This window comes from Micrococcus sp. CH7 (assembly GCF_001595485.1).
GTDB lineage: Bacteria > Actinomycetota > Actinomycetes > Actinomycetales > Micrococcaceae > Micrococcus > Micrococcus luteus.
On sequence record NZ_LOSQ01000041.1, the window covers coordinates 74866 to 132113 of the forward strand.

At 73.5% G+C, this 57248-nt stretch carries 48 protein-coding genes (1 of these 48 running past the window's edge); 31 read left to right on the forward strand and 17 right to left on the reverse strand.

Translation table 11 applies throughout. The features are described from left to right. Positions 1-329 (forward strand): YidH family protein (locus tag AUV08_RS09700; RefSeq protein WP_061873225.1); only part of this gene is annotated, 329 nt, incomplete at its 5' end. 4 nt (positions 330-333) lie between these two features. Then, positions 334-657, forward strand: coding sequence for a DUF202 domain-containing protein (locus AUV08_RS09705; protein ID WP_061866963.1), 324 nt, complete (start codon positions 334-336; stop codon positions 655-657). Positions 658-732: 75 nt separating this feature from the next. Here AUV08_RS09705 and AUV08_RS09710 read toward each other — a convergent pair whose 3' ends face one another. Together AUV08_RS09710 and AUV08_RS09715 are read right to left on the reverse strand one after the other, a co-directional pair. Next, on the reverse strand, positions 733-1926 hold the full coding sequence (locus AUV08_RS09710; protein ID WP_061866962.1) for an alcohol dehydrogenase catalytic domain-containing protein: 1194 nt from the start codon (positions 1924-1926) through the stop codon (positions 733-735). A 95-nt stretch (positions 1927-2021) separates the two neighbouring features. Beyond that, entirely contained in the window at positions 2022-3629 is a 1608-nt protein-coding gene (locus AUV08_RS09715; RefSeq protein ID WP_231862055.1) for a sodium:solute symporter, read from the reverse strand. Positions 3630-3813: 184 nt separating this feature from the next. On the opposite strand from AUV08_RS09715, the gene AUV08_RS09720 reads away from it, so the two are divergent. From AUV08_RS09720 to AUV08_RS09735, 4 genes are all read left to right on the forward strand, one after another. Further along, a complete protein-coding gene (locus tag AUV08_RS09720) occupies positions 3814-4383 on the forward strand; it encodes an XRE family transcriptional regulator (protein WP_061866961.1) in 570 nt (189 codons plus the stop codon). Positions 4384-4459: 76 nt separating this feature from the next. Then, positions 4460-5476 carry an agmatinase gene (speB, locus tag AUV08_RS09725; protein WP_061866960.1) on the forward strand — a complete coding sequence of 339 codons (1017 nt, stop codon included), beginning with the start codon at positions 4460-4462 and terminating at the stop codon, positions 5474-5476. Further along, on the forward strand, positions 5473-7191 hold the full coding sequence (locus tag AUV08_RS09730) for a thiamine pyrophosphate-binding protein (protein WP_061866959.1): 1719 nt from the start codon (positions 5473-5475) through the stop codon (positions 7189-7191). Before speB ends, AUV08_RS09730 begins: the two co-directional genes overlap by 4 nt. Positions 7192-7449: 258 nt before the next feature. Continuing rightward, positions 7450-8508: a 3,4-dioxygenase subunit beta gene (locus AUV08_RS09735; protein ID WP_061866958.1), complete on the forward strand. Its 1059-nt coding sequence runs from the start codon at positions 7450-7452 to the stop codon at positions 8506-8508. A gap of 55 nt (positions 8509-8563) precedes the next feature. On the opposite strand, the gene AUV08_RS09740 is transcribed toward AUV08_RS09735, so the two are convergent. Together AUV08_RS09740 and AUV08_RS09745 are read right to left on the reverse strand one after the other, a co-directional pair. Continuing rightward, positions 8564-9088 carry a pyridoxamine 5'-phosphate oxidase family protein gene (locus tag AUV08_RS09740; protein ID WP_020621599.1) on the reverse strand — a complete coding sequence of 175 codons (525 nt, stop codon included), beginning with the start codon at positions 9086-9088 and terminating at the stop codon, positions 8564-8566. A 67-nt stretch (positions 9089-9155) separates the two neighbouring features. Then, positions 9156-10061 (reverse strand): inositol monophosphatase, encoded by a 906-nt coding sequence (locus AUV08_RS09745; protein ID WP_020621600.1) that lies wholly within the window; start codon positions 10059-10061, stop codon positions 9156-9158. Positions 10062-10144: 83 nt separating this feature from the next. Here AUV08_RS09745 and AUV08_RS09750 point away from each other — a divergent pair, with 83 nt between their 5' ends. Genes AUV08_RS09750 through AUV08_RS09760 form a run of 3 tightly spaced genes read left to right on the forward strand, consistent with a single transcriptional unit; the run spans position 10145 to position 12282 of the window. Continuing rightward, complete coding sequence (locus AUV08_RS09750; protein WP_020621601.1) at positions 10145-10591, forward strand: DUF6508 domain-containing protein; 447 nt, start codon at positions 10145-10147, stop codon at positions 10589-10591. Positions 10592-10618: 27 nt separating this feature from the next. Then, a complete protein-coding gene (locus tag AUV08_RS09755) occupies positions 10619-11839 on the forward strand; it encodes an App1 family protein (RefSeq protein WP_061866956.1) in 1221 nt (406 codons plus the stop codon). After that, positions 11836-12282: a thioesterase family protein gene (locus AUV08_RS09760; RefSeq protein ID WP_002853740.1), complete on the forward strand. Its 447-nt coding sequence runs from the start codon at positions 11836-11838 to the stop codon at positions 12280-12282. Before AUV08_RS09755 ends, AUV08_RS09760 begins: the two co-directional genes overlap by 4 nt. Positions 12283-12422: 140 nt before the next feature. Here AUV08_RS09760 and AUV08_RS09765 read toward each other — a convergent pair whose 3' ends face one another. From AUV08_RS09765 to AUV08_RS09780, 4 genes are all read right to left on the reverse strand, one after another. Next, on the reverse strand, positions 12423-13481 hold the full coding sequence (locus AUV08_RS09765; RefSeq protein WP_061866955.1) for a hypothetical protein: 1059 nt from the start codon (positions 13479-13481) through the stop codon (positions 12423-12425). Between the two features lie 193 nt (positions 13482-13674). Beyond that, entirely contained in the window at positions 13675-15015 is a 1341-nt protein-coding gene (gdhA, locus tag AUV08_RS09770; protein ID WP_061873226.1) for an NADP-specific glutamate dehydrogenase, read from the reverse strand. Between the two features lie 157 nt (positions 15016-15172). Beyond that, positions 15173-16231 carry an aldo/keto reductase gene (locus AUV08_RS09775; protein ID WP_020621605.1) on the reverse strand — a complete coding sequence of 353 codons (1059 nt, stop codon included), beginning with the start codon at positions 16229-16231 and terminating at the stop codon, positions 15173-15175. 74 nt (positions 16232-16305) lie between these two features. Beyond that, positions 16306-17523, reverse strand: coding sequence for a glycosyltransferase family 1 protein (locus AUV08_RS09780; protein ID WP_061866968.1), 1218 nt, complete (start codon positions 17521-17523; stop codon positions 16306-16308). Positions 17524-17683: 160 nt separating this feature from the next. Here AUV08_RS09780 and AUV08_RS09785 point away from each other — a divergent pair, with 160 nt between their 5' ends. Then, positions 17684-19048, forward strand: coding sequence for a DUF6350 family protein (locus AUV08_RS09785; RefSeq protein WP_231865124.1), 1365 nt, complete (start codon positions 17684-17686; stop codon positions 19046-19048). 10 nt (positions 19049-19058) lie between these two features. On the opposite strand, the gene AUV08_RS09790 is transcribed toward AUV08_RS09785, so the two are convergent. Then, on the reverse strand, positions 19059-19496 hold the full coding sequence (locus tag AUV08_RS09790; protein WP_036382019.1) for a hypothetical protein: 438 nt from the start codon (positions 19494-19496) through the stop codon (positions 19059-19061). Positions 19497-19518: 22 nt separating this feature from the next. On the opposite strand from AUV08_RS09790, the gene purN reads away from it, so the two are divergent. After that, positions 19519-20082, forward strand: coding sequence for a phosphoribosylglycinamide formyltransferase (purN, locus tag AUV08_RS09795; protein ID WP_041102979.1), 564 nt, complete (start codon positions 19519-19521; stop codon positions 20080-20082). On the opposite strand, the gene AUV08_RS09800 is transcribed toward purN, so the two are convergent. Next, on the reverse strand, positions 20069-21490 hold the full coding sequence (locus tag AUV08_RS09800; RefSeq protein ID WP_061873228.1) for an MFS transporter: 1422 nt from the start codon (positions 21488-21490) through the stop codon (positions 20069-20071). The genes purN and AUV08_RS09800 overlap by 14 nt on opposite strands. A gap of 119 nt (positions 21491-21609) precedes the next feature. Here AUV08_RS09800 and purH point away from each other — a divergent pair, with 119 nt between their 5' ends. From purH to AUV08_RS09815, 3 genes are all read left to right on the forward strand, one after another. Next, positions 21610-23304: a bifunctional phosphoribosylaminoimidazolecarboxamide formyltransferase/IMP cyclohydrolase gene (gene purH, locus AUV08_RS09805; RefSeq protein ID WP_061866952.1), complete on the forward strand. Its 1695-nt coding sequence runs from the start codon at positions 21610-21612 to the stop codon at positions 23302-23304. Positions 23305-23371: 67 nt separating this feature from the next. Next, a complete protein-coding gene (gene mgtE / locus AUV08_RS09810; protein WP_061866951.1) occupies positions 23372-24724 on the forward strand; it encodes a magnesium transporter in 1353 nt (450 codons plus the stop codon). 291 nt (positions 24725-25015) lie between these two features. Further along, positions 25016-27238: an NADP-dependent isocitrate dehydrogenase gene (locus tag AUV08_RS09815; protein ID WP_061866950.1), complete on the forward strand. Its 2223-nt coding sequence runs from the start codon at positions 25016-25018 to the stop codon at positions 27236-27238. 161 nt (positions 27239-27399) lie between these two features. On the opposite strand, the gene AUV08_RS09820 is transcribed toward AUV08_RS09815, so the two are convergent. After that, positions 27400-27993 (reverse strand): methylated-DNA--[protein]-cysteine S-methyltransferase, encoded by a 594-nt coding sequence (locus tag AUV08_RS09820; protein ID WP_061866949.1) that lies wholly within the window; start codon positions 27991-27993, stop codon positions 27400-27402. Positions 27994-28065: 72 nt separating this feature from the next. Between AUV08_RS09820 and AUV08_RS09825 the strand changes: the two genes are divergently transcribed. Further along, a complete protein-coding gene (locus tag AUV08_RS09825; RefSeq protein WP_061873229.1) occupies positions 28066-29664 on the forward strand; it encodes a TIGR01777 family oxidoreductase in 1599 nt (532 codons plus the stop codon). A gap of 46 nt (positions 29665-29710) precedes the next feature. On the opposite strand, the gene AUV08_RS09830 is transcribed toward AUV08_RS09825, so the two are convergent. Continuing rightward, positions 29711-31558: a glutaminase gene (locus AUV08_RS09830; protein WP_041102967.1), complete on the reverse strand. Its 1848-nt coding sequence runs from the start codon at positions 31556-31558 to the stop codon at positions 29711-29713. A gap of 66 nt (positions 31559-31624) precedes the next feature. Here AUV08_RS09830 and AUV08_RS09835 point away from each other — a divergent pair, with 66 nt between their 5' ends. From AUV08_RS09835 to AUV08_RS09855, 5 genes are all read left to right on the forward strand, one after another. Next, positions 31625-34321, forward strand: coding sequence for an ATP-dependent helicase C-terminal domain-containing protein (locus AUV08_RS09835; RefSeq protein ID WP_061866948.1), 2697 nt, complete (start codon positions 31625-31627; stop codon positions 34319-34321). A gap of 86 nt (positions 34322-34407) precedes the next feature. Beyond that, positions 34408-35712: an extracellular solute-binding protein gene (locus tag AUV08_RS09840; protein WP_061866947.1), complete on the forward strand. Its 1305-nt coding sequence runs from the start codon at positions 34408-34410 to the stop codon at positions 35710-35712. Further along, a complete protein-coding gene (locus AUV08_RS09845) occupies positions 35709-36680 on the forward strand; it encodes a carbohydrate ABC transporter permease (RefSeq protein ID WP_041102962.1) in 972 nt (323 codons plus the stop codon). The genes AUV08_RS09840 and AUV08_RS09845 overlap by 4 nt, the downstream gene beginning before the upstream one ends. After that, positions 36677-37564 carry a carbohydrate ABC transporter permease gene (locus AUV08_RS09850; protein ID WP_041102960.1) on the forward strand — a complete coding sequence of 296 codons (888 nt, stop codon included), beginning with the start codon at positions 36677-36679 and terminating at the stop codon, positions 37562-37564. The genes AUV08_RS09845 and AUV08_RS09850 overlap by 4 nt, the downstream gene beginning before the upstream one ends. A 35-nt stretch (positions 37565-37599) precedes the next feature. Next, positions 37600-38892 (forward strand): ABC transporter ATP-binding protein, encoded by a 1293-nt coding sequence (locus AUV08_RS09855; RefSeq protein ID WP_041102958.1) that lies wholly within the window; start codon positions 37600-37602, stop codon positions 38890-38892. 28 nt (positions 38893-38920) lie between these two features. Here AUV08_RS09855 and AUV08_RS09860 read toward each other — a convergent pair whose 3' ends face one another. The 3 genes from AUV08_RS09860 to AUV08_RS09870 are packed head-to-tail and all read right to left on the reverse strand — an operon-like array spanning position 38921 to position 41432. Continuing rightward, positions 38921-39916 (reverse strand): D-isomer specific 2-hydroxyacid dehydrogenase family protein, encoded by a 996-nt coding sequence (locus AUV08_RS09860; RefSeq protein WP_220482126.1) that lies wholly within the window; start codon positions 39914-39916, stop codon positions 38921-38923. 33 nt (positions 39917-39949) lie between these two features. Then, complete coding sequence (locus AUV08_RS09865) at positions 39950-40471, reverse strand: gamma carbonic anhydrase family protein (protein WP_036314590.1); 522 nt, start codon at positions 40469-40471, stop codon at positions 39950-39952. Positions 40472-40526: 55 nt separating this feature from the next. Further along, entirely contained in the window at positions 40527-41432 is a 906-nt protein-coding gene (locus tag AUV08_RS09870; protein WP_061866944.1) for a formyltetrahydrofolate deformylase, read from the reverse strand. Positions 41433-41610: 178 nt separating this feature from the next. On the opposite strand from AUV08_RS09870, the gene AUV08_RS09875 reads away from it, so the two are divergent. Next, positions 41611-43167 (forward strand): hypothetical protein, encoded by a 1557-nt coding sequence (locus AUV08_RS09875; RefSeq protein WP_020625389.1) that lies wholly within the window; start codon positions 41611-41613, stop codon positions 43165-43167. A gap of 103 nt (positions 43168-43270) precedes the next feature. Here AUV08_RS09875 and AUV08_RS09880 read toward each other — a convergent pair whose 3' ends face one another. Then, positions 43271-44785, reverse strand: coding sequence for a catalase (locus tag AUV08_RS09880; protein WP_061866942.1), 1515 nt, complete (start codon positions 44783-44785; stop codon positions 43271-43273). Positions 44786-45012: 227 nt separating this feature from the next. On the opposite strand from AUV08_RS09880, the gene glyA reads away from it, so the two are divergent. The 4 genes from glyA to AUV08_RS12405 all read left to right on the forward strand — a co-directional run bounded on the left by glyA (position 45013) and on the right by AUV08_RS12405 (position 50200). Continuing rightward, positions 45013-46293, forward strand: coding sequence for a serine hydroxymethyltransferase (gene glyA, locus AUV08_RS09885; RefSeq protein ID WP_010079361.1), 1281 nt, complete (start codon positions 45013-45015; stop codon positions 46291-46293). A gap of 7 nt (positions 46294-46300) precedes the next feature. Continuing rightward, on the forward strand, positions 46301-47212 hold the full coding sequence (locus AUV08_RS09890) for a bifunctional methylenetetrahydrofolate dehydrogenase/methenyltetrahydrofolate cyclohydrolase (RefSeq protein ID WP_061866941.1): 912 nt from the start codon (positions 46301-46303) through the stop codon (positions 47210-47212). 129 nt (positions 47213-47341) lie between these two features. Further along, complete coding sequence (locus AUV08_RS09895) at positions 47342-48328, forward strand: ABC transporter ATP-binding protein (RefSeq protein WP_061866940.1); 987 nt, start codon at positions 47342-47344, stop codon at positions 48326-48328. Between the two features lie 3 nt (positions 48329-48331). Then, entirely contained in the window at positions 48332-50200 is a 1869-nt protein-coding gene (locus tag AUV08_RS12405; RefSeq protein WP_061866939.1) for an ABC transporter permease, read from the forward strand. 15 nt (positions 50201-50215) lie between these two features. Here the strand turns inward: AUV08_RS12405 and AUV08_RS09905 are convergent, their stop codons facing one another. Then, a complete protein-coding gene (locus AUV08_RS09905) occupies positions 50216-51718 on the reverse strand; it encodes an MFS transporter (protein WP_061866938.1) in 1503 nt (500 codons plus the stop codon). A 101-nt stretch (positions 51719-51819) separates the two neighbouring features. Between AUV08_RS09905 and AUV08_RS09910 the strand changes: the two genes are divergently transcribed. The 6 genes from AUV08_RS09910 to AUV08_RS09935 form a co-directional block, all read left to right on the forward strand. Beyond that, the gene (locus AUV08_RS09910; protein ID WP_061866937.1) at positions 51820-52383 is read left to right on the forward strand and encodes a hypothetical protein; all 564 of its coding nucleotides are present in this window, start codon (positions 51820-51822) and stop codon (positions 52381-52383) included. Then, complete coding sequence (locus tag AUV08_RS09915; RefSeq protein ID WP_002856592.1) at positions 52383-53309, forward strand: exodeoxyribonuclease III; 927 nt, start codon at positions 52383-52385, stop codon at positions 53307-53309. Before AUV08_RS09910 ends, AUV08_RS09915 begins: the two co-directional genes overlap by 1 nt. Positions 53310-53335: 26 nt before the next feature. Beyond that, positions 53336-54418 carry a tryptophan--tRNA ligase gene (gene trpS, locus AUV08_RS09920; RefSeq protein ID WP_061866936.1) on the forward strand — a complete coding sequence of 361 codons (1083 nt, stop codon included), beginning with the start codon at positions 53336-53338 and terminating at the stop codon, positions 54416-54418. Positions 54419-54599: 181 nt separating this feature from the next. Continuing rightward, positions 54600-55361 carry an ABC transporter ATP-binding protein gene (locus AUV08_RS09925; RefSeq protein ID WP_061866935.1) on the forward strand — a complete coding sequence of 254 codons (762 nt, stop codon included), beginning with the start codon at positions 54600-54602 and terminating at the stop codon, positions 55359-55361. After that, a complete protein-coding gene (locus AUV08_RS09930; protein WP_061866934.1) occupies positions 55358-56641 on the forward strand; it encodes an ABC transporter permease in 1284 nt (427 codons plus the stop codon). Before AUV08_RS09925 ends, AUV08_RS09930 begins: the two co-directional genes overlap by 4 nt. Positions 56642-56699: 58 nt before the next feature. Next, positions 56700-57248, forward strand: the 5' portion of a protein-coding gene (locus AUV08_RS09935) for a hypothetical protein (RefSeq protein WP_061866933.1). 54 nt of this gene lie beyond the right edge of the window; the window shows 549 of its 603 coding nt (coding positions 1-549); its start codon is at positions 56700-56702; its stop codon lies beyond the right edge, outside the window.

Genomic DNA, 57248 nt, shown 5'->3' on the forward strand with positions numbered 1-57248 from the left:
AGGAGCCGGACCCCCGGTTCACGCTCGCCAACGAGCGCACGTTCCTGGCCTGGGTCCGGACGGCACTGGCGCTGCTGGCCGGCGGGGTCGCGGTGGAGGCGTTCACCGGTGCCCTCTTCGCGCCGCCGGTCCGGGTGGTGCTGAGCACGGTGCTGCTCGTCCTGGCGGCGCTGCTCGCCCTGGGCGCGGGTGCGCGCTGGCTCCGGGTGGAGCGGGCGATGCGCCGCGGCCGTCCGCTGCCGCTGCCGCTGATCGTCCCGGTCCTCGCGGGGGGCGTCGTGCTGGCCGTCGTGGTGCTGCTGGCCGCCGTCGTCCTTCCGCGAGGCTGAGACGATGCGCCTGCATCACGACCCGGGGCTGCAGCCCGAGCGCACCGTGATGAGCTGGGGCCGCACGGTCCTGGCGCTGGGCGTCCTCAGCCTCACGTTCCTGAGGTGGTGGCCGGCCGTCGGCGCGTGGGCGTTCGGGCCTGCGGTGGTGGCGGCCGTCGGCGGGGCGGCGGTGCTGGCCACGCAGCGCCGGCGCTACGTGGCGCACGCGGACGGAATCGCGCGGGAGCAGGCCCGGCCGGCCCTGGCGTCGGTGGCCTGCATGGTCGCGCTGGTGGTGGGCTTGGCAGCCCTCGGGATCACCGCCACGCTGCTGCACGCGGCCTGATCCGCGGACGACGACGGCGCCCCTCACCTGCGCGGGCAGGTGAGGGGCGCCGTCGTGCCTCCGGAGGCGGACCGCTCAGCGGGCGATCATGCCGTGGGGGTCGATGACGAACTTCTCCAGGGAGCCCTGGTCGAACTCCGCATAGGCCTGGGGTGCCTCGTCCAGGCTGATCACGCGCGGGTTGACCATCTCCGTCAGGTACGGCATCCGGTCCCACAGGATGGACATCATCAGCTGGCGGTTGTAGCGCATGATGGGCGCCTGGCCGCCGATGATGTGGGGCGACTTGATCCAGGCCTTGCCGAAGTCCACCAGGAAGGTGCCCTCCTGCTCGGCCTTCGTCTCCGCGATCGGGTCCGGCCCATAGATGCCGATGATGCCCGTGGCGCCGCCCGGACGGGTGATGTCCAGGACCTGGTTCACGGCGGCGATCGGCTGCATCTCATCGGACGCGGAGCCCAGGCCGTGGGCCTCGGAGCCGACGCAATCCACCGCGCAGTCCACCATCGGCTCGCCGAGGATGTCGTTCACGGCGTCCTGCAGGTTCTCCGTGGCGGAGAGGTCGATGGTCTCGCAGCCGTGCTTGCGCACCAGCTCCAACCGCGAGGCGTCCTGGTCGCCCACGATGATGCACGAGGCGCCCAGCAGCCGAGCGGCGGCCGCGGCGCACCGGCCCACGGGGCCGGCACCGGCGATGTAGACGGTGGAGCCGGGCTTGGCGCCGGCCTCCATGAGGCCGTGGAACGCCGTGGGGAGGATGTCCGAGAGCACGGCCAGATCCAGGATCTTCTCCATCGCCTGCTCCTGGCCCGGGAAGCGCAGCAGCTGGAAGTCGGCGTACGGCACGAACAGGTACTCGGCCTGTCCGCCCTGGAAGCCGCCCAGATTGAAGCCGTAGGCGGCGCACGCCTGCTCCGGGTTGGCGGTCTCACAGATCTCGGTCCGGCCGGCGCGGCAGTTGCGGCAGCGGCCGCAGGCCACGTTGAACGGCACGGAGACGAGGTCGCCCTCCTGCAGGAACTGGACGTCGCTGCCGACCTCCAGCACCTGGCCGGTCATCTCGTGACCCAGCACCATGCCCTCGGGTGCGGGGAAGGACCCGCGGTAGATGTGCAGGTCGCTGCCGCAGATGTTGGTCGCGACGATCTTGAGGATGACGCCGTGCGGGGCGGCGGAGCCGTCGGGCATCTCCAGCTTGGGGAAGTCGAGCTCGTCGACGCGCACGTCCTTGATGCCGTGGAATGCCACGGCGCGATTCTTGGTGGTCATGGGAACCGTTGCCTTTCTGTCTCCAGCGAGGCCCGGGTGAATGGAAGCCGGAACGGCCCCGAGGGGGCGTCCCGGTCCCGAGCTATACGGAAACACTAGGGGCCGGGAGGAGCCTGAGGAAGGATCGCCCGCCGCCGCATCGTCTGGCCTGACCATCGTGCGGGCATCGGAGGATCGCAGGCCCCGGGATTCCTGGTCAGAGACGCTCCCGCCACGGCGTCGACGCCGTGGCGGGAGCGCACGCGCCAGGCCTCGAGGACCGCGGGGTCGGTGGGCGGGGTCATCAGGCTGAGGAGGACGTACACGACGGCGGAGGCGGCCAGGCCGACGTAGATCGGCTCGTTCGCGAAGACGCCCTCGAAGGGCTCCGCCGCGTTCAGCTCGAGCCAGCCCATGGTGCCGAGGGTGCCCACCGTCCCGACCACCATGGACCACAGGGCCGCCGTCCCGGTGCCGCGCTTCCACACGAGGCCGCCGACGATCGCGACGAACAGGCCGCCCACGAGGATGTCGTACGCGATGGTCAGGGCCGCCACCACGTCCGGGACGACGATCGCCAGCCCCAGCACGACGGCGCCGAGCAGCAGCACCCAGCCGCGGTTCGAGGCGAGCTCCGCCGCGGTCTCCGGGGCCTCGTCCCCGGCGGTGGCGCCGTCCTCGGAGGCGGTGGCCTCGCCGCGGAGGATGGGGAGGATGTCCGTGCGCATCACGGTCGAGGCCGCGATGATCGCGCCCGAGGCGGTGGACATCATGGCCGCAACGGCGGCCGCCAGGGCCACGCCGCCGACGCCGACGGGCAGCAGGTTCTGGGCGACCCACGCGAACACGTCGTCCTGGGTGGCGATGTCCGCGGTGACCGTGCGGGCGGCCATGCCGATCACGGCGCCCGCGACGCCGTACACGATGCAGTACAGGCCCGCGGTGGCGCCGCCGATCTGCGCCACGCGGGGGGAGCGGGCCGTGAACACGCGCTGCCAGACGTCCTGGCCGATCAGCAGGCCGAGGGTGTAGATCACGAAGTAGGTGACGATCGACTGCACGCCGATCCCGTCCCAGCTGAAGAACTCGGCGCCCAGGCGCTCCTGCATGGCGCTCCAGCCGCCGGCCTTGGCCAGGGAGAGGGGGAGCATGAGGGCGAACAGGCCGATGGTCATGATGAGGAACTGGGCCATGTCGGCCAGGGTGATGGACCACATGCCGCCGAGCACTGAGTAGGCCAGCACGATGCCGCCGCCCACCAGGACGGACAGCCAGCGGTCCCAGCCGAAGAGCACCACGAAGATCGACGCGTAGGCGCCCGTGGAGGTGGCGGCGAGCATGAGCGTGTAGGCGAGCATCACGAAGGAGGAGGCGTGCGAGGCCCCGCCGCGGCCGTACCGCAGGCGCAGCATCTGCGAGACGGTGTAGATCTTCAGGCGGGCCAGGATCGGGGCGAACGCCACCGACAGGATGAGCACGCCGACGCCGATGGCGGCCACGAGCCACGCGCCGGAGAGCCCGAACTCGTACCCCAGGCCGACGCCGCCCACGGTGGCGGCGCCGCCGAGCACGACGGCGGCCATGGTGCCGGTGAACAGCACCGGCCCGAGACGACGGCCCGCCACGAGGTAGTCCTCCGAGCTGGCGGCGCGGGCCTTGCCCCACCAGCCGAAGGCGAGCATGCCGACCAGGTAAACGGCGACGATGGTCAGGTTGAGGGTCACGGGCGGTCCTTGGGGCGAGGGGATCCGGGGCGCCGGATGCGGGGGCGCCGCGGCGGGACAGGAGTGATCGGCGTGTTGCCGATCACACGAACCGGGTCTACGGTAAACACATGTTGCTTATCAGACAACATGTCGTCCAGGGGGACATCGGCGATGTCGCCTGGCCGACGTCGGGAGGAGCGCGATGAAGGCCCTCCCGCTCGAGACCACCCCGGGCCAGGCGCTGATCGGCCGCCGGCTGCGCGCGCTGCGCGAGGCGCGGCGGCTCACCGTGGCCCAGCTGGCCGAGGCGGCCGGCGTCAGCAAGGGCTTCCTCTCCCGCCTCGAGCGGGACCTGACGAGCCCGTCCGTGAGCACGCTCGTGACCCTGTGCCAGGTGCTCGGCGCGAGCCCGGGCGACGTCCTGGACGCGCCCGAGGTGACGGTCGTGCGCCTCGCCGACGCCCCCGCGATCAGCCTCGGCGGCGAGGGCATCCGCGAGCGCCTGATCACCCCGCGCGGCAGTCGCGACCTGCAGATCCTGCGCGCCGACATCGCGCCGCACGGCCGCGGGGAGGCGGAGCTGTACACCGTGGACTGCCGCGTGGAGGCGGTGCACGTGGCCACCGGCCGCCTCGAACTGCGGACCACCGAGGCCGTGCACCTGTTGGAGGAGGGGGACACCGTCACCCTCCCCGGCCGCGAGCCTCACTCGTGGGCCAATCCGGACGACCGCCCCGCCGTCGTGCTGTGGACCCTCGTGGGCCACGCGTGACCCCGTGCGGCACGCCCGCACCGGACAGACCAGACCGAACCGAATCGAACCGAACCGCCCCGAGAGGACATCCCAGATGCTCGAGATCCCCCGCGTCGAGGACAACGGCCGCCTCGGCCCCGTGAACTCCGCCCTCGTGCCCCGCTACGGCGGCGCCCCCACCTACGCGCTGCTGCCGCGCCTGGACGAGGCGGCCGCGGCCGGCGTCGCCCCGGAGATCAAGGTGGTCGGCGTCCCGTTCGACGCCGGTGTCTCCTACCGCCCCGGTGCACGCTTCGGGTCCGGCCACGTGCGGCAGTCCTCGCGGCTGCTGCGCCCGTACAACCCCGCCACGGACACCTCGCCCTTCGCGCAGGCCCAGGTGGTGGACGCCGGGGACATGGCGGTGAACCCGTTCACCATCGGCGAGGCCATCGAGGCGATCCAGCAGGACGCGATGGACCTCACCGAGGACGGCTCCTCGCTCATGACCATCGGCGGCGACCACACCATCGCGCTGCCGCTGCTGCGCGCCGCCTCCGCCCGGGCGGGTGAGCCCGTGGCCCTGCTGCACTTCGACGCCCACCTGGACACGTGGGACACCTACTTCGGCGCCGAGTACACCCACGGCACGCCGTTCCGCCGCGCCGTGGAGGAGGGGATCCTGGACACCGAGGCCATCTCGCATGTGGGCACGCGCGGTCCGCTCTACGGCAAGAAGGACCTCGACGACGACCACCGCATGGGCTTCGGCATCGTCACCTCCTCGGACGTGTTCCGTCAGGGCGTGGACGAAATCGTGGACCAGCTGCGCGAGCGCATCGGGGGTCGGCCGCTCTACATCTCGGTGGACATCGACGTCCTCGACCCCGCGCACGCGCCGGGCACCGGCACCCCCGAGGCCGGCGGCATCACGAGCCGCGAGCTGCTCGAGATCCTCCGCGGCCTGCGCGGGCTGGACATCGTGGGCGCGGACCTGGTGGAGGTGGCCCCGGCCTACGACCACGCCGAGCTGACCGGCGTCGCCGCCTCCCACGTGGCGTACGACCTCATCTCCCTGATGGCCGACCGCCGCGCCACCCGCGCGGCCGCCGGTGAGGAGCCGGGCCGATGACGGACGAGCAGACGACGACGGCGGCGGCCCCGCGGCGCAACGGCGGCGACCTCGCCGTCGAGACGCTCCACGCCCTGGGTGCACGGACGGTCTTCGGCATCCCGGGCCAGCACGCCCTGGGCCTCTTCGACGCCCTGTCCCGCTCCCCGCTGGAGTTCGTCTCGAACCGCGTGGAGAACAACGCCGCCTTCGCCGCCGACGGGTACGCCCGGGCCACCGGCGAGGTCGGGGTGCTGTTCCTCTCCACCGGCCCCGGCGCGCTCACCTCGCTGGCCGGCCTGCAGGAGGCCTACGCCACGGGCGTGCCGATGCTGGTGATCGCCTCGCAGATCCCGTTGTCCGGGCTCGGCGCCCGGCGCAAGGGCATGCTGCACCAGCTGGACGACCAGAAGGCCTCGGCCCGCAACGTCACCAAGGCCCAGTTCACGGTGCACCACGCCTCGGGCATCCCGTCCGCGATCCAGGACGCGTGGGCCGAGGCCGTCACCGTGCCGCAGGGGCCGGTGTGGGTCGAGATCCCGCAGGACGTGCTGCTCGGCGAGGTGATGGTGCCCCCGGTCGAGGACGCCCTGGCCGTGCCCTACGACCATCCGCCGCGCGCCGAGCTCGTGGCCGAGTCCGTGCGCTGGCTGCGCGGGGCCGGGCGGGTGGCGATCGTGGCCGGCGGCGGTGTGCGCCGCTCCGGCCGGGCCGCGATGGAGAGCCTGCGGGAGGTCGCGGAGCTGCTCCAGGCGCCCGTGGTCTGCTCGCCGGGCGGCAACACCGCCTTCCCGTGGGGGCACCCGCTCAGCCTCGGCGGCTGGGTGGAGGACCGCCTCGTCACGGACCTGCTCGAGGACGCGGAGGTGCTGCTCGTGGTGGGCTCCTCGCTCGGCGAGGTCACCTCCAACTACTTCACGCTCGAGCCGCGCGGCCGCCTCATCCAGGTGGACGCGGAGCCGCGTGTGCTGGAGACCAACCACCCCACGCTGGGTGTGCGCGCCGACGCCGGCCAGGCGCTCGAGGCCCTCGCCGCGGCGCTGCGCGAGTCGGGCTCGGTGGCGCAGGACGCCGCCGTCTGGCACGGCCGCACCCCGGCCGAGGTGGTCGCCGACGTCAACGCGCGCATCACCGCCCGCCTCGACGCCCAGGACCTCGGCGTGGAGCGCCGGCTCCTGGCGGACATCCGGGCCGCCGTCCCGTCGACCATGCAGACGTACTGGGACATGACCATCGCCGCATACTGGGCGTGGAACTGCTGGGACGCGCAGGACGGCGAGTTCCACTCGGCGCAGGGCGCCGGGGGGCTCGGCTACGGGTTCCCGGCCGCGTTCGGCGGCGCGGTGGGCCTGGCCCACCAGGGTCGCACGGGGATCGAGGGGCGCGTGCTCGCCGTCGCCGGCGACGGCTCGGCGATGTACTCCCTCGCCGAGCTCGCGGCCGCCCGGCAGCACGGTGCGGCGGTGACGTGGCTGATCATCGACGACGGCGGGTACGGCATCCTGCGCGAGTACATGGAGGGCGCGTTCGGCAAGGCCACGGCCACCGAGCTCGACCGGCCGGACTTCCAGGCCCTCGCCGCCTCCTTCGGCGTGCCCGCCGAGACGGTGGGAGTGGAGGACGTGCGCGGCGCGCTCGAGCGCGCGTTCCAGGCGGACGGGCCGAACGTCGTCGTGGTGCAGACCCGCCTGGCGATGTGGGCGCCGAGCCACCTGGGGGAGGCTCCGGAGGTCTGACGCGGCCCGGCGCCGGAATCGCTGACTCGACCCTGAGAGTGTGCGCCACCTTTCCAGGTGCATGTTTCAGCAACGGAGCTGGACCGGCAGGTAGTTGAGACGTCGACCGAGGCGCCGGCGGTCCCGCCCGCGTCAAAAACCGCCAAGGAGATGTCCTGGAACCATCCCGCCGATCTCACGAAAACGTCCGGCATCCGTTGCCATGCTGGCCTCTCGACGCGGTCCGCCACCCGGCGGGCGCCCCACGAGAGGAACTCCATGGCCCCCTGGCTCTCGATCCGCTCCCGCCGTCCCTTCCCCCAGGTCTCCGAGGGAGGCGAGGCCCCCGCCGTCACGCCCACCTTCGAGGGCCGGGCCTTCCACCGCCCGGCCGAGGACGTCGAGGACCAGGGCGCCGCCTTCGACGTCGGCACGCTCGTCTCCCGCCGCAACGCGCTGGGCATCTTCGGCGCGGGGGCGGGAGCCCTCGTCCTCGCCGCGTGCGGTGTCCAGGAGGGCGCCTCGTCCTCCTCCGGCTCGACGTCGGCGAGCGCCGGCTCCTCGTCACCCGCGGCCTCCTCCTCGTCGGCGGCGAGCGCCTCGCCGTCCGCCACCCTGACCGAGATGGTCACCGAGAACGCAGGCCCGTACCCGGGCGGCGGCTCCAACGGCCCGGACGTGCTCGACGCGTCCGGCATCGAACGTTCCGACCTGACCACGAGCATCGACACGGGCACCGCCGCCGAGGGCGTCCCGCTGAGGGTGACGATGAACGTGATCGACATGGCCAACGGCGACGCCGCCATGACCGGCGCCGCCGTGTACCTCTGGCACGCCGACGCGCAGGGCCGCTACTCGATGTACTCGGACGGCATCACGGAGGAGACCTACCTGCGCGGCGTCCAGGTGGTGGGCGACGACGGCACGGTCACCTTCACCACGGTGTGGCCCGGCTGCTACGACGGCCGGTGGCCCCACCTGCACTTCGAGGTGTTCCCGGACAAGGCGTCCATCACGGACGCGACGAACAACGTCCTCACCTCCCAGATCGCCATGCCCGAGGAGCAGTCCGCGCAGGTCTACGCCACCTCGGCCTACGACGGGTCCACGGAGAACTTCGCCGACGTCAGCCTCGAGACGGACAACGTCTTCTCGGACGGCTACGAGACGCAGCTGCCGCAGATCACGGGCTCCGTGGAGAAGGGCTTCGCCATCACCATCGACGTCCCGATCGACACCACCACTGAGCAGGAGCAGGAGCAGGGCGGGATGGGCGGGCCCGGCGGTGGCCAGCCCCCGGCGGGCGGCGAGGGCGGCCAGCCCCCGGCGCAGCCCTGAGCCCGGCGGACGTGGGCTGAGCCGTCCGGCTCAGCCCACGCGTCCTGCCGGCGGCTCAGTCGGTCTGGGACTCGTTGCGCTCGGGGTGCGGGCCGAACACGAAGTGGCGGCCGGACACGCGCTGGACGTCCACGCGGACGTAGAAGTCCTTGAGCGTCGGCACCCACGGTTCGATGCCGAGGGACTCGGCCTCCGCGATCTCCGCCTCCGTGTCCAGGCGGCGCGCGGTGCCGTGCACGAGCACGGACCAGGCCTGGTCGGCCAGGATCCCGTCGGCCTGCACCACGACGCGCGGGTTCACCGTGAGCTCGGCGAGCTTCGAGCCGGGCGCGGTGCGGAAGTAGATGGCGCCGTCGTGGGCCCGCACGTTCACCGGCACGATGTCCGGCCGCCCGTCCACGGCCAGCCCGAGGCGCGCGTGGCCCACGCGGCCCAGCAGTCGCCAGACCTGGTCCTCGTCCAGCACCAGGACGGCCTCGCCGTCCGGGTGCTCGAACATCAGGTGGTCCCCGGGCTCCGCGACCGGATCGGGGCGCTGCATCGACGGGGCGTCGTCGGTGTCATGGTGCTGCTGGGTCATCGGGGCCTCCTGGCATGCCGGGACGGGCGCCGTCGGGCGCGGCGCTGAGATCGGGCTCACATCCACTCTATACATGGTCGGTCGCCCGCGAGGCGACGATGTCACCCAGCACCGCCGCCGTCGTCGGCGCCTCGCGGCCCGGGGCGACGGCGAGCGCGAACGGGCACGTGTGGGCGCGCGGGCCGTCGTCGACGAGCCGGCCCGACGACGGCGCGGCCGGGTCCGGCGTGAGCCACCTGCCCCCGGCGCGGCGCAGGATCAGCTGCCCCGCCGCGACGTCCCAGGGCTTGGTGTCCACGTACAGCGCGGCGTCGGCCCAGCCCGCCGCCGTGTGGGCGAGCTCGAGGGCGCCGGAGACGGTGCGGCGCACGGTCGCGTGGGCGGTCACGAGCCGCCCGAAGCGGCGCAGCGCGTCCTCGCCCTCGCGCGCGAGCGCCTCGCCCGCCGGATAGGAGGTCACGAGGTTCTGGGCGCGCTCGCCGCCGGCCGGCGCCGGCCGGCCGACCTCGGCCAGCGGGCGCTCCGGCCCGTCGCCGCGGGTGAGGTAGGCGCCGTCCGCGTCGGCGGAGAACGCCAGCCGGCCCACGGGGTCCAGCACGACGCCGGCCACCACCTCGCCGTCGACCTCGGCGGCCAGGGACACCGAGAACATCGCGAAGCCGTGTGTGAAGTTGGAGGTGCCGTCGATGGGGTCGACGATCCAGGTCAGCCGGGCGGCCTCACCGGTGCCGGCCTGCGCCCCGAGCTCCTCGCCGAGCACGCCGGAGCCGGGGACCGCCGTCGTGAGCGCGGCGACGAGCCGGGCCTCGGTGTGTCGGTCGTGCACGGTGACGAGGTCGTGGTGCGTGGTCTTGGCCTCGGGCCCGATGGCGGTGGGGGAGCGGAAGGCGGCGGCGAGGTCGCCGACGACCGCGCGGGCGGCGTCGAGGGCGATCGCGCGCAGCTCGGCGGGGCGGGGCAGGGCGGGGCTCATGCCCCGAGCCTAGGCGGGGGCCCGGACACGTCGGACCGCACGCGAGACAATGGGGCCGACCCCCCCCGAGCAGAGGAGCCGCCATGACCGAGCACCCCCTCCCGACCCCCGACGACGACGCCACCCTCACCGGCCCGCAGACCCCCACGCCCCAGCGCGTGGCCGCCGTGCGTGCGCTGCGCGAGCTGCTCGCCGCCGGCTACGGCACCGAGGCCCGGCCGATCGCCTCCTACGGCGCCCCCGCGCCCGGCACCCTCGGCGGCGTCTACCCGGACTACGACGACCGCGTGTTCCCCGGCCTCGTGGCCGCGCAGGAGCTGGCGGGCATCGACGTCGACTACCTGCGGAACGTGGACCGGGTGAGCGAGGCCGGCATCGCCGAGGCGTCCCTGGCCGACCTCGGCACGCTGTTCACCTACCTGGTGCGCGGCGAGCGGTTCGCGGACGGGCACGTGGCCGCCGCGATCGAGAACGGCAAGGTCGGCCGCATGCTGGACCGCCTGACCGCGCTGGTCCCCGAGATCCGCTGAGAGCGCACGGTGCGGAATACTGGGCGCATGCCCGCAGCCTCCGACGCCCCCACGCCCGCGCCCCGGCGCGGCCGCCTGGCCCCTTCCGGTGACCCCACTCCCGTGGAGAACGTCGCCACGCACCTGCAGGAGGGGTGGAACCGTTGGCACCGCGCCCGCGCGCTGCGTGCCGGCAACGTGCCGACGGTCATGGCGTTCACGGGCTACGGCAGCACCAGCTGGGTGCGGATCCTCTCCCGTGTGGTGATCGCCTCCGACGAGGAGTTCATGAACGGCCGTCGGCTGTCGAAGGTGGTGGCGGACGGCGTGCGCGGCTGGCGCAACTTCGTGGCCCCGCCCATGGCCTACGCCGAGGTGGAGGTGCAGGTGGGGGACCTGCGCACCACGGTGCGCACGGACCGGATGGGCGTCGTCGACGTCGTGCTGGACGTCGAGCTGGAGCCCGGCTGGCAGACCGCCACCCTCCACGTCGGCGGCCAAGAGGAGCACGCCGTCATGGACCTGTACATCTGCGAGCCGGGCGCGCGGATCGGCCTGGTCTCGGACATCGACGACACCGTGGTGGTCACCTCGCTGCCCCGCCCCCTGCTGGCGGCCTGGAACTCGTTCGTGATCGACGAGCACGCCCGCACGCCCACTCCGGGGATCGCCGTGCTGCTGCGCCGGATCGCCGAGCTCGAGCCGAAGGCCCCCGTGCTGTACCTGTCCACGGGCGCGTGGAACGTGGCGCAGACCCTCACCCGCTTCCTGGGCCGCAACCTCTACCCGCTCGGCGCTCTGCTGCTGACCAGCTGGGGGCCCACGAGGGACCGCTGGTTCCGTTCCGGTCAGGAGCACAAGAGGGTCCAGCTCGAGCGCCTCGCCGAGCAGTTCCCGGACATCCAGTGGATCCTGGTTGGCGACGACGGCCAGCACGACCCCGAGATCTACGCCGAGTTCGCGCAGCGCCACCCCGACCGGGTCAAGGCGATCGTCATCCGGCAGCTGACCCCCTCGCAGGCGCTGCTCGCGGGCGGCCGGGCGGAGGACACCCGCCATTCCACCCCGGGCATCCCGTGGTGCTACGGCCCGGACGGGGCCACGCTGTCCAATCAGCTCGAGGACCTGGGCATCCTGCCCGTCGAGTTCGTGGACGTGCAGCCCGAGGCCTGGCGCGAGGACATCCTCGGTGACGACGAGGCGCCGGCGACCCTCGACGCCCCGGGGCAGCGCGACGGCCGGCCCGCGGACGAGGAGGCCGCCCGATGACCGCCTCGCGCTCCGTCGAGGTCCGCATCCCGCTGCGCTGGGCGGACATGGACGCCTACGGCCACGTGAACAACATCGCCGTGGTGCAGCTGCTGGAGGAGGCCCGCGTGGCGGCCTTCGGCGTGCCCGCGAACACCGGCGCCGGTGGCGGGCAGGCCCCGCCGATCGACCTGCTCGAGGGGGTGGCCCCCGGTGTGCGGACGTTCATCTCCGAGCACACCGTGAAGTACCGGGCCCAGATGCCCTACCGCCCCGTGCCGCTGCGCGTGGTGGTGAGCGTGGACGCCGTGAAGGCCGCCTCGGTGCACGTGGGCTACGCCCTGCACGACGGCGTCGACGACACCCTCTGCGCCACCGCGACGTCCGTCATGGTGTTCGTCGACGGGCAGACGGGCCGCCCCGTGCGCATCAGCCCCGAGCAGCGGGCGGCGCTGGCCGGCTGAGGTGGGCCGAGGTGGGCTGCTGACTGCCCGGCAGCCGCCCAGCGACATCACCGCCGTGCAGCACGGCTGCGATGTCGCAGAGCGGAGGTCGACCGCTCGGGCTCGCCGAGTCGGGACCGGGCCCGTGGGACGGCCGTGGATCAGACCGAGCGGGGGACGCCCGCGGCGGTGAGGATCCGCGCCAGCCGGTCCGGCCGCAGGAGGTCTCCCCACGTCCAATGCGCACCCGCCCGGGTGACCAGCTGCAGGGCCACCTCCCGTTCCTTCTCCCGGCGGATGCTGGCGCGGCGGGCCGTGTCGTCACCGTCGAAGAACGACAGGTCGTACTTGCCCAGCCCGTCGAACTCCCCGTACACCCGCACCTGCTCCCACCAGAAGTCCGTGCGGGCCACCTCGCGTCCGTTCGCATCCCGGTGGCGATGCTGCAGCGCCGTGGGCGGGACGAAGCCGAGCTCGTGGATGATGGCCCGGCTGTAGGACTCGCCGGCGGATTCCGCCCGCGCGTCCGCGAAGTGCCAGGCCCGCTCGAATCGGCGGAGGGCGGCCGCCGATCCGAGTCGGCTCTCCGCCTGCCTCGCCCAGCGTGCGGCCTCCTCGGGCCGGGCTCGGACGAGCGCGTCCAGCGGGGCCACGGCGTCGCGGAACGGGGTGGCCGCTCCGAGGACCAGCAGCACCGTGGGCAGCGGATCCGCCAGGACGGTTCCCAGGCTCTGCCCGTCCGACAGGACGGCCTCGACCGGCTGAGGCGCGGCGGGGGCCGCCTCCGGCAGCCCCCACCGGGGTCGGCGGCGCGGCGGGACGGGAAGCCGGCGGTCGTGGGCCACCAGGGAGGGGGCGAGGGGACGGCGGGTCAGCGGACCGCAGCCGTGATGCCCGGGCGAGGGGGCGCGCAGCTCGAGCGCGGGCGGCTCGACGGCCGGCCCCAGACCGTGCAACCGGGCCGCGGTCAGGCCCGTGAACACCGTCGCGGGGCGGGCGATCGAGAGGGCGACGGCGGACACGACCGCCCTGTCGCACGGACGCAGCGCGGCCCAGTCGCTGACGCTGATGTAGACGCGCGGGCAGAGCCGCACGAGGACCCCGCGGGTCCAGGCGCGTTCGAGACGGCGCCGCGCCGCCCCGTCGTGAGGGTCCGCCGCGCTGAGCAGGGGCCCGCGTCCCGGGAGCAGCGTACGCGAGTGGTCGGAGAGCGGGGTCATGCGGCCCAGTGTCGTGGGCCCGTCCGGGGCGCGAGGGGTCGGCCGCGCCGGCGGTGGAGGGCACCCGACGTCGGGGAGCCTGTGCAGGAGTCGGGTGCCCTCGAGCGACCGCCGCCCTGCGACATCACCGCGCGTCAGAACGGCGGTGATGTCGCAGGGCGGCGGAGGGTCACGGAAGGGGCAGGGCGGGGACTCAGACCACGCCCTGGGCGATCATCGCGTCGGCGACCTTGATGAACCCGGCGATGTTCGCCCCCGCCACGTAGTTGCCGGGCGTGCCGTACTCCTCGGCGGTCTCCACACAGCGGTCGTGGATGTCGCGCATGATCTGCTCGAGCCGGTCGTGGGTGTAGTCGAAGTTCCACGAGTCCCGCGAGGCGTTCTGCTGCATCTCCAGCGCCGACGTCGCCACGCCGCCCGCGTTGGCGGCCTTGCCCGGGCCGAACAGCGTCCCGGAGTCGACGAACAGGTGGGAGGCCGCCTCGGTGCAGGGCATGTTCGCGCCCTCGGCCACGGCCTTCACCCCGTTCTTCAGCAGGGTCCGCGCGGCGGACTCGTCGAGCTCGTTCTGGGTGGCACACGGCAGGGCCACGGTGCCCTCGACGTCCCACACGCTGCCGCCGGTCACGTAGCGGGACCGCCCGCCGCGGCGCTCGGCGTACTCGGAGATGCGGGCACGCTCGACCTCCTTGATCTGCTTGAGCAGGTCCAGGTCGAGGCCGTCCGGGTCCACGATGTAGCCCGAGGAGTCGGACGCGGTGAGCACGGTGGCCCCGAGCGCGGCGGCCTTCTCCGCGGCGTAGATGGCCACGTTGCCGGAGCCGGAGATCAGCACCTGCTGACCGTCCATGGATTCGCCGCGCGTGCGCAGCATGGAGTCGACGAACATCACGGCGCCGTAGCCGGTGGCCTCAGTGCGGACCAGCGAGCCGCCCCACGTCAGGCCCTTGCCGGTGAGGGCGCCGGCCTCGAAGCGGTTGGTCAGTCGCTTGTACTGGCCGAACATGTAGCCGATCTCGCGGGCGCCCACGCCGATGTCACCGGCCGGCACGGCCGTGTGCTCACCGATGTGGCGATGCAGCTCCGTCATGAAGGACTGGCAGAACCGCATGATCTCGCGGTCGGACTTGCCGGCGGGGTCGAAGTCCGAGCCGCCCTTGCCGCCGCCGATCGGCATGCCGGTGAGCGAGTTCTTGAAGATCTGCTCGAAGCCCAGGAACTTGACGATCCCGAGGTACACGGAGGGGTGGAAGCGCAGCCCGCCCTTGTACGGGCCGAGCGCCGAGTTGAACTCCACGCGGAACCCGCGGTTGACCTGCACGACGCCGGCGTCGTCGATCCACGGGACGCGGAAGATGATCTGGCGCTCCGGCTCGCAGAGGCGGTGCATGACCCCGGCCTCGACGTACTGGGGGTGGCGCTGCACCACCGGCCCCAGCGCCTCGAACACCTCGGACACCGCCTGGTGGAACTCGGCCTCGCCGGGGTTGCGCGCGAACACTTCGTCGCGCAGGGTCTCCAGAGACTCATTCATGGTGTCCTCCTCGGACGTCGGGGTAGAGACGCCCCGCGGTGCCCCCGCCGTGGCGCGCCGCGGTCGGAGGAGGCCGCGGTGCCTGACGCCCATCCTGACAGGGAGTGCGCTCTGTTGCCGAAATGAGACGCGGGCCACCCCGGGCCCCGCGTTCGGCTCAGCGCGGCGGCGCCGCCTCGGTGTCGATGCTGGCCTGCTGGCTCTCGCTGTAGCGCGGGCCCGCCACGGTCGCGTCGTTGACGAGGTCGTCCAGCCGGGCGACGTCGGCCGGGGTCAGCCGCACCTCGTGCGCGCCCCGGTCCTCGAGCCAGTGCTCCCACGAGGTGGTGCCCGGGATCGCCAGGACGTCCTTGCCCTGGGCCAGGACCCAGGCGACGGCGAGCCCCGCCGTGCTCGTCCCGAGCCGGACGGCCTCGGCCGAGAGCGCCTCGCGCAGCGTCAGGTTGGCCTCGTAGTGGCCCTCGGCGAAGCGGGGCAGCCGGTGCCGCAGATCTCCCGCGTCCAGCCCGCCCAGCCGCGGCGGCGCGTCCGTGAGCAGGCCGCGGCTGACGGGGGAGAAGGCCACGAAGGCGGTCCCATGGCGGCGGCACGCCTCGAGCACGCCCCACTCGGGGTTGCGGGTGGCGAGGGAGTACTCGGACTGCACGGCCGCGATCGGGTGGACGGCCACGGCCCGGGTCAGGGTGACGGCCGAGACCTCGGACAGGCCGATCGCCCCGATCTTGCCCTCCGTGACGGCCTCTGCGAGCGCCCCCACGGACTCCTCGACGGGGACCTCCGGGTCCAGCCGGTGCAGGTAGTACAGGTCGATCCGGTCCTGGCCGAGCCGGCTCAGGGAGGCGTCCACGTGCGCGCGCAGCGTCTCCGGGCGGCCGTCGATCCGCCGCTGCCCGTCCCGCACGAGCCCGCCCTTGGAGGCGAGCAGCACGCGCTCGCGGACGTCCGACCCCGCCCGGGCGAGCGCGCGCCCCACGAGCTCCTCGCTGCGGCCGCCGCCGTAGAGGGTGGCGGTGTCCAGGTGGTCGGTGCCGTCCTCCAGCACGCGGGTGAGCAGGTCGACGGCGGCGTCGTCGTCGAGGAATCCGGAGTAGCCGTGCACGATGTTCATGCACCCGAGGCCGACGGGGTGCACGTCCTTGCCGGCGAGGCGGCGGGGCGCGGCGGGATCGGGCAGGGGGCCGGGCTCGGCGGGTCGGGGGTGCGGGGTGGCGTCCATGCCCGCCACCCTAGCCACGGCTCCGGACGCGAGACCCGGACCGCCGGGCGCCCGCCCGGCGTCCGGCCCGGGGTTCAGCCGAACACGCGCGCGGCCAGCAGCGACGGCGCCGTCAGCAGCCGGCGGGCCAGCTCCACGCGGCGGCGCTCCTGCACCGCGATCGCCTTCTCGTAGTAGCCCACGAGCTGCTCGCACAGCACCGGCCAGGTCCGGCCCTGCACCGACGCCCACGCCGCGTCGGCGAACGCGGCCCGCTTGACGTCGTCGTACACGAGGTCCGCGACGTGGCGGCGCAGCTCGTCCAGCTCGCCGGGCGGGTAGAGCCAGCCGGTGCGGGAGGCGTCCACGATGTCGAGGGGGCCGCCGCGGCCGACGGCGACGACGGGCACGCCCGAGGCCATCGCCTCCTGCAGCGTCTGGCCGAAGGTGTCGGACTCGCCGGGGTGCACGAACAGGTCCAGGCTGGCCACGTGGCGCGCGAGGTCCTCGCCCCCCTGGAAGCCGGCGAAGTGCGCGCCGGGCAGCTCCCGCTCGAGCTGTTCGCGCAGCGGCCCGGAGCCGATGACCACGAGGCGGGTGCCCGGCAGGTCCGAGAGCACCCGCAGGTCCCCGACCTGCTTCTCGTGCGCCAGCCGCCCCACGAAGCCCACGAGCTTCTCGCCGTTCGGGGCGAGCTCGGCGCGCAGCGCCTCGTCCCGCTTGGCGGGATGGAATCGGCGGGAGTCGACGCCGCGGCCCCACAGGTGCACGCGTCGCACCCCCTGGCGGTGCAGCTGCCGGACGGTGAACGACGACGGCGCGAGCGTCAGCGTGGCCATGTTGTGCAGGCGCGCCACGTGGCTCCACAGGACGTCCTCCAGCCACGGGGCGCCGTACCGGGCCGCGTAGCCGGGGACCTCGGTCTGGTAGACGGCCACGGAGGGGATGCCGAGCTCCTCGGCCGCCTGCACCGCGCGCCAGCCCAGCACGAAGGGGGAGGCGATGTGCACCACGTCCGGGGCGAAGTCGGCGAGCATGCCGCGCAGCCGGCCCACCGTGCCGGCGGCCACCCGCACGGAGGTGTACCCGGTCAGGGGCACGGAGGGCAGGGTGCGCACGGGGAAGCCCTCGACCTCGCGGGGGGCCTCACCGGCGCCCGCGCGTTGGGTCCACCCGGCGGACCACGAGGCGGCCGGGGCGACCACCATCGCCTCGTCGCCCCGTTCCCGCAGGTGCCGCAGCACCTGGAGGATGGAGTTGGTGACCCCGTTCATGTGGGGCAGGAACGATTCGGCGACCACGACGACACGCACGTGGCCGACGCTAAGGACCCCGGACCACGGCCGGGACACCCGCCGACGACGGCCCGGTGACCCCGCGGTGAACTCTCGGGGCGCGTGACGGTCGTCGCACCGGCCCGCGCGGCCCGCCCCCGTCCAGGCGCCGCCCGGAGTCGGGTGGCACCATGGACGGGTGAGTTCCCGCCCCGCTGCGCCCCGTCTGCTGCGCCCCGTCCCCCTGCCGCTGTGGCTGCAGGGGGTGGTCGAGGCGCTCGTCACGGCGATGATCAGCCTGCTGGCGGTCATGGTCCCCACCCTCGCGGTGTGGGCCACGGGCGGGTTCGAGCGGCCGACCATCGAGGGTGCCGTCCAGGTGGGCGGCGTCCTGTGGCTGGCCCTGCACGCGGTGCCCGTCACCGTGGCCACGGCCATGCCCACCGCGCCGGATCACCTCATCACCGGCACGGCGTGGCTCGTGCCGTGGGGCCTGACCCTGGTCCCGCTCGCGCTGTCGTGGCGGGCCGGCCGGCGCCTGGCCCGCGCGTCCTACCGGGACCAGGCGTGGCAGGCCTTCGTGGGCGCGGTGGGGGCCTACGCCCTGGTGGGGCTGGCCGTGGCGTTCCTGCCCGGCACGGACGAGCTGACGGTCCACCCCGCCCCGGCGGCGCTGCTGCCCGCCCTGCTCTTCGGCGTCGCCGCCCTCGCGGGGGCCCGGCGCGAGGCGGGCACCTGGGCCCACCTGATCGGCCTGGACCTCACGGAGCGGATCTCGCGGCGCTCGCAGTACGAACGCTGGGCCGGTTCGTACGCCTGGTCCGTGGTGCGCGCCGCGGTCCTCGCCGTGCTCGCCCTGACGGGCCTGAACGCGCTGCTCGTGGCGGGGCGGCTGGCCGTCGAGTGGGCCGCCGTCGTCACCGTGGCCGAGGCGATCGGGGGCGGTCCGCTGGGCGGCCTGCTCCTGGCGCTGCTGCAGATCGGCTGGCTGCCCACGTTCACCGCGTGGTCGATCGCGTGGACGGCGGGCCCGGGGTTCTCCGTGGGCGCGGACAGCCTCTACTCCGTGTTCGGCGCGACGCCGGCCACCGCGCCCGCCCTCCCGGCGCTGGGTGCGCTGCCCGGGACGTGGTCGCCGTGGCAGCTGCTCCTGCTGGCCGTGCCGATCGGCGCCGGCGCCGTGGCCGGCGTGTGGCTGCTGCGGGAGGGGGAGAACCACCTCGACGACTGGCTGCACACCCGCCACGGCAGCCGCGCGGTGTCCTTGACACTGTCCACGCTGGCCCTGGCCGTGCTCACCGGACTGCTCACGGGGCTGCTGCTGCTCGTGCCGCTGGCCCTCACCTCCGGGACGCTCGGGCTCGGCACGCTGACGGACATCGGCTCCCACGTCTGGGCGGTGTGCGCCGCCGTCGCCGGGTGGGTCGCGCTGGGCTGCGCGGCCGGCTACCTCACCGCCCTGGCCGTGGCCGGGCACCGGGACGGGACGACGACGGTGCCGCGGTCCGGCGACCGCGCCTCGGGCCCGCGCGACCGGCCGTCCCCGCGCCGGGCGCGGGACTGACGCCCGCGGCTCAGGGCCGCAGCTGGGGCACCCCCGTGCGCTCCTCCACCTGACGGGTGAACTCGTCCGCGCACGCCTGCTGTGCCCGCACGGTGAGCGCGGAGGCGCTGCACTGCTCGAGCTGGACCGTCGCGTCCCACGCGAGCAGCGGCAGCGCCGCCGTCGTCATGCCCATCAGCGCCATCGCCATGCCGGCGGACGCCACCGCGCGGGGCAGCCCCGAGCGCTCGGCGCCGCGGCTCGTGACCCACACGCGCACGCCGAGCACGAGGGCGACCAGCCCCAGCGCGAGGGCGATCAGCTTCCACGGCAGCACGAGGGAGAAGGAGAGCACCATCCCCAGCAGCGCCACGGACTGCCACAGCAGGGCACGACCGGTGCGGACGCGGCCGGGGTCCGGGGCGCCCTGCGGCGGGCGGGGCGGGGAGGAGGGAACGGGGGCGGACACCCCCTCACCCTACGATGGGCGCATGCGCATCGTTGCCCTCGTCTCCGGTTCCGGCACCAACCTGCAGGCCGTCCTCGACGCCGTCGCCTCCGGCGCCCTGGACGTGGAGATCGCCGCGGTGGGCGCCGACGTCGCCGACGCCGGCGGCCTGGAGCGCGCCCGCGCCCACGGGATCGAGACGTTCGTGGTGTCACCGAAGGACCACGCGGACCGGCGCGCGTGGGACGAGGCGCTCGCGGACGCCGTCGCCGCCTACGCGCCGGACTGGGTGGTGTGCTCCGGGTTCATGCGGATCCTGGGCGCCCCGCTGCTCGAGCGGTTCGACGGCCGCATCCTCAACACCCACCCGGCCCTGCTGCCCTCCTTCCCGGGGGCCCACGGCGTCCGGGACGCGCTGGCGCACGGGGTGAAGGTCACCGGCTGCACCGTGCACGTGGTGGACGCGGGCGTGGACACCGGCCCGATCCTCGCCCAGGCCGCGGTGCCCGTGCTGGACACGGACACCGAGGCCGAGCTGCACGAGCGCATCAAGGTCCAAGAGCGGGCCCTGCTGCTGCGCGTGCTCGGCGAGCTCAGTCGGCGCTGACCTCGAGGGCGCGGCCGCGGGTCTCCGGGGCCAGCGCCAGCATCGCCGCGCAGGCCAGGACCACGAGCCCGCCGGTGACGGCGAACGCCCCCGGCAGCCCGAGGGCGGGGACCAGCGTGCCCACGAAGAGCAGCGGGCCCAGGCCCGCGCCCACCCGCGAGGCCGCCGACGCCCAGCCGAAGCCGGAGGCGCGCAGCGTCGTCGGGTACAGCTCGGAGACGTACGTGTAGAGCACCGGGATCGCGACCTGCACCACGAAGCCGAACGCCAGCACGAGCGGCAGCACCGCGGCGGGCACGTCCAGCACGCTCGCCAGCCAGACGGTCAGGACGCTCGCGACGACGGCGCTGACGGCCAGCAGCCAGCGGCGGCCGGTGACCTCGATCAGCGCGGTGGCCACGACCACGCCGAGCAGGCCGGCCGCGGCCATGCCGGAGGTCATGATGAAGGCGCGGCCCTCCGCGTAGCCGGCGTCGATGAGGAACGTGGGCAGCCACTGCAGCGCGATGTAGTAGACGAGCATGATGGCCACGAACAGGGCCCAGGCGATCGCGGTGATGCGCGGGGAGAACCGCCAGACCGCGGCGAGCTGCGCGCCGACGCCGCCGGAGCGGGCCGGCTCGGCCGGGGGCATCGTGTAGGGCCGGCGGGGCGCGCCGGTGGCCGCCACCATGCGGTCGATGACGGCGCGGGCCTGTGCCTCGCGGCCCCGGCTCATCAGGAACAGCGGGGACTCGGGGATGCCCAGGCGCACGACGAACACGAGCAGGGCCGGCAGGACCATGGCCAGCAGGGGCAGGCGCCAGTCGCCCCACGTGCCCACGAGCCAGGCGGAGACGAGGCCGCACAGCGCGGCGCCGACGGGCCACCAGCCGTCCATCGCGGCCAGGACGCGGCCACGCAGCCGGCGCGGGGTGAACTCGCCCACGAGCGCGTAGTCCACGGGGATCGTGCCGCCCAGGCCCATGCCGGCCACGAAGCGGAACAGCGCGAACCACAGTAGGGAGTCGGTCAGCGCGCCCGCGATCGTGAACACGGAGAAGATCGCGAGCGTCCACGCGAACGCCGCCTTGCGGCCGATGCGGTCCGCGATGGTGCCCCACAGGAACGCGCCCACGGCCATGCCGATGAGGTTGGCGGTGCCGATCCACGCGGCGTCGGCCTTGTCCAGGGCCCACTCCTCGCGCAGCAGCGGGATCATCACGCCGTTGAGCGTGACGTCCCACGCGTCGAACATGAAGCCCAGGCCGCCGATCAGGAAGATGCGGCCCTGGACGGACCAGCGCCACGGCAGCTCCTGGACGACCGCCTCACCGGTGGGCAGGGCGGCGTCGGGGGCGACGACGTCGGGCGCGGGCCCGGGGTGCGCGCCGTCGGCGCTGGGGCGGGGCGGGGTGGCGGAGGACATGGTCGGCTCCCGTTCGTCGGGTGGAGTGGGGGCGGTCCGTCACGCGGACGCCTGGGCCATTATGCGGCCCGGCCTATGCTGGGGGACGCACCCGGACCCCCTCGAAGGAGCGCCCCCTCGTGACCTCTGCCCAGCCCACCACCACCACCGTCCTGGACACGGTGCCCCTGAAGCGGGCCCTGATCTCCGTGTACGACAAGACCGGCCTCGAGGAGCTCGCCACAGGGCTCCACGCCGCGGGCGTGCAGATCGTCTCGACCGGCTCCACCGCCCAGCGCATCGCCGCCGCCGGTGTGCCCGTCACCGAGGTCGCCGAGGTCACCGGGTTCCAGGAGTGCCTGGACGGCCGCGTGAAGACGCTGCACCCGCGCGTGCACGCGGGCATCCTGGCCGACCGTCGTCGCGAGGACCACGTGACCCAGCTGCGCGAGCTCGAGGTGGAGCCGTTCGACCTCGTCGTCGTGAACCTCTACCCGTTCGTGGACACCGTGAACTCGGGCGCCGCGGAGGACGCCGTCGTCGAGCAGATCGACATCGGCGGGCCGTCCATGGTGCGCGCGGCCGCGAAGAACCACGCGTCCGTGGCGATCGTGGTGGACCCGGCCCGCTACGGCGAGGTGGTCCAGGCCGCGCAGTCCGGCGGCTTCGACCTGCGCGCCCGCCGGCGCCTGGCCGCCCTGGCCTTCGCCCACACCGCCGGGTACGACAACGCCGTGGCCGCCTGGACCGCCGCCCACTTCGGCGAGGACACGGACGCGGACGAGATCCCCGTGTTCCCGCCCTACGCCGGCTTCTCCCTCGAGCGCGCGCAGATCCTGCGCTACGGCGAGAACCCGCACCAGCCCGCGGCGCTGTACCTGGACTCCTCGGCGGCCCCCGGCATCGCGCAGGCCGAGCTGCTGCACGGCAAGCCGATGAGCTACAACAACTACGTGGACGCCGACGCCGCGGTGCGCGCCGCCTTCGACCACCCGGTCCCGGCCGTGGCGATCGTCAAGCACGCCAACCCGTGCGGCCTGGCCGTCACGGATGAGGGCACGGACATCGCGCAGGCGCACGCCAAGGCCCACGCGTGCGACCCGGTCTCCGCGTTCGGCGGCGTGATCGCGGCCAACCGCCCGGTCACCGCCGCCATGGCCGCCCAGGTGAAGGACGTGTTCACGGAGGTCGTCGTGGCCCCGGCGTTCGAGCCCGAGGCCCTGGAGATCCTCTCCGCCAAGAAGAACCTGCGTCTGCTGAGCCTGCCCGAGGGCTTCCTGCGGGATGCGGTGGAGGCCAAGCAGGTCTCGGGCGGCATGCTGCTGCAGATCGCGGACGCGGTGGACGCGGACGGCGACGACCCGGCCACCTGGACCCTCGCCGCCGGCCCGGCCGCCGACGAGGCCGTCCTGGCCGACCTGGCCTTCGCGTGGCGCGCCGTGCGCGCGGCCAAGTCCAACGCCGTGCTGCTGGCCCACGACGGCGCCACGGTCGGCGTGGGCATGGGCCAGGTCAACCGCCTCGACTCCTGCCGCCTGGCCGTCGAGCGCGCCAACACCCTGGGCGCCGCGCAGACCGGCGGGCAGGACGTGAGCAGCGCCGGCGGCGCGGAGAACGTCTCCGGGGAGGGCGCCCCCGAGCGGGCCCGCGGGTCCGTGGCCGCCTCGGACGCGTTCTTCCCGTTCGCGGACGGGCTGCAGATCCTCATCGACGCCGGCGTGAAGGCCGTCGTCCAGCCGGGCGGCTCCGTCCGGGACGAGGAGGTCGTGGCCGCGGCCGAGGCCGCCGGCGTGAGCCTGTACCTGACCGGGGCGCGCCACTTCTTCCACGGCTGAGCGCGGCGCGCCGCTGCCGGACGGGGGCCCGGACCGGGCCCCGCGACCCCCAGGAGGTGACGAGGCGATGACCCGCCGCGAGGTCGAGAGCGTCGAGGACCGCATCCGTGAGCACCTGCGCAGGGACGACCTCGACAGCGCGGTCGAGCTGCTGCGCGCGCTGTCCCCGGGCGACGCGCTCGACCTCCTGGACCGCTCCGAGCCGCGCATGGCCCCGATGCTGTTCCGCCTCCTGGACAAGACGACGGCGGTCCACGTCTTCGCGGCGATGGAGACGGGCCAGCAGTCCGACCTGGTGCGCAAGCTCCAGGACGGTCAGGTCCAGGACCTCTTCGCCGAGCTGCGGGTCTCGGGCCAGGCCCGGCTGCTCGACGAGATGCCGGCCACCGTGGCCCGCAAGATGCTCGCCGGGCTCGACGCGGAGGCGAGCGGCAAGGCCGGCCGGCTCCTGGGCTACCCGGCGGACTCGGTGGGACGGCGGCTGCGCATGGCGCCCGTGCGCCTGCGCGAGGACTGGACCGTGTCCACCGCGCTCGAGAACCTCCGGGAGCACGGGGGGCAGGAGCAGGCCGCCATCGTCTCCGTGCCGGTGGTCAGTCCCCAGGCGCGTCTGACGGGCGTCGTCGACGTCTCCGTGCTGGTCACACAGCCGCTCGATGCGCGAGTCTCGGAGATCATGCGGGAACCGGTGTCCGCCGTCGCCACCGAGGACGCCGAGGAGGTGGCCCGGCTCTGCGCGGACCGCCGTCTGTGGACCGTGCCGGTGACGGACTCGGAGGGTCGCCTGATCGGGGTGTTCACGGTGGCCGACGCCCTCGAGGTCCTCGACGAGGGGTCGACCGAGGACTCCGCCCGCGCCGGCGGCGTGGAGCCGCTGGGTCGTCCCTACCTGGCGACCTCCGTCCTGGCGCTGATGCGCTCGCGCATCACGTGGCTGCTCGTGCTCGCGATCGGCGCCACCCTCACCGTGCAGGTGCTCGGCGTCTTCGAGGACACGCTCGAGGAGATGGTCGTCCTCTCCCTGTTCATCCCGCTGATCATCGGCACCGGCGGCAACACGGGCAACCAGGCGGCCACCACGGTCACCCGGGCGCTCGCCCTCGACGACGTCCGGCCCCGCGACGCGCCGCGCGTGATGTTCCGCGAGCTGCGCGTCGGCATGGCCCTGGGCGGGTGCATCGGCCTGCTGGGCCTCGTGCTCGCCGGGTTCGTGTTCTCGTGGCCCGTCGGTCTCGTGATCGGGGCGACGCTGTTCACCGTGTGTGCCTTCGCCGCCACCGTCGGCGGTCTCATGCCGTTGGCGGCCCGCACGATCGGCGCCGACCCCGCCGTGTTCTCGAACCCGTTCATCTCGACGCTCGTGGACGCCCTCGGCCTGGTCGTCTACTTCTTCATCGCCCAGGCCGTGCTCGGCATCTGAGCCGGCCACGGTCCACGCCGCCCTGCCCGCCTCGGCGAGGCGTTCCGGGGCGGGCCCGCCGGACCGGCCGTGCCGCCGTCGTCGGGGGGCGCCCCCGCCGACCCGACGCCCCCCTGGTACCCGGGCGACCCCGCCCGGCCCGGCGAGGGCACCGGCGACGGCCGGGGACGCTGACGCCGAGCCACACACGGTGTGGCGCGTCCGAGGCGCCGGGTAGATTGGCGGGGAGTCACCCGTTCCCTGCCGACGAGGGCCGCGTCTCGAGTGCGGCCAGAAGGAGAGATCATCCGCATGTCGAAGATCATCTACACGCTCACGGACGAGGCCCCCATGCTGGCCACCGCGTCGCTGCTGCCGATCGTGCGTGCCTACGCGGGCACCGCCGGCGTGGAGCTGGAGACCCGTGACATCTCGCTGGCCGGCCGCATCCTCGCCGCGTTCAAGGACGTCCTGCCCGAGGACCAGCGCACCGCGGACGCCCTCGCCGAGCTCGGCGAGTTCGTGAAGTCCCCCGAGGCGAACGTCATCAAGCTGCCGAACATCTCCGCCTCCGTGCCGCAGCTGCGCGCCGCGATCAAGGAGCTGCAGGCGGACGGCTACGCGCTGCCGGAGTACCCGGACGAGCCGAAGACCGACGAGGAGAAGGACGCGAAGGCGCGCTACGACTCGGTCAAGGGCTCCGCCGTGAACCCGGTGCTGCGCGAGGGCAACTCGGACCGCCGCGCTCCGAAGGCCGTGAAGGCGTACGCCAAGCGCTTCCCCCACTCGATGGGCGAGTGGACCCCGGACTCCAAGACCGCCGTCGCCACCATGGGCGCGGACGACTTCCGAGCCAACGAGCAATCCGTGACCCTGCCGACCGCCGACGTGCTGACGATCGAGTTCACCGGCGAGGACGGGAAGACCACCGTGCTCAAGGAGGGCCTGAAGGTCCTCAAGGGCGAGGTCGTGGACGGCACGTTCATGTCCGCCAAGGCCCTGGACGCGTTCCTCGCCGAGCAGGTCAAGCGCGCCAAGGAGGAGGGCATCCTCTTCTCCGCGCACCTGAAGGCCACCATGATGAAGGTCTCCGACCCGGTGATCTTCGGCCACGTCGTGAAGGCCTACTTCTCCGAGCTGTTCGAGAAGTACGGCGAGCAGCTGGCCGCCGCCGGCCTGTCCGCGAACAACGGCCTCGCCGCGATCGAGGGCGGCCTGGACAAGCTCGACGCCGAGACCGCCGAGGGTGTGCGCGCCGCCATCGCCGCCGCCTACGAGAACGGCCCGGACGTGGCCATGGTGAACTCCGCCAAGGGCATCACCAACCTCCACGTGCCCTCCGACGTGATCGTGGACGCCTCCATGCCCGCCATGATCCGCAACTCCGGCCGCATGTGGAACAAGCACGACCAGACCCAGGACACCCTGGCCGTCATCCCGGACTCCTCCTACGCCGGCGTCTTCCAGGCCGTGATCGACGACTGCAAGGCCAACGGCGCCTACGACCCCACCACCATGGGCACCGTCCCGAACGTGGGCCTCATGGCGCAGAAGGCCGAGGAGTACGGCTCGCACGACAAGACGTTCATCATGGACGCCGCGGGCACCGTGGCCGTGAAGAACTCCGCCGGGGAGACCCTGCTCTCCCACGACGTCGAGGCCGGCGACATCTGGCGCGCCTGCCAGACCAAGGACGTCCCGGTGCGCGACTGGGTGAAGCTGGCCGTGACCCGCGCCCGCGCGTCCCAGACCCCGGCCGTGTTCTGGCTGGACGAGACCCGCGCCCACGACCGCGAGCTCATCAAGAAGGTCGAGGAGTACCTCAAGGAGCACGACACCGAGGGCCTGGATCTGCGCATCCTCTCCCCGGTGGAGGCCACCAAGCTCTCGGTGGAGCGCATCCGCCGCGGCGAGGACACCATCTCCGTGACCGGCAACGTGCTGCGTGACTACAACACGGACCTGTTCCCGATCCTCGAGCTGGGCACGTCCGCGAAGATGCTGTCGATCGTCCCGCTGCTCAACGGCGGCGGCCTGTTCGAGACCGGCGCGGGCGGCTCCGCCCCGAAGCACGTGCAGCAGCTGCTGGAGGAGAACCACCTTCGCTGGGACTCCCTCGGCGAGTTCCTCGCGCTGGCCGTGTCCTTCGAGCACGAGGCGGTCGCGAACGAGAACCACCGCGCGCAGGTCCTGGCGGACACCCTGGACGCCGCCACCGGCACCCTGCTGATCGAGGGCAAGTCCCCGAAGCGCAAGGTCGGCGAGCTGGACAACCGCGGCAGCCACTTCTACCTGGCGCTGTACTGGGCCCGCGAGCTGGCGAAGCAGACCGAGGACGCCGAGCTGGCGGCCGCGGCGAAGCCGATCGCCGAGGAGCTGGAGGCCCAGGAGGAGACCATCCTGGCCGAGCTCAACGGCGTGCAGGGCTCCCCGGTGGACCTGGGCGGCTACTACTGGCCGGAGCTGGAGAAGGTCACCTCCGTGATGCGCCCGTCCGCGACGCTCAACGCGATCGTGGACAAGCTCTCCGTCTGAGCGACTGAGCGACTGAGCGGCTGAGCGCCGGGGGCCGGGTCGCGTGCGTGGAGCGCGCGGCCCGGCCCCTTCTCGTGTCCGCAACGCGGGTTGAGTTGTCACGGGTGTGCGTGCCCCGGACCCGTGACAACTCAACCGACGTTGCCGTGGGGAGGGGCCGGTCAGCCCGCGCGCGCCGCCTCGTGGGCCAGCAGGGCCTGCTTCGCGGCGGTGCCGTAGAGGTAGTGGCCCGCGGCGCCGTCGGCGCGCACCACGCGGTGGCAGGGCACGACGACGGCCACCAGGTTGGCGGCGCACGCCCCGCCGGCGGCACGCACGGCCCGCGGAGCCCCGCACCGCTCGGCCAGGCCGCCGTAGGTGGCGGGGGAGCCGGGGGCGATGCCGCGCAGCTCCCGCCACGCCCGCTGCCGGAACGCGGTGCCCGGCTGGGTGACGTCGAGGGCGTCCAGCGCGGCCACGTCCCCCGCGGCGTAGGCGGCCAGGGCGTCGGCGACGGGCTGGGACGCACCCGGACGCGGCTCCACGGGGCGCGGGTTCATCTCGCGGTCGGCGGTCTCCGGGTCCAGGGCCACGAGCCGGTCCATGAGCGTCTCGAGGAGGCGCCCGATCGCGGCGGCGGGGGGCTCCGAGTCCCCCGGCACGGCCACGCCGGAGGCGCGCACCGTCTGGTCCTCGGGGGAGAAGACGGCCACGAGGGTCAGCTCGGTGGCGGGCAGGGCGGCGGCGGTCCAGCGCAGCTCGGGAAGCAGGTCCATCCCCTCATTGTCCTGCACGGCCCGGCCCGGACAGGTGTTCGCCCGTCCGCTCCCTGTGTCAGGCTGGCGTCCATGACCGAGATCACCGTCTTCGAGCACCGCACCCTCCTGCGCCACCCGCGTGAGGTCGTCTTCCGCTGGCTGGAGAACCCCGGCGCGCTGGAGCGGCTCACCCCGCCCTTCGCCGGCGAGGTGGTCCAGGGACCCACGGACGGCCTCCGCGTGGGCTCCGAGTCGCGGCTGCGCATCCAGGCCCCGGGGGCGGCCGGCCTGTTCGCCGGCGCGGCCCATGGGATGCTCACGGGCCTGCTGCCGGACGCCGTCGCCTCCCGCCTCCCCGGTGGGGCCGCGCCCGCGGTGCCGTGGCGAGCCCGCCACACGGCCTACGAGGAGGGCCGCATGTTCCGGGATGAGATGGTCTCCGGCCCCCTCGCCTCCTGGCGGCACACCCACCTGCTCGATGACGCCGCGCCCGGTGAGGCGGACACGGCGGACGGCCGGCGCGGCACGGTCGTGACGGACCACATCGAGTACGCCCTGCCGGGGGAGTCCCTGATGTCCCGCGTGCCCGCTCTGGGCACCGCGGCCTCGCGCCGCACCCACGAGGCCTTCGAGGCGGAGCTGGGCCGCCAGTTCGCCTACCGCGCCCGCGTGATGGCCGACGACCTGGACTTCCACGCCGCCCACCCCGGCCCCCTCGTCGGCGGGCCGGCCCGCACGGTCGCTGTGACGGGGGCCGGCGGACTGATCGGCCGGCAGCTCTGTGCCCTGCTCACCACCGGCGGCCACCGCGTCATCCGGCTCGTGCGGAGCCCGAAGAAGGCCGACGCGCTGGACGCGGCGCTGTGGGACCCCGGCCGGGAGACCGTGGATGAGGACGCCCTGGCCGAGGCCGACGTCGTCGTGAACCTGGCGGGCGAGCCCATCGCCGGCCGGTTCTCGGACGCGCACAAGGAGGCCGTGCACGACTCGCGCGTCCGCGGCACGCGCACCCTCGTGGACGCGCTCGCCCGGATTGCCGCACGGGAGGGGGACGACGCGCGGGTGCGGGCACTCGTGAACGGCTCGGCGATCGGGTACTACGGGGCGGACGCGGGCACGGGCCCGTTCGGCAGCGGCCTCGTCGAGGATCTGGAGCCCGGGGACGACTTCCTCGCCGAGGTCGTCGCGGACTGGGAGGCCGAGGCCCGACGCGCCGAGACGTCCGGCATCCGGGTGGCGATGCTGCGGACCGGCGTGGTCCTGAGCCCGGCCGGGGGCATGCTGCAGCAGGTGCTGCCGCTGTTCCTCGCGGGGCTCGGCGGCCCGGTCGCGACCTCGGGCGGGGAGAGCCACGACGGCAGCCCGTGGCTGAGCTGGATCGGCGCGGATGACATCGCGGGGGCCTTCGCCCACGCGGTGCTCGACGACGGCGTCACCGGCCCGGTCAACGCGGTGGCGCCCGAGCCGGTCACGGCGAAGGAGTTCGCCACCGTGCTCGGGCGGGTGCTGCGCCGGCCCGCTCTCATCCCGGTGCCCGAGGCCGGGCCGCGCCTGCTGCTGGGCGAGGAGGGCCGGGTGGAGACCGTCGCGGCGGACCAGAAGGTCGTGGCGGACCGGCTGGTCTCCTCCGGCTACGAGATGCGCGACCCCGAACTGGAGGGCGCGTTGCGCCACGTCCTCGGGCGGTGACGGGGGTGGGGGCAGCGTCCCACGGGGACGCTGCCCCCGCGGGTCGTCAGTCCTGCAGCGCGCCGGTCTCCCGGATGAGCTGGCCCAGCGCGGTGAACGCGTCGCGGGCCAGCGCCTCCCACAGGGCCAGGGCCAGCTGGGGGAAGCCCTCCTGGAGCGCGACCATCACCTGGGCGGTGAGGACTCGCGCCGTGACCGGCCCGCGCGCGCGGACGGTGGAGGGCTGGCGGCCGGGCTGGCCCAGGGCCATCTCGCCGAACGTCATCCCCGGGGTGAGCAGGGTGCGGCGCACGCGGCGGCTGCCCGTGCCCTGACCCGAGAGCTCCACGGTGCCGGAGACGATCACGTAGATGCCGCCGAACGGCTGGCCGGCGCGACGGATGATCTGGCCGTCCGCGTAGACCCGCTCGTCCATCATGGACTCGAGCAGGCGCGCGTCGTCCGCGGAGAGGTGCTGCAGCAGGGGTGCCACGGCCGCCTCCTGGGCGTCCCGCGGCAGCAGGTGGGGGGCGTGGCGGGAGAGCAGCCGCTGCTCGGCCCACTGGGCGGCCCGCGAGCGGGAGTCGAAGAACACGAACTGTGCGCCCTCGGCGGCGGGATCCACCCCCTCGGCCTCATCCTGCAGCGGCTCGGGCAGGTCCACCTCCACGGACTCCTCGACGGCCGCCATCAGCTCCTTCATCTCCGCGGCGTCCCTGTCCACGACGACGACGTCGAGCCCGTTGCCCAGCGCGCGGGCGAACCACTGGGCCACCAGCAGCCGGGCCGGACGGGAGATGGAGCTGACCGAGCGCATGTCCACCACGAGCGTCTCGAGGACCTCGGGCAGACCACGGCTGACGCGGGCGATCGCGTCCACCTGGCTGAAGCCGAGGTGACCGCCCAGCTCCATGACGTGCACGGTGTCCGCGAACCGCCCGAGCGCCTCGAGGACGACGGCGCTGCGCACCGTGCCCGAAGGCGCCTGATCGATCCGGTAGTGGGTGCGCAGGGCCGCCCGCGGGGAGCCGGTGACCACCGACGGGTGCAGCTCGAAGTCCTCGACGAGGGTCCGCAGGGCGGCCATCGCCGCGGCGCCGAGCCCGTTCTCGTCCGTCGTGTCCGACTGCAGCGCCAGACCGAGGTGGCCCGGCACCACCACGAGCACCGTGCCGCCGCGCGTCGACGCCCAGCCGGGCTGGCCGACGTCGTATGCCCACCGGGAGTCCCGGGTGTCCATGCCGCAGGAGTCCATCACGGAGAGCACACCGCGGACCGTCTCCTCGCTCAGCACACGGTCCCCGGTGACGGGGTGGACACCGCCGTGCGCGAGGGTGCCGGCGAGCAGGGCGAGGTCCTCCACGGTCACGGCGGCGGCACGCACCGTGGCGATGTCCTCGAGCAGCGTCTCGGGGTCGGCGTCCAGGGTGTCGAGGGACTTCATCAGCCACGCAGCCGACCGGGTGTGATGCTGGGCGCGGTTCTCCGCACGCGCGGCCGACTCCGTGACGGTGACCTCGCGGTCGAACAGTGCGGAGAGCAGCTGCATCATGCGCGCGGTGCGGTCGCGGCCACCGCGGCCCTTCACCAGGGAGGCCGTGGCCACCGCGCCCGCGTTCTGGAGCGGGTTGTGCGGCAGGCCCGTGACGGCGTCCACCTCGACCCGATGGTCCAGGTCCCGCACGGGGGCGGCGCCCACGCGCTCGCCCACCCGCACCGCGCCGAGGTCCTCGAGGGCCTGCGCGTGGAACAGGGGAGAGGCGAGCGTGGCGAGCGGCACGGGCGTCATGGATCCGGAGACGTAGCGGTGCCCGTCCACCATGAGCATCGCGACGCCCAGCCCGTCCGGGACCTCCCCCTCACCCGCGTGGGCCGACGTGAGGCGATCGAGGTGCTCCTGGACGGGTGTGGTCATGGGTCACAGCCTAGTCAGTGGGGCGGCCCCGGGACAGCGCGACGGAGGCGGGCACAATGGGTCCCGATGCCCACCCCCGTCGATCCCGTCTCCGTCCCCGCCTGCCTCTCCGCCGCTCTGGGCCGCCTCAGCACCGGCCTGACGTTCGCCGCCGCCCTGCCCGAGCTCGAAGACGCACTGGACGCGCGCGGGGCGGCCGTCGTCGAGGCGCCCCCGGGCACGGGCAAGACCACCGTGGTCCCGCCCGCGCTCGCGGTCCGGCTCGCGGACCACGGCGGCGGGCGCGTCCTGGTCACGCAGCCGCGGCGGGTCGCGGTGCGCGCGGCCTGGCGGCGGCTGCGCACGGCGGTGCTGGCCGCCGCGGCCGACGTGCTGCCCGGCGCCGACCCCGACGCGCAGGCTCGGCTCGCGGACGCCGCCGTCGGGTACGCCGTGCGCGGCGACGCGGTGGGCGGCGGGGCCTCGGCCGTCGAGTTCGTGACCCCGGGCCTGCTGCTGCGCCGCCTCCTCGCCGACCCCGGGCTCGATGGCGTGGACGCGGTGGTCCTGGACGAGGTCCACGAGCGGGATCTGGACACGGACGTGCTCTTCGCCCTCCTCGCCGACCTGCGGCAGCTGCGCCCCGAACTCGTGCTCGTGGCCATGTCCGCGACCGTGGACGCGGCGGCCCTGGCCGCCCGCTGGGCCCGCGGCATGGGGGAGGAGGCGCCCCTGCCCGTGGTCTCCACCCCGGCCGTGCTGCACCCGCTGCGCGAGGAGCACGCCCCGTTCCGCGGCCACCGCCTCACCGCCGAGGGCCGCGTGGACCGGGCCTTCCTCGACCACGTCGCGGCCACGGCCGCGCGCGCCCACGCCGAAGCGCTCGACGCCGACCCGTCCGTGGACGCCCTCGTCTTCCTGCCCGGGGTGGCCGAGGTCGAGGCGGTCGCGGGGCGCGTCGCCGCGCTCGCCCCGGACACCGAGGTCCGCGTCCTGCACGGCCGCCAGGAACCCGCCGACCAGGACGCCGCGCTCGCCGGCCGCGCCGACCCCGCCGTGCCGCGCGTCGTCGTCGCGACGGCGGTCGCCGAGTCCTCGCTGACCGTGCCGGGGGTGCGCCTCGTGATCGACTCGGGCCTGGCCCGCGAGCCGCGCCGGGACCGGGGGCGGGGCATGGCCGGGCTCGTCACCGTCCAGGCCTCGCGCGCGGCCGCCGGCCAGCGGGCGGGCCGCGCCGCCCGCCTCGGCCCCGGCACCGTGGTCCGCTGTCACACCGCCGCGGCCCTGGGCACCGCGCCCGCAGCCCCGACGCCGGCCCTCGCCGTCGTCGACCTCGCGCCGGTGGCCCTGGCGTTCACGGCGTGGGGCGCCCCGGGCGGCCGCGGGCTGACCCTGCCCGAGGATCCGCCGGCCGACGCGATGGCCGCCGCCGAGCGCACGCTCGCCTCCCTCGACGCGGTGGACGCGGACGGGCGCATCACCCCGCACGGCGCCGTCCTGGCCGAGCTGCCCCTGGACCCGCCGCTCGGCCACGCCCTCCTGCGCGCGGCACTGTGGACGGGGCCCCGCCCCGCGGCCGAGGCGACGGCGGCCCTCGCCCTGGACCTGCGCGCCCCCGGGGCCGACCTCGAGGCGCTGGTCGCGTCCGTGCGGGACGGCCGGCACCCGGAGGCAGGGCGCTGGCGTCGGGAGGCGGACCGACTGGAACGACTCGCCCGTCGGCACGCGCACCACTCCCTGGAGACGAGAGCGCCGGGAGAGCCCGGGCCCGAGGCGACGGCGGCCGCGCGCCGGCACCCCGCCGGCCTCGTGTCCGCCCTAGCCTTCCCCGCGTGGATCGCCCGACGCGCGGGGGAGGCGGGCGCGTACCTGCTCGCCTCCGGCACCCGCGCGGCCCTGCCCCGCGACGCCGCCGGCGGCGGCCTGGCGGGGCAGGAGTGGCTGGCCGTGGCCGAGGTCGCCCGTGTGGCCGGGGACGCGGCCGGCACGGGTGCCGCGATCCGCGCGACCGCGCCGATCGACCGGACGCTCGCCGAGCTCGCCGGCGCGGGCCTGCGGCGCACCGAGGACACCGCCGACTGGCGCGGGGACCGGCTCACCGGCCGCCGCGTGGACCGGCTGGGCGCGCTCGTGCTGGCGGAGACGCCGGCCCCCGTCGCCCCCGACGCCGCCGCGCAGGCCGTGCGCGCCGCACTCGCCGCCGACGGCCTCGCCCGGTTCGACCCGAGCGGTCGGACCGAACGCCTGCGCCGCCGGGTGCACCTGCTCCACCGCGTCCTCGGCGCCCCGTGGCCGGACCTCTCGGACGCGGCGCTGCCCGGCCTGGACGCGCTGGTCGACGGGCTTGCGGCCGACCTGGCCGCGGGGCGGTCCCTCGCACGCCTGGACGCCGAGGCGCTGCTGCGCGGCGCCCTGCCCTGGCCGGAGGCGGGCCGGCTGGACGAGCTCGCCCCCGAGCGCCTGCCCGTGCCGAGCGGGCGCGCCGTCGTCGTGGACTATCCGGCCGTCCACGAGGACACCCCGCCCGTGGTCGCCGCCAAGCTGCAGGAGTTCTTCGGGGCGCGTGTCACCCCCGCTGTCGCGGACGGTCGTGAGCCGGTGGTCCTGCACCTGCTCTCCCCGGCAGGTCGCCCGCTCGCCGTGACCGCCGACCTGCCCTCCTTCTGGGCCGGCCCCTACGCGCAGGTCCGCGCTGAGAACCGGGGGCGCTACCCCAAGCACCCGTGGCCCGAGGATCCCGCCGCCGCGGAGCCGACCGCCCGGACGAACCGCCGCGCCCGCTGAGAAAGGGGTCCGCGAAACGTGCAGGAATCGCTGTGATGCGTGATGATGGCCGTCACATCCGACTCGCATCGATTGAGGTTCCACTTGTGAGACACGACACGCGGGCACGTCAACGGCGCCGGGCCACGCTGGCCGGCGCCGTCGCCGCGGGCGCGCTGATCCTGGCCGGGTGTGCTCCGGCCGAGCAGATGCCCACCCTGACCTGGTACACCAACCCCGACGACGGCGGGCAGGCGAAGATCGCCGCCCAGTGCACCGACGCCGCGAACGGCCGGTACAGAGTCGAGACGTCCATGCTTCCGACGGACGCCGCCTCCCAGCGCGAGCAGCTGACCCGCCGCCTCGCCGCGGGCGACACGTCGATGGACATCATGTCCCTCGACCCGCCGTTCGTCCCCGAGCTCGCCGAGCCCGGGTTCCTGGCCCCCGTGCCGGAGGAGATGCAGGCGTACGCGAAGGACAACGCCCTGGAGGGCGCGCTCGCGGCTGCCAGCTGGAAGGACGAGCTCGTCACGGTCCCGTTCTGGGCCAACACGCAGCTGCTCTGGTACCGCAAGTCGGTCGCCGAGGCAGCGGGGCTGGACATGTCCCGGCCCGTCACGTGGGACCAGCTGATCGAGGCCGCCCGCAGCCAGGACAAGGACCTGGCCGTCCAGGGCGCCCGTGCGGAGTCCATGACCGTGTGGCTCAACGCGCTCATCGAGGGCGGCGGGGAGCAGATCGTCCCCAACGCCGAGGCGCCCACGGACGAGGTCACCACGAACCTCGACTCCGAGGCCGGCCGCACGGCCGCCCGGATCATCTCCACGATCGGCAAGGAGGGTCTCGGCAGCGCCGGCCTGCCGACCCAGGACGAGAACGCCTCCATGCTGCTCTTCCAGGGCGAGAACGGCTCGTTCATGGTCAACTGGCCGTTCGTCTGGCCGGCCACCCTCGGCTCCGTGGAGGAGGGCTCGCTGCCGGAGGACCTGCCCGAGGACATCGGCTGGGCCGTCTACCCCCGCACCGTCGAGGGCAAGGACGCCGCGCCGCCCGTGGGCGGCATCAACCTGGGGGTGGGCGCGAAGTCCGAGCACCAGGACCTCGCCTGGGACGCGATCTCCTGCATCACCACCACCGAACACCAGAGCCAGTACTTCGTCGAGAACGGCAACCCGCCCGCCGACCCGGCGGCCTACGACGCCCCCGAGGTCGCCGAGAAGTACCCCATGGCGGACACCATCCGGGAGTCCCTCGAGCTCGGCGCCCCGCGGCCGCAGACCCCGTACTACAACGAGGTCTCCACCGCGATCCAGCAGCGCTACGCGCCGCCGTCGGGCGTCTCCGAGTCCACCCCGGCCGAGACCGACGACTTCATCCAGGAAGTCCTGAGAGGGGAGCGTCTGCTGTGAGCCACGTCGACACCGCACCCGCCGCATCCACCCCGCGCGCCGCCGAGGGTCGTCGCCCCCGCCGGGTGAAGTCCCAGCGCGCGAAGTCCGAGGCGCGTCTCGGCTGGCTCCTGGCCGGCCCCGCGTTCTTCGTGATGCTGTTCGTGGTCCTGTACCCGATCCTGCAGGCCCTCTACGACTCGCTGTTCAAGTACCGGCTCACCGCGCCGGGCGACCGCGAGTTCGTGGGCCTGGGCAACTACGGCGTGATCCTCACGGACCCCGTGTTCTGGAAGGGCCTCGGGGTGACCTTGCTGATCACCGTGGTGACCGTGGTGGTCGAGCTCATCCTCGGCTTCCTGCTGGCCCTGGCCATGCACCACGCCATCAAGCAGACCCGCGGCCTGATCCGCACGATCATCCTGGTGCCGTACGGCATCATCACCGTGGTCTCCGCGTTCGCGTGGTTCTACATGTTCTCGATCGACTCGGGCTACATCAACGCCTGGTTCGAGTGGCTGCCGGGCGTCGACGCGGACCTGAACTGGTTCGCGCAGGGCAGCACCGCGCTGTTCGTGATCATGCTCTCCGAGATCTGGAAGACCACCCCGTTCATCTCCCTGCTCCTGCTGGCCGGCCTGGCCCAGGTGCCGGGCGACCTCACCGAGGCCGCCTCCGTCGACGGCGCCTCGTGGTGGCAGCGGATGAAGCTGGTCATCCTGCCGAACATGAAGGCCTCGATCATGGTGGCCGTCCTGTTCCGCGCGATGGACGCGTTCCGCATCTTCGACTCCATCTACATCATGACCAACGGCGCCTACGGCACCGAGGTCCTCTCGCTGCTGGCCTACCGCACGTCCATCGGCCGGCTCGAGATCGGCATGGGTTCGGCGGTCTCCGTGATCCTGTTCCTGTGCGTGGCCCTCATGGCGGTCATCGCCGTCAAGGGCTTCAAGGTGGACCTGGCCGACCGAGGAGGTTCCAAGTGAGCACCGCCGCATCCGCTCCCGCCCCCGAGGGCCGCGCGCCCCACCGTCGCGGCACCGGGAAGGCCACCGCACTGTGGTGGATCCTCACCGTCGTGATCGGCGTGTGGTGCCTCTTCCCGCTGTTCTCGATCTTCGCGACCAGCTTCAAGACGCCCGCCGACCTCGCCAACGGCAAGCTGCTGCCCACCCAGTGGTCCACGGTGAACTACGAGGAGATCTTCGTGGGCGGCTCGCGCGAGCTGTTCCTCACGGCGCTGCGCAACTCGATCGGCATCACCGTGATCGCCACGATCATCGCCGTCATCCTGGCCACGCTGTGCGCCTACGCGATCGCCCGCCTGGACTTCCCGGGCAAGCGGATCGTGCTCACGGTGTCCCTGATGGTCTCGATGTTCCCCGTCATCTCCCTGGTGACGCCGCTGTTCAACATGTGGCGCACCCTCGGGCTGTACGACACGTGGGTCGGCCTGATCATCCCCTACCTGTCCCTGACCCTGCCGATCTCCATCTGGACCCTGGCCGCGTTCTTCCGCCAGATCCCGTGGGAGCTCGACCAGGCCGCGCAGGTGGACGGCGCCACCCCGCTCGAGGCGTTCCGCAAGGTGATCGTCCCGCTGGCCGCCCCCGGCGTCTTCACGACGGCGATCATCGCCTTCTTCATCGCCTGGAACGACTTCGTGTTCGGCATCTCCCTGACCTCCACCGAGACCGCGCGCACCGTGCCCGCCGCCCTGGCCTTCTTCACCGGCGCCTCGCAGTTCGAGTCGCCGACCGGGGCCATCTCGGCGGCCGCGATCATCGTGACCATCCCGATCGTGATCCTGGTGCTGGCGTTCCAGCGTCAGATCGTGGCCGGCCTGACCAACGGCGCGGTGAAGGGCTGAGGCCCGCACACGAGACCTCCTGAAAGGACCCCCCGATGGCCTCCATCACCCTGAACCACATCGACAAGACCTACGACGACGGCTTCCACGCCATCAAGGACGTGAACCTGGAGATCGAGGACGGCGAGTTCGTCATCCTCGTGGGCCCCTCCGGCTCCGGCAAGTCCACGCTGCTGCGCATGATCGTGGGCCTCGAGGACATCACCGACGGCGAGATGCTGATCGACGGCCGCCGCGTGAACGAGGCGGCCCCCAAGGACCGCAACCTCGCGATGGTGTTCCAGAACTACGCGCTGTACCCGCACCTGACGGTGTACGAGAACATCGCCTTCCCGCTGCGGCTGATCAAGGACAACAAGCCCTCCGAGGAGGAGATCGACCGCAAGGTGCGCGACGCCGCCCGCGTGCTCGAGCTCGAGGACCACCTCGAGCGCAAGCCCGGCAACCTCTCCGGCGGCCAGCGTCAGCGTGTGGCCATGGGCCGGGCGATCGTGCGCGAGGCGGACGCGTTCCTCTTCGACGAGCCGCTGTCCAACCTGGACGCCAAGCTGCGCGGGCAGATGCGCGCGGAGATCTCGCAGCTGCAGCGCCGCCTGGCCACGACCTCCGTCTACGTGACGCACGACCAGACCGAGGCCATGACCCTGGGCGACCGGGTGGCCGTGCTCAAGAAGGGCGAGCTGCAGCAGGTGGCCAGCCCGCGCGAGCTCTACGAGCAGCCGCTCAACCTGTTCGTGGCCGGCTTCATCGGCTCGCCGTCGATGAACTTCCTGCCCGCCTCGCTGAAGCAGAAGGAGGGCGGCCACGTGCTGTCCTCGCCGATCGGTGACATCCCGGTGCCGCCCGAGAAGGCCCGCGCCGCCGAGGGGCGGGACATCGTGTTCCTCGGCCTGCGGCCGGAGTTCTTCGAGGACGCCGAGCTGGTGGAGGACAGCCGCCGCGACCGGGGCTCCACCTTCGACGCGACGCTCACGCACCTGGAGTGGCTGGGCCACGAGCAGTACGGCTACATCGAGTTCGAGCCGGACCCGGCCGTGGCCGAGATGCTCTCCGCGCTGGCCAAGGACCTGGATGCGGATGAGCTGCGCCCCGTCGTCGTGGCCACCCTCTCCGGCGAGTCCCGCGCCCGGCCGGGCACGCCGACCCGCCTGTGGGTGGACACCACGCGGGTGCACCTGTTCGACCCGACGACCGGTGAGAACCTCACCCGCGACCCGGAGGTCGGCGCCGAGCTGACCCGCCGGGCCGGCGAGGAGCGCCGCCGCCAGATCGAGATGGCGGCCGAGCGTGACGCCGCCGAGCACGAGGCGGACGCGCCGCGCCGCTGAGCCGGCGCCGCGGGACGCCGGGGGCGGGTCAGTATCCGCCCTCGGCGTCCACCAGGCCCTCCAGCTCCGTCCCGGCCGCGCGGGCCCGCAGGTTCCGCTCGACCCGCGCGTGGAGCAGCGGGACGCACATCTCCGGGGTGTCCGCCGTGTGCGGCGTGATGAGGGCGCGCTCCTCGGTCCAGAGCGGGTGGCCGTCCGGGAGGGGCTCGGGGTCGGTGACGTCCGTGCCGTAGCCGTGCAGCCGGCCCGCCGCGAGGGTCTGGACGACGGCGTCCGTGTCCACCAGCGCCCCGCGGGCGACGTTCACGAGCACGGCGTCCTCGTCCAGGAGGGCGAGGCGGTCGGCGTCGAACATGCCGCGGGTCTCCTCGGTGGCCGCCGCGGCGATCATCACGACCTGCGCGCCGGGCAGGACCTCGTCGAGGCGGTCGGTCGTGACGGTGCGGTCCGCGCCGGGCACGTCGCCCGCGCGTCGGCGGACCGCGGTGACGTGCACGTCCCAGGTCTTGAGCAGGCGGATGTACTCCTGTGCGATCCCGCCGCCGCCCACGACCACGGCGGTCAGGCCGTTCAGGGTGCGACCGGAGGAGGGGCCCCATGTGGTGGCGCGGACGCGCGCGGGCAGGTCCCGCAGCAGGGCCAGGGTGAGCAGCAGCGCGTGTTCGGCCACCGGCGGCGCGTACGTGCCCTTGGCGGACGTCCACACGATGTCCGGGCGGCTGCGCACGAGGGGGACGAACGGCTCGATCCCGGCGAACGGGAGCTGCACCCAGCTCACGTGGGGGTGGGCGGCCAGGGCCGCGGCGAGCGCATCGACCGGGATCGGGCGGACCATCAGCAGGGCCGTGGCGGAGGTGTCGCCCTCGGCCACGGCGGCGCCGCCGACGTCGGCCACGGCCTGCTCGGCCAGCCGACGGGCGTGGGCGTAGGGGGTGCCGGCGACGTCCTGCGCCGCGGGGAGGACGAGCAGGCGCTCGGGGACGTCGTCGGGTCGGGTGCGGGGGAGAGCGGAAGTGGTGGGCATGGTGCCCACCGTCCCACATCCTCCGGGCCCGCTTCAGCCGGCGACGGCGTCCCGGTGCGCGGCGGACAGCCGCAGGTAGGTGGCCGCGTTCTTCTTGAGGCCCTCCCGCTCCTCGTCCGTGAGGGGGCGGCGGACCTTCGCGGGGACGCCCGCCACGAGCGAGCCGGCCGGGACCTGCGTCCCCTCGAGCACCAGGGCGCCGGCGGCCACGAGCGAACCGGCGCCGATGACCGCGCCGTTCATCACCGTGGCGGACATGCCGATCAGGCAGTCGTCCTCCACGGTGGCCCCGTGCACCACGGCGGAGTGGCCCACGGAGACACCGGCGCCCAGGGTGCACGGGAAGCCCTCGTCCGCGTGCAGCACCACGTTGTCCTGCAGGTTGGTGCCCGCCCCGACGCGGATGGGGGCGGAGTCACCGCGGGCGGAGACGCCGTAGAAGGCCGAGGAGCGCTCGGCCATCTCGACGTCGCCGGTGATCGCGGCGGTCGGGGCGAGGAAGACGGACTCGTGGATGCGCGGGGTGGCACCCGCGACGGTGATGATGTGGGCCATGCCACCAGCCTAGGCGGGCAGGACGACGGCGCCGCGTGGCGCCGTCGTCCCGGGCTCAGCTGAAGACGACGGTCCGCCGGCCGTCCGCGAGGACGCGGTGCTGGGCGTGCCAGCGCACGGCCTGCGCGAGCGTGGAGCCCTCGACGTCGCGGCCGCGGGCCACGAAGTCGGCGGCGGTCTGGGCGTGGGTCACCGGCTGCACGGACTGCGCGATGATCGGGCCCTCGTCCAGGTCGGCGGTCACGTAGTGGGCGGTGGCGCCGATGAGCTTCACGCCGCGTTCGTGCGCCTGGTGGTAGGGGCGGGCGCCCTTGAAGGAGGGCAGGAACGAGTGGTGGATGTTGATGGCCATCCCGGCCAGGTCCCGGCACAGCTCGTCCGAGAGGATCTGCATGTAGCGGGCCAGGACGACCAGCTCGATGTCGAACTGGGCGATCAGGTCGCGCAGCCGGTCCTCCGCGGCCTCCTTGGAGTCCCGGCTCGAGGGGTCCTTGGAGACGGGCACGTGGATGAAGGGCACGCCGTAGAAGGAGGCGAGCGGCTGCAGGTCCAGGTGGTTCGAGACCACCACGGGGATCTCGATGGGCAGGGTGCCGGCGCGCTGCTGGAAGAGCAGGTCGTTGAGGGTGTGCCCGTCCTTGGAGCACATCACGAGGGTGCGCATGCGGTGCGCCGCGTCCCACAGGCCCATGCGCATGCCGAACTCCTCGCGCACCGGCGCGAGCGCCTGCTCGATGTCCTCCCGCGTGGCCGGGGTCACGAACTCCACGCGCATGAAGAAGTCGCCGGTGTCCGGGGAGTCGTACTGCTGCGACTCGGTGATGTCCGCCTCCACGCCCAGCAGGGCGCCCGTCACGGCGTGCACGATGCCCTTGCGGTTCGTGCAGGCCAGCGTGAGCACGCGGGCGTGCTCCGCGCCGGAGGCGGGGGAGGGGCTGGGGGAGAGGGCTGCCGTGTCCATGGCGTCGATGGTAGGCGGTGCCGGCCGCGCGGAACCGCGGGATGACGGGGCTGATCCCTGGTCGGGGGGCCGGGCCCCGTGTCATTCTCAAGACCAGGTTCCCCGCCGCGCGGCGGCGCGGGAAGCACGACGCGGCGCCCGGCCCGGCCGGTCGCCCCAGACGACCGAGGAGCACCCCATGCCAGAGTCCACCCTCTACTGGATCATCGCGGCCATCATCGTCGTGCTGCTGATCCTGATCATCCTCTCGGTGATCGCCTCCCGCCGTCGTCGTGAGGCCGAAGCCGAGGCCGCCGAGACCCGGCTCGAGCGTCGGGGTGTCACCGCGGACACCGCGGGTGAGCAGGCGGCCGCCCCCGCGGCCCCGACCCGCCTCTCCCGCCTGGACGAGGTGGCGGCCGAGGAGGACGCGCGCCCCGTGGCCGCGGTGAAGCCCGCCGGGGGTCTGGCTGCGTTCGACACCGCCGCGGCGGACCGCGAGACCGACGAGTCCGTCGCCGGCGTGGCCGGCGGTGCGGGGGTGACCGTGGACCAGCAGGGCGCCCCGAGCACCGAGGCCACCGCTGAGACCCACCGTCGCGATGCCGCGGCTCCGACCACCCGGGGAACGCTGCGCCCCGTTGCGGCGGCGCCGAGCACGGCGCGCGAGGCGGACACCGTGGGCCTGGGCGCGGCCGGTGTGGCCGGCGGCTCCGGCGTCACCCTGGACGAGCAGACGCCCGCGGCCGACGTCCCGGCGACCCCGGCCTCCCCGTCCCCGGTGACCGAGACGACCGCCCCGGCGGCACCGGCCGCCGAGGCTCCGCAGCACAGGAGCCACCTCACCCCGGCTCCCGAGCACGTGCACGGGACCGTCCCCGCCGACGAGGTCGCCGCCGAGCACACCCCTACCAAGGAGTTCGCCACGGAGGCGATCCCCGTCCCTCAGGGCGAGCACCTCGAGACGCACACGGTCGCCACCACCGCGCACGGCTCGGTCACCGTCGTGGCCACCGAGTCGGACCAGGCCCAGCAGAACGGCGCCGACGGGGCGGAGCGCTCGGCCGCCGGGGCCCTGCGCATCGACGGCACGCCCGGGGTGCCCGGGCGCGTGGCCGAGGCGGACCGCGAGCCGGCGCGTACCGAGGACCATCGCGTGGACGCCGCGCAGCCGGCGGCGGTCGAGCCCGCGGCTGAGCGCCCGTCCCTCGAGGCCGCGGCCGAGCGCCCGTCCCTCGAGGCCACCCCGGCCACCCGACGGGCCGAGGCCCCGGAGACCCACGCCGGCACCACGCCGGCCACGCCCCTGGGCGGCGCCCCGGAGCTGGATCCGACCGCGGCCTCGTCCGGCCGTGCGGAGGACGCCACTCCGGCGACCCGCCGCGAGGCCCGCGCCGCGCAGTCGGCGGCAGCCGCCGGGACCGCCGCGCCGACGTCGTCGACGCCCACGACCGTGGCCCCGGACACCTCCACCTCCTCCGCCCCCACGGATGAGGAGCCCGCCGAGGACGACACCGAGGGCGCCGCCCTCCCGGACCTGCGGGCGGACCGCGACCAGACCCGAGGCTCGGACGCCGAGGGCGAGTCGAAGCTGGCCCAGGCCGGCGCCGTGGCGGCCTCCGCGTTCGAGACCGTGCGTGACAAGGTCGCCGTCCCGCTGCGGGACAACGTGGCCGTGTCCGCCAAGGACAAGGCCGTGAAGGTGATCAAGGACAAGCTGGCCCAGGCGCAGGAGCGCCGCTGGGGCAAGCGCTGACCTGGGCATTCGCCCCACGACGACGGCGGCCGCCCCCTCGTGCGAGGGAGCGGCCGCCGTGCGTTCAGCGGAGCGCGCGGGCGCCCGCCGGGGGAGGGAGCCGTCAGATGCGGGCCTCGCCGCCGGCCTCGACGCCCGGGATGCCGTCGCCCTCGTGGCGCTTGACCTCGTCCTCGATGCGCTGGCCGATCGCGGTGTCCACGTTCTTCCAGTACTCGAAGGCGCGGGCCTGGACGTCCTGGCGGACGCCCTTCAGCGCGCCGGCCACGGTCTCCACGAAGTCCTCGCGCTCCTGGGCCGAGAAGACCTCCCGGACGAGGGTGCCGGCCTGGCCGAAGTCGTCGTCGTCCGCGCGCAGGGCCTGGGCCTCGCGGGTCAGGGTGCCGTCGGCCTCCCAGCCGTCGTCCACCGGGCCGGTCTCGTCCGACCAGGAGTCGCCGTTGGAGTTCGGCGCGTAGGTGGAGCGGTCGCCGGTGTGGTCGTACCACATCTGGCCGTCGAAGGCGTAGTTGTGCACCGCGTTCTTGGGACGGTTCACCGGCAGCTGGTTCACGTGGGCGCCCACGCGGTACAGCTGTGCGTCGTGGTACGCGAAGGCGCGGCCCAGGAGCATGCGGTCCGGGGAGAGGCCGATGCCCGGCACGGTGTTGCTCGGGCTGAACGCGGCGGACTCGATCTGCGCGAAGTGGTTCTCCGGGTTGCGGTTCAGGGTCAGCGTGCCGACCTTGATGCGCGGGTAGTCCTTCTTGGAGATCGTCTTCGTCAGGTCGAAGGGGTTGAACCGGTAGGTCTTGCCCTCCTCGTAGGGGATCGCCTGGATGTAGAGGTCCCACTTGGGGTGGTCGCCCTTGGCGATGGACTCGAACAGGTCCTGGCGGTGGAAGTCGGCGTTCTCGCCGGCGATCTTGGTGGCCTCGTCGTTCGAGAGGTTGTGCACGCCCTGCTGGGAGATGAAGTGGTACTTCACCCAGTGCTTCTCGCCCTGGGCGTTGACCCACAGGTAGGTGTGGGAGCCGTAGCCGTTCATCTCACGCCAGGTGCGGGGCAGGCCGCGCGGGCCCATCAGGTAGGTCACCTGGTGCGCCGACTCGGGGTTGTTGGTCCAGAAGTCCCACTGCATGGTGGCATCGCGCAGGCCGGAGTCCGGCAGACGCTTCTGCGAGCGGATGAAGTGGGTGAACTTCATCGGGTCGCGCAGGAAGAAGATCGGGGTGTTGTTGCCGACGATGTCGTAGTTGCCCTCCTCGGTGTAGAAGCGCAGTGCGAAGCCGCGCACGTCGCGCCAGGTGTCCGGGGAGCCGAGCTCGCCGGCCACGGTGGAGAAGCGCAGGAGGGTCTCGGTCTTCGTGCCCGGCTGGAACACGAGGGCCTTGGTGTACTTCGACACGTCCTCGGTCACCTCGAACTCGCCGAAGGCGCCGGAGCCCTTGGCGTGCGGGCGGCGCTCCGGGATGTTCATGCGGTTGAAGTGCTGGTGGGTCTCCAGCAGGTGGGTGTCGTGCAGGACGATGGGCCCCTCGCTGCCCACGGTCAGGGACTGGCGGTCGCTGACGGCCGGGGCGCCGTTCTGGCGGGTGGAACCGGTCGCGTGCGGGGTCTTCTTCTGGTACTCCGTCATGGAACTCTCCTTCGTCGATCGACGTCGGCCGCGCACCGATCGGCGCGGTGGGCGGCGTCATCCCCGATCTTGGCATATTTCTGAATCAGTCAAAAGAACCGGGTGCCGGGGTCGGTCGCCGGGGCCGCGGGCCGCCGTCGCGCAGGCCCGACGACGGCGCCTGGTCACTAGGATGGAGGGCACCGGAGCCTTCCGGCCGCACAGACCCCCGTTCGAAGGGAACCCCCGTGACGCAGACGCCCGACATCAACACCCAGCCCCTCGCCGAGGTGGACCCGGAGATCGCCGCGGCGCTCGCGGACGAGCTCGGCCGCCAGCGGGGCACGCTCGAGATGATCGCCTCGGAGAACTTCGTGCCGCGCGCCATCCTCGAGACGCAGGGCTCGGTGCTGACCAACAAGTACGCGGAGGGCTACCCGGGCCGCCGCTACTACGGCGGCTGCGAGTTCGTGGACGTGGCCGAGAACCTGGCCATCCAGCGCGCCAAGGACCTGTTCGGCGCCGAGCACGCCAACGTCCAGCCGCACGCCGGCGCCCAGGCCAACGTGGCCGTGATGACCTCGCTGCTGGACCACGGGGACACGATGATGGGCCTGTCCCTGGCGCACGGCGGCCACCTGACGCACGGCATGAAGCTGAACTTCTCCGGCAAGAACTACAGCATCGCCGCGTATGAGGTGGAGCCGGACACCCACCGCATCGACATGGACAAGGTGCGCGAGAAGGCCCTCGAGGCCCGGCCGAAGGTGATCGTGGCCGGCTGGTCCGCCTATCCCCGTCAGCTCGACTTCGCCGCCTTCCGCTCGATCGCGGACGAGGTCGGCGCCAGGCTCTGGGTGGACATGGCCCACTTCGCCGGCCTCGTGGCCGCCGGCCTGCACCCGAACCCGGTGCCGCACGCCGACGTCGTCTCCTCCACCGTGCACAAGACCCTCGCCGGCCCCCGTTCGGGCTTCATCCTCTCCACCGAGGAGCTGAAGAAGAAGATCGACTCCGCCGTGTTCCCGGGCCAGCAGGGCGGCCCGCTGATGCACGCGATCGCGGGCAAGGCCGTGGCCTTCAAGATCGCCGGCTCCGCGGACTTCAAGGAGAAGCAGGAGCGCACCCTGGCCGGCGCGCAGATCCTGGCCGAGCGCCTGACCGCCCCGGACATGGCCGAGCACGGCATCTCGGTGCTCACCGGCGGCACGGACGTGCACCTCGTCCTGGTGGACCTGCGCGAGTCCCAGCTGGACGGCAGGCAGGGCGAGGACATCCTGCACGAGGTCGGCATCACCGTGAACCGCAACTCGGTGCCGTGGGACCCGCGTCCGCCGATGACCACCTCCGGCCTGCGCATCGGCACCCCCGCGCTGGCCTCCCGCGGCTTCGGCGAGGCCGAGTTCCGCGAGGTGTCCGACGTCATCGCCGAGGCGCTGAAGCCGAGCCCGGACGTGGAGGCGCTGCGCGCCCGCGTCGTGAAGCTCACCGAGGACTTCCCGCTGTACGACGGCCTCGAGGGCTGGTGAGCCGGCGATGACCGCGAAGGTCCTGGACGGCAAGGCCACCGCCGCCGCGATCAAGGAGGAGCTGCGCGGCCGCGTGGCCGCCCTCGCCGAGCGCGGGCACACCCCCGGCCTCGGCACCCTGCTCGTGGGTGAGGACGCCGGCTCGCAGAAGTATGTGGCGGGCAAGCACCGCGACTGCGCCGAGGTGGGCATCGAGTCCATCCAGCGTGAGCTGCCCGCGGACGCGACGGAGGAGCAGATCCTCGACGTCGTGCGCGAGCTGAACGAGGACCCGGCCTGCACGGGCTACATCGTCCAGCTGCCGCTGCCGAAGCACGTGGACACCCAGAAGGTGCTCGAGGCCATCGACCCGGACAAGGACGCGGACGGCCTGCACCCCATGAACCTGGGGCGGCTCGTGGCCTCGGTCGGCGGCGAGCTGGACTCGCCGCTGCCGTGCACCCCGGCCGGCTGCGTCGAGCTGCTGCGCCACCACGGTGTGGGGCTGGCCGGCAAGCACGTGCTCGTGATCGGCCGCGGCGTGACCACCGGCCGGCCCGCCGGCCTCGTGTTCACCCGCCGCGAGGTCAACGCCACCGTGACCCTGGCCCACACCGGCACCACGAACCTCGACGAGCTGCTGGCGAGCGCCGACGTCGTGATCGCCGCCGCCGGCTCCGCCCACATGGTGAAGCCGGAGCAGGTCAAGGAGGGCGTGATCGTCCTGGACGTGGGCGTCTCCCGCGTGACCGGGGAGGACGGGACGTCGCGCGTCCTGGGCGACGTGGACCCGGCCGTGAAGGAGAAGGCGGCCTGGATGGCGCCGAACCCGGGCGGCGTCGGGCCGATGACCCGCGTCATGCTGCTGGCGAACGTCGTCGAGGCCGCCGAGCGCGCCGCCGACGGCGAGGACTGGGCGGGGGAGCGGGCCGGCGCCTGACCTCTCCCCGCCCCGCGACGAACCCTGCGATATGGCCCCCATCCACCCCGGGTGGGGGCCATATCGCAGGGCTCGCCGCCGAGGGGGCGGCACGCGTCCGGGCGGGCGGTGCGCCTATGCTGTCGGCTTGTGAGCCCCACCACTCTGCACGCGTCCCCCGGCCCCTCCTCCGTCATCCGTGCCCGTGGGCTGCGCAAGCAGTACGGCGAGTTCCACGCCGTGAAGGGCATCGACCTGGACGTGCGCCCCGGCGAGTGCTTCGGCCTGCTCGGCCCCAACGGCGCGGGCAAGTCCACCACCATGCGCATGCTCGCGGGCACCTCGCAGCGCACCGCGGGCGAGCTGACCATCCTGGGCATCGACCCGGAGGAGGACGGACCGGCCGTCCGCGCGCGCCTGGGCGTGGTGCCCCAGCAGGACAACCTGGACGAGGAGCTCACCGCCCGGGAGAACATCCTGATCTACGGCCGCTACTTCGGTCTGCCCTACTCGTACCTGCGGCCCAAGGCCGAGGAGCTGCTGGCCTTCGCCCAGCTCACCGAGAAGGCGGACGCCAAGGTCACCGACCTCTCCGGCGGCATGAAGCGGCGGCTCGTGATCGCCCGCGCCCTGGTCAACGAGCCGGCCCTCTTCCTCCTCGACGAGCCCACCACGGGCCTGGACCCGCAGGCCCGCCACATCCTGTGGGACCGCCTCTACCGGCTCAAGGAACGCGGCACCACGCTGCTGCTGACCACGCACCACATGGACGAGGCGGAGCAGCTGTGCGATCGGCTCGTCGTGGTCGACGGCGGTGAGATCATGGCCGCCGGCACCCCCGCCGAGCTCATCCGCGAGCACGCCTCCCGCGAGGTCCTCGAGGCGCGCTTCGGCGCGGACCGCAACGAGGCCGCGGCCCGCACCGTCCAGGCCCACGTGGGTGACGGCGTCGTGCACCGCGTCGAGGTCCTCCCGGACCGCGTCCTCGTCTACGCCCGACGCGCGGACGACCTGCACGACGTCGTGCAGCGACTCGTCGACGAGGGCGCCCTGCCCGCCCCCGCCACCACGCTGACCCGCCGCGCGAGCCTCGAGGACGTGTTCCTCATCCTCACCGGCCGCACCCTGGTGGACTGACCCGTGCCGTCCCCCACCACGACGACGGCCCCCGGCCCCGCCACGCCCGCCGAGCCGCTGCGCCCGCCGGTCACCGCGGCGGCGTCCGCGGAGCGCGTGAAGCGCCGCGGCGTCCTGCTCTACGCCGAACACCAGCTGCGGTCCATGCGTCGCTACGGCGCGGTGCTGCTCGTCGGGGCGCTCGGCGAGCCCGTGCTCTACCTGCTGGCCATGGGCCTGGGCCTGGCCCAGCTCATGGGCGGCGGGATGCCGCAGGACGCCCTGGGCGGGGTCTCCTACGTCGCGTTCATCGCTCCGGCGCTGCTGGCCTCGGGCGCGCTGATGACGGCGTCCGTCGAGTTCTCCTACCCGGTGATGGGCGGGTTCCAGTGGCAGCGCACGTACTACGCGGCGCAGGCCACCCCGCTGTCTCCGGCGCAGATCGCCCTGGGCCACCTCGTGGCGGTGAGCCTGCGGTTCGTGTTCCAGGCCGCCGTGTTCCTGCTGGTGATGCTGGCGTTCGGCGTGGTCTCGAGCCCGTGGGCGTGGGTGCAGGTCCTCACCGCCACGCTCGGCGGGCTCGCCGTCGGCGCGCCGATCATGGCGTTCGCGGCCTCCCTGAAGGAGGACAAGGGCCAGTTCGCCACCCTGCAGCGGCTCGTGGTCATGCCCCTGTTCCTGTTCTCCGCGACCTTCTACCCGCTCGAGGCGCTGCCGGTGTGGCTGCGCTGGATCGGCTGGCTCTCCCCGCAGTGGCATGCCGCCCAGCTCGGCCGCGTGCTCTCCTACGGGATGGCCGAGCCGGCCTGGCTCACCGTGGTGCACGTGGCGTTCCTGCTGGTTCTCGCGCTCGGCGGGGCCTGGCTCGCGGTGCGGATCTACACGCGCCGCCTCGGCTGGGTCCGAGGCACCCCGGACCGCGACGCCGTCACGGCCGCCCGTCGGGACCGTGCCCCGCGCCTGGGCCGCCGTGCCGCGCGCACCGGGGCCGCCCGCGCCGACGTCGCACCCGCCGCCGCGCAGGCGGAGCCGGCCGCGCCGTCGTCCTCGGTGGTGCGGGAACACGCCGTCGCCGTGCCCCCCATGCCCGAGATCCCCGTGCGCCGCGGCCGCCTGGCCGGCGCGTACTCGGGCAACGTGCGCGCGGTGATGGAGCGGGCGTTCCTGTCCCTGAAGTCCAACAACTGGGTGGTGTTCTTCTCCGGGTTCTTCGAACCCGTGCTCTACCTGGCCTCCTTGGGGCTGGGGCTCGGTGCGCTGGTCGGCGACGTGGCCGGCCCGGATGGCACCCCCGTCCCGTACGGCATGTACCTCGCCCCCGCACTGCTGGCGGTCTCGGCGATGAACGGCGCCATCTACGACTCCACGTGGAACGTGTTCTTCAAGCTGCGCTACGCGAAGACGTACCAGACCATGCTCTCCACGCGGTTGGGCCCGCTGGACGTGGCACTCGGGGAGATCGCGATGGCACTGCTGCGCGGGCTGATCTACGCGGTCGGCTTCCTGATCGTCATGACCGTGGCCGGTCTCGTCACCTCGTGGACGGCGCTGCTCATGATCCCCGGCGCCCTGCTCGTGGCGCTGGGCTTCGCCTCCCTCGGCATGGCGGTGACGAGCTGGATGAAGACGTTCCAGCACATGGACTGGGTCCAGATCGTGCTGATGCCCATGTTCCTGTTCTCGGCCACGTTCTTCCCGCTCGCGGTCTACCCGGAGCCGATCCAGTGGGTGATCCGCGTGTTCCCGCTGTGGCATGCGGTGGAGATGATGCGCGCGCTCGCGGTGGGCGTGCTGAGCTGGGCGACCGCCGGCCACGTCCTCTACTTCGTGGTGATGGCCGGCGTCGGGGTGTGGCTGGCCGCCCGCCGGCTCGGCGCGCTGTTCCTGCGCTGAGGCCCCGCGGGCCGGTCAGGCCGCGCGCGCGGCGCGGCGCCGCCGGACCACGTCCAGGGCCGCGACCACGGCGGTGAGCGCCCAGCACACGGCCACCATGCCCATGGCGGTCGAGGCCGCGTGCGCGTACGCCGCGGCCGACGGCGGCCCGGCGCTCTCGGCTGCGGCGCCGGCCAGGGCCGCGAAGAACGCGCCCGTCACCACGGACAGGCCCAGGGCGGTGCCGAGGCGCTGCGCCGTCTGGGCGACGCCGCCGGCCGCCCCCGCCTCGTGGCCGGCGACGTCGTCCATCATCAGCACCTGCGTGCTGGTGAGCAGCAGGGCCTGCGAGGCCGACTGCACGATCAACCCCACCCCCACGATCCACGGCGACCACGCGCCGGCCGCGCTGCGCTCGAACGCGAGCGCGAGCACCCCCAGCGACACGAGGCCCACGAGGGCGCCGAGCAGCACGAGCACGGGCCCGCGCCGCTGCACCATCGAGCCCACCCACGGGGACAGAGAGGCCACGACGACGGCGCCGGGCAGACCCACGAGGCCGGCCTCAAGCGGCGTGAACCCCATGCCGCGCTGCAGGAAGATCGCCACGATCGCGAACACCGCCGGCATGGTGGCCAGGTAGATGGTGGACTCGAGCGCGCCGATCGTGAAGGACGGCCGCCGGAACAGGGCCGGGTCCACCATGGGCTGCACGCCGGTGGCCGAGGCCCGGGCCTTTACGCGCTTCTCCCACAGCCACCACGCCGTCACGAGCGCGGCGGCGAGCACCAGCAGCCAGGCGGTGCCCGGGACGATGAACGGCACCATGAGGCTCACCCCGCCGGCGCCGAGCAGCAGGGCGCCCACCGGGTCGAGCGCGGTGATCCCGCGCGGTCCGGGGGCGGCGGGCAGGCCGTGCACGCGGGTGGGCGGCGGCAGCCAGAGGGCGCCCATCGCGACGGCGGCCAGGCCCACGGGCACGTTCATGAGGAACGTGGAGCGCCAGCCCCACTCGGGGCCGAACGCGCCGAGGAACAGTCCGCCGAGCAGGGGCCCCACGGCCACGCCGAGGCCCACCACGGTGCCGAACAGCCCGTAGGCCCGCCCGCGGGCGCGGCCGTGGAAGTTCGACTGGATGAACCCGATGACCTGGGGGTTGAACACGCCCGCGCCCAGGCCTGTGAGCAGGCGCCCCGCGTTGAGCAGCAGGGTGTCCCCGGCCAGGCCGGAGAGCAGGGAGCCGAGCATGTACAGCGTGATGCCCGCCAGGAACAGGCTCTTGCGCCCCCACAGGTCGCCGGCGCGGCCTGCGGCCACGAGCACGGTGCCGAACGTCAGCGTGTACCCCGCCAGCACCCACTGCAGATCCGCGCTCGTGGCGTCCAGGCCCGACTCGATGGCCGGCAGCGCCACGTTCACCACGGACACGCTCATCAGCGCGAGGAAGAGCGGCATGAGCAGTGCGGTGAGGATGCGGCGCTGGTCAGGGGTGAAGGCCCCGGACGCGGGGTCGGCGGGGTGCGGGGGGCGGGGGGTCATCGCCTCAGGATAGGCACCGACGCGGGCCGCCCGATTCGGAGCGCACCCCGCGATGCGGGATGATGGAGGGCAGACCCCACAGCCCCTCCGGAGGAGCACCCATGTCCCAGTCCCTGACCCCCGGTCCCGACGGCGCGCGCCGCGGCCCCCGCGCCGGCCTGCGCGTGGGATCGCTCGGCTTCGTCGCGATGATCGTCATCCTGATCGTGGCGATCATCTTCGCCGCGAACCAGAACGACGTGATCGGGTGGCTCGTGGTCGCCGTCGCCGCCGGCTGGCTCGTGTTCGCGGTGGTCGTGTACCTGCAGATGCGCCGCGGCGTCCAGGCCGCGGGCCGCAAGGTGGACACCGCCATGCAGAACGCCCGCGCCGACGTCGCCGCCCTGCGCGGCCGTGACGCCGACGCCGCCGCCCCCGCGGTGGCCCCGTCGGCGCCGGCCGCGGACCCCCTGCGGGACACCAAGCTGGACCACTCCTTCAAGATCGCCCAGGTGCAGGTGCGCGTCGTGCGCGAGCAGCTCGCCGCGGGCGAGAGCATGGACCGTGAGATGGTGGACCGTGCCCTGGAGACCATCGACATCACGGCCTCCAACGCCCGCGACATGATCAAGGAGTCCCGGGCCGGTGGCGCCGAGGGCCCGGTGAGCGGGACGGTGATCGGCTGATGACGGCGCTGCCCGAGAAGGACCCCGTCACCGGGAAGTACCCCGAGCCCGCCGAGGGCGAGCCCGTGGTGCACGCCAACGCCGGGGCGCCCAAGGCCGACGGCGCCGTGCGCGTGGCCACCGTGAACGTCAACGGCATCCGCGCCTCGCACCGCAAGGGCATGCGCGAGTGGTTCGCCGGCCGCGGCGTGGACGTGCTCACCCTCCAGGAGGTGCGCGCCCCCGCGGACGTCACGGCGCAGCTGGTCCGCGAGATCGTGGGCGAGGACTGGGACGAGGTGCACCTGGCGGACGCCGTGGCCGCCGCCAAGGGGCGGGCCGGTGTCGCGATCGCCTCGCGGTTCCCGCTCGGCGAGGTCCGCACCGGCATCGCCGACGCCGACGGGTACTTCGACGACGCCGGCCGCTGGATCGAGGCCGACCTGCGCCTGCCGGACGGCTCGCCGCTGACCGTGGTCTCGGCGTACGTGCACTCGGGCGAGGTCGACACCCCGAAGCAGGTGGACAAGTACCGGTTCCTCGACGAGATGGTCCGCCGCCTCTCCGAGCTGGCCGCGGGGGAGGGGCACGCCCTCGTCACGGGCGACCTCAACGTGGGCCACACCGAGCTGGACATCAAGAACTGGAAGGGCAACGTGAAGAAGGCCGGCTTCCTGCCCGAGGAGCGCGCCTACTTCGACCGGTTCTTCGGCGAGCTCGGCTTCACGGACGTGCACCGCGCCCTCGCCGGACCGGTGCCGGGCCCGTACACGTGGTGGTCCATGCGCGGCAAGGCCTTCGACAACGACGCCGGCTGGCGCATCGACTACCACATGGCGACCGCGGGCCTGGCCGAGCGGGCGACGACCGCCGTCGTGGACCGCGCCCCCAGCTGGGGCACCCGCTTCTCCGACCACGCCCCGCTCGTGGTCGACTACCAGTTCTGACCGTGCAGGAGAGACCCGAGGCTGAGATGACCATGAAGAAGAACTCCGTGCAGGACGTCCTGGCCCAGGACGCCGCCGCCACCGCCCACCTGGCCGGCGCGTCCGCCCGGCACCGCGTGCTCTCCGGCATGCAGCCCTCGGCGGACTCCCTCCACCTGGGCAATTACCTCGGCGCCCTCGTGAACTGGGAGCGCACCCAGGCCGACTTCGAGGCGTTCTTCTTCATCCCCGACCTGCACGCCATCACCGTGCCGCAGGACCCGGCCGCGCTCGCGGAGCGCACGCGGGTGGCCGCCGCGCAGTTCATCGCCGGCGGCATCGACCCCGAGCGCTCCACGCTGTTCGTCCAGTCCCAGGTGCCCGAGCACGCGCAGCTGGCGTGGGTGCTGACCTGCATGACCGGCATGGGCGAGGCCATGCGCATGACCCAGTTCAAGGACAAGTCCGCCAAGCAGGGCACGGACGCGGCCGGCGTCGGCCTGCTCGCGTACCCCATGCTCATGGCCGCGGACATCCTGCTCTACCAGCCGCACGGCGTGCCCGTGGGCGACGACCAGCGCCAGCACGTGGAGCTCACCCGCGACCTGGCCCAGCGCTTCAACCACCGCTACGGCGAGACGTTCGTGGTGCCCACCGGCTTCTACCCGGAGACCGGCGCGCGCATCTACGACCTGCAGGACCCCACGTCGAAGATGTCCAAGTCCGCGGCGTCCCCGAACGGGCTCATCAACATCCTCGAGGAGCCGAAGAAGACCGCCAAGAAGATCAAGTCCGCGGTCACCGACGACGGCACCGAGGTGCGCTTCGACCGCGAGGCCAAGCCCGGCGTCTCCAACCTGCTGACCATCCTCTCCGCGGTGTCCGGCACGCCGATACCGCAGCTCGAGGAGGAGTTCGTCGGCAAGATGTACGGGCACCTCAAGGTCGCGGTGGCGGACGCCGTCGTCGAGCGCCTGGCCCCCGTGCGCGAGCGCGCCCTCGCGCTGCTGGACGACCCCGCCGAGCTCGACCGCATCCTCGCCGCCGGCGCCGAGAAGGCCCGCGCCGTGGCCACGCCCGTGCTCGAGGACGTCTACGCCAAGGTCAGCTTCCTGCCGCCGCTGCGCTGAGCCGGGCCGCACCGGCCCCCCGACGACGGCCCGCGCCCCCGACCTGCGGGGGACGCGGGCCGTCGTGTTTCTCCGACTCGAGGCGGAGGCGGCGGCGCGTGCCCGGCTGTCAGGATGGGTGCACTGCCTCCGCTCCTGCCGCAGCGGGGGCGAGCCCCACCGACAGAGGAGTGCCGGAGCCATGTCCACCGCGGTCCCCATCCCCGCCGTCGCCGAGGTCCCGCCCGGCGCCGAACCCGTCCTGGAGACGGAGAACCTCGTCAAGGTCTACGGCCGCGGGGCGTCCCGCTTCGACGCGCTGAAGGGCATCACCCTGCAGATCCAGCGCGGCGAGTCCCTGGCCGTCGTCGGCAAGTCCGGCTCCGGCAAGTCCACCCTGATGCACCTGCTGGCGCTGCTGGACCAGCCCTCCGCCGGCGTGGTGGCGATGGACGGCCGTCCCGTCTCCCAGCTCAAGGCCGCGGAGATCTCCCAGCTGCGCAACGAGCGGTTCGGCTTCGTGTTCCAGCAGTTCTTCCTGAACCCGACCCAGACGGTCCTGGAGAACACCGTGCTGCCGCTGAAGATCGCCGGCGTGGGCCGGGCCCAGCGCACCCGCCGCGGCATGGCGGTGCTCGAGCGGCTCGAGCTCGCGGACAAGGCGAAGAACAAGGCCACGGACCTCTCCGGCGGACAGAAGCAGCGCGTGTGCATCGCCCGCGCGCTCGTGAACAACCCGACGGTGCTGTTCGCGGACGAGCCCACAGGCAACCTGGACTCCGCCACCTCGGCGGCCGTGGAGGACATCCTCTTCGGCCTGCACCGCGACGAGGGCATCACCCTCGTGGTGGTCACGCACGACGACGACCTGGCCGCGAAGTGCGACCGTCGCGTCGAGCTGCAGGACGGCGTGGTCATCGCCGACGAGCGCGTCGGCACCGAGCGGGACGGAGCACGGGCATGAAGGCCACCGACGTCGCGGGCACGGCGCTCGCCAACACGATGCGCTCCAAGCTGCGCACCTTCCTCACCGTCGTCGCGATCGTGATCGGCGCATTCACGCTGACCCTCACCACGGGGCTCGGCGCGGGCATCAACAAGTACGTGGACAACGTGGTCGAGGGCTTCGGCAAGCCCGGCGAGCTGACCGTGATGAAGCAGCAGGACATGTCCTCGGCCGGTGCGGCGAGCGGTTCGCCCCAGGAGTACACGGAACAGGACGCCGCCGGCGGCGAGATGTTCGGCATGCCGCAGCTCACCCAAGAGGACCTCGCCGCGATCGAGGACACCGAGCACGTCACCGAGGTGAAGACCTATCGGGTGGCCGAGCCGGAGTACATCCAGGGTCCGGACGACCGCAAGTGGCAGGCCGGCTTCATGGGCAGCTCCGGTGAGATCGACATGCTCACCTTCTCCGCCGGCCGTGCCCCCGAGGCCGGCGCCGACGAGATCGTCATGCCCGAGTCGTGGGTGGAGGACCTGGGCGCCAGCGACGCCGAGGACCTGATCGGCACGGAGCTGACCGTCGTGGCGGCGACCCCGCTGCAGGAGCAGAAGTCCGTGAAGACCACCGTGGTCGGTGTGACGAAGGCGGCCGCGTCCGGTGCGGGCACCGCCCCGACGCCGTCGGAGTCGCTCGAGCAGGCGATCTACGACATCACGACGGAGGGCCTGCCGGAGTCGCAGCGGAACACCTACTTCCAGGCCACGGCGATCGTGGAGGACCCGGAGGCGAACGAGGACGCCGTGAAGCAGGCGCTGGCCGACCAGGGCCTGCTGGCGCAGACCCTCGAGGAGCAGCTCGGCGTGATCCGCGGCATCATCGACGCCGTCACGTGGGTGCTCACCGGCTTCGCGCTCATCGCACTGCTCGCCGCCAGCTTCGGCATCATCAACACCCTGCTCATGGCGGTGCAGGAGCGCACCCGGGAGATCGGCCTCATGAAGGCCCTCGGCATGACCGGCGGGAAGATCTTCGGCCTGTTCACCATGGAGGCCGTCGTGATCGGCCTGCTCGGCTCGCTGATCGGCATCGGCCTGGGCGTCGCCGTCGGACTCATCGCGAACCAGGTGCTGACCACCGGCCCCCTCAGCGGCGTCACCGGCCTGGTCCTGTTCGCGGTCAACCCCCTCGCCCTGCTGCTGATCCTGCTGCTGATCGTGGCCATCGCGTTCATCGCCGGCACCTTGCCCGCCCTGCGTGCGGCCCGGAAGGATCCCATCGAGGCCCTGCGCCACGAGTGATCCTGCCGCCGCGCCCGTCACCGCCACCACCGTCACCCACGACACCGAGGAGCTCACCATGACCACCGATCGACCGCACCAGGACCCGACCCCGGAGCAGCCCGCCGCGGGCTCCCGCTACGGCACGCAGCCCTACGCGGCCCCGGGCTACGGCGCCCAGCCGGGCAGCCCGTACGGCATCGTCCCGGAGCCGGCCGCGTTCCCCGCGCTCCTGACGCTGACGCTCACGTCGCTCGCGCTGTACGTGCTGTCCTCCCTGCCGGCCCTGTTCGGTGGCGAGGAGAGCATCGAACGCATGCGGGACTCCCTTCGCCAGAGTGGCCTCACCCCCGAGCAGGTGGAGGAGATCGCCCCTGTCGTGGGCGCCTCCGTGACGGTGGGCACGATCATCGTCCTGCTCATCGGCGTGGCCCTGTACGCCCTGGTGTACTTCAACCTCCGCGGGGCCAAGAACTGGGCCCGCATCCTCGGCATCGTCGTCGGGATCCTGGGCACCCTCAGCGCCGTCGGCGGCATCTTCTCCTTCGTGACCTACCCCGGCATCGGCGGCGTGCTGGCCTCCGTGCTCAGCCTGGCGCTGGTGATCGTGAACATCCTGTGGCTGGTC

Bases quoted from the DNA above. Each gene is read 5' to 3' on its own strand.
- AUV08_RS09705 (WP_061866963.1), top strand. From the start codon at position 334: ATGCGCCTGCATCACGACCCGGGGCTGCAGCCCGAGCGCACCGTGATG.
- AUV08_RS09710 (WP_061866962.1), bottom strand. From the start codon at position 1,926: ATGACCACCAAGAATCGCGCCGTGGCATTCCACGGCATCAAGGACGTG.
- AUV08_RS09720 (WP_061866961.1), top strand. From the start codon at position 3,814: ATGAAGGCCCTCCCGCTCGAGACCACCCCGGGCCAGGCGCTGATCGGC.
- speB (WP_061866960.1), top strand. From the start codon at position 4,460: ATGCTCGAGATCCCCCGCGTCGAGGACAACGGCCGCCTCGGCCCCGTG.
- AUV08_RS09730 (WP_061866959.1), top strand. From the start codon at position 5,473: ATGACGGACGAGCAGACGACGACGGCGGCGGCCCCGCGGCGCAACGGC.
- AUV08_RS09735 (WP_061866958.1), top strand. From the start codon at position 7,450: ATGGCCCCCTGGCTCTCGATCCGCTCCCGCCGTCCCTTCCCCCAGGTC.
- AUV08_RS09740 (WP_020621599.1), bottom strand. From the start codon at position 9,088: ATGACCCAGCAGCACCATGACACCGACGACGCCCCGTCGATGCAGCGC.
- AUV08_RS09745 (WP_020621600.1), bottom strand. From the start codon at position 10,061: ATGAGCCCCGCCCTGCCCCGCCCCGCCGAGCTGCGCGCGATCGCCCTC.
- AUV08_RS09750 (WP_020621601.1), top strand. From the start codon at position 10,145: ATGACCGAGCACCCCCTCCCGACCCCCGACGACGACGCCACCCTCACC.
- AUV08_RS09755 (WP_061866956.1), top strand. From the start codon at position 10,619: ATGCCCGCAGCCTCCGACGCCCCCACGCCCGCGCCCCGGCGCGGCCGC.
- AUV08_RS09760 (WP_002853740.1), top strand. From the start codon at position 11,836: ATGACCGCCTCGCGCTCCGTCGAGGTCCGCATCCCGCTGCGCTGGGCG.
- AUV08_RS09765 (WP_061866955.1), bottom strand. From the start codon at position 13,481: ATGACCCCGCTCTCCGACCACTCGCGTACGCTGCTCCCGGGACGCGGG.
- gdhA (WP_061873226.1), bottom strand. From the start codon at position 15,015: ATGAATGAGTCTCTGGAGACCCTGCGCGACGAAGTGTTCGCGCGCAAC.
- AUV08_RS09775 (WP_020621605.1), bottom strand. From the start codon at position 16,231: ATGGACGCCACCCCGCACCCCCGACCCGCCGAGCCCGGCCCCCTGCCC.
- purN (WP_041102979.1), top strand. From the start codon at position 19,519: ATGCGCATCGTTGCCCTCGTCTCCGGTTCCGGCACCAACCTGCAGGCC.
- AUV08_RS09800 (WP_061873228.1), bottom strand. From the start codon at position 21,490: ATGTCCTCCGCCACCCCGCCCCGCCCCAGCGCCGACGGCGCGCACCCC.
- mgtE (WP_061866951.1), top strand. From the start codon at position 23,372: ATGACCCGCCGCGAGGTCGAGAGCGTCGAGGACCGCATCCGTGAGCAC.
- AUV08_RS09815 (WP_061866950.1), top strand. From the start codon at position 25,016: ATGTCGAAGATCATCTACACGCTCACGGACGAGGCCCCCATGCTGGCC.
- AUV08_RS09820 (WP_061866949.1), bottom strand. From the start codon at position 27,993: ATGGACCTGCTTCCCGAGCTGCGCTGGACCGCCGCCGCCCTGCCCGCC.
- AUV08_RS09825 (WP_061873229.1), top strand. From the start codon at position 28,066: ATGACCGAGATCACCGTCTTCGAGCACCGCACCCTCCTGCGCCACCCG.
- AUV08_RS09830 (WP_041102967.1), bottom strand. From the start codon at position 31,558: ATGACCACACCCGTCCAGGAGCACCTCGATCGCCTCACGTCGGCCCAC.
- AUV08_RS09835 (WP_061866948.1), top strand. From the start codon at position 31,625: ATGCCCACCCCCGTCGATCCCGTCTCCGTCCCCGCCTGCCTCTCCGCC.
- AUV08_RS09855 (WP_041102958.1), top strand. From the start codon at position 37,600: ATGGCCTCCATCACCCTGAACCACATCGACAAGACCTACGACGACGGC.
- AUV08_RS09860 (WP_220482126.1), bottom strand. From the start codon at position 39,916: ATGCCCACCACTTCCGCTCTCCCCCGCACCCGACCCGACGACGTCCCC.
- AUV08_RS09865 (WP_036314590.1), bottom strand. From the start codon at position 40,471: ATGGCCCACATCATCACCGTCGCGGGTGCCACCCCGCGCATCCACGAG.
- AUV08_RS09870 (WP_061866944.1), bottom strand. From the start codon at position 41,432: ATGGACACGGCAGCCCTCTCCCCCAGCCCCTCCCCCGCCTCCGGCGCG.
- AUV08_RS09875 (WP_020625389.1), top strand. From the start codon at position 41,611: ATGCCAGAGTCCACCCTCTACTGGATCATCGCGGCCATCATCGTCGTG.
- AUV08_RS09880 (WP_061866942.1), bottom strand. From the start codon at position 44,785: ATGACGGAGTACCAGAAGAAGACCCCGCACGCGACCGGTTCCACCCGC.
- AUV08_RS09890 (WP_061866941.1), top strand. From the start codon at position 46,301: ATGACCGCGAAGGTCCTGGACGGCAAGGCCACCGCCGCCGCGATCAAG.
- AUV08_RS09905 (WP_061866938.1), bottom strand. From the start codon at position 51,718: ATGACCCCCCGCCCCCCGCACCCCGCCGACCCCGCGTCCGGGGCCTTC.
- AUV08_RS09910 (WP_061866937.1), top strand. From the start codon at position 51,820: ATGTCCCAGTCCCTGACCCCCGGTCCCGACGGCGCGCGCCGCGGCCCC.
- AUV08_RS09915 (WP_002856592.1), top strand. From the start codon at position 52,383: ATGACGGCGCTGCCCGAGAAGGACCCCGTCACCGGGAAGTACCCCGAG.
- trpS (WP_061866936.1), top strand. From the start codon at position 53,336: ATGACCATGAAGAAGAACTCCGTGCAGGACGTCCTGGCCCAGGACGCC.
- AUV08_RS09925 (WP_061866935.1), top strand. From the start codon at position 54,600: ATGTCCACCGCGGTCCCCATCCCCGCCGTCGCCGAGGTCCCGCCCGGC.
- AUV08_RS09930 (WP_061866934.1), top strand. From the start codon at position 55,358: ATGAAGGCCACCGACGTCGCGGGCACGGCGCTCGCCAACACGATGCGC.